The following is a 56,607-nucleotide window of genomic DNA, read 5'->3' as shown; positions in this document are numbered from 1 at the left end:
GTCAGCAGCACCGTGATTTCGTCCGGCACACGAAGATACTCACTGACGAGCGTGGTGGTCATCGCATGAAACTGCTCTTCAGGAGTATTGGCCGTTTCCACCGCGGCGTCGACCTTCCATGCCAGGTCTTCAATTTTCCATTTGATCAGTCCGTACAGGATGGCGTGCTTGGAACGGTGGTAGTGGTAAAGCGATGATTTGCCGATGCCGCAGTGCTCGGCAATGTCCTCCAGCAAGGTTTCGTTATAGCCTTTCTTGGCAAACATAACCGCAGCCGAACGCAAGATTTCCTGCTTTCGATCTTCGTAGTCGAGCGACTTGGGGCGGGCCATATCAGCCGCCTTTGGCCGCCGCGCGTTCGGCCTTGATGCGCTTCGAGGTTTCGCGTCTGTCGGCTTCCGCGTGGGCGATGCTGGGCCGTTGAGCCAGTGTATTCAGGTAGTCGCTCAGCCAGGGGGCGTGTTCTTCCATGAAGGTTTTGTGCCCTGCGATGGCCAGAGCCCACTGGATGGTGGTTAGATGCACCCAGCCCGCGCTGTCCGCGTGGGTGAATTGGGCGCCACAAAGCCAGGGATCAAGAATGGCCCTGCGCTTCAGCAAAAGCAGCCCACGCTCGACCTCTGTCAGGGTGCGTTCCAGCAGCCCTGCCGGCATCTCTTTGCCCCAGAACACCGATTGGTAGATGGGCCGCATCGGCGCATCCAGGTAAAGCTCTATGTACAGGATGAGTTCGCGGCAGTGTGCGCGTTGGGCCGCCTGAGCGGGGAACAGCGACGGTGCGTCATTGTCCCGGATGTCTTCGAGATATTCGATGATGGCTTGCGACTCATATATGAGATCGTCGCCATGGCGCAGAAAAGGGATTTTGCCGCTTGGGCTGCCCGACTCTGGCCATTGCCCCGCCCCGGGGGCATGCTCGATTTGTTCGAACGGCAGCCCGTACTCCAGCAAGGCGATCTTGACCTTGTTGTAATAAGTGCTGATGGGCGAACCGTACAGGTGTATGGAAGCAGGCATGCCGAACCTTTATGTAGTTGTGCGTGAAGAGGCGAACACGAGGCAGTTTTGGTCGTTTTCTTGCGCGCGGTACAGGCGCTGCATGTCTTGTTCGCGCTGGGCAAGTACGCCTCGCTGGTTGATATGCCCCTTGTCGGTGATTTCGCCGATGTCAATGTTGGGCGGGCTGTTTAGCAACATGGCGCGCGCAATCCGCGTACTGCTGCCCGGAAACCGAGTGTTGTACTGTTCGATGCCCTGCGACACCAGACATACTAGCGCTTCGTGCTGGGCAATCTGCTGCTCAGTAAAATTGCCGCATTCCGGAAACTGCTTGCGCACGCGGTTGAAGTCGATGAACAGCATGGCGCCCAGTTCTTGCTGATTGGGTGCTGCCAGCACCACGTCGGATACACAGGGCCGCAAGTGTTCGAGCAATTCGCCGCGAACCGTAGCCACCGATACCCAGGTTCCTGTCGAAAGCTTGAAATTCTCGGCCAACCGGCCCGCATAGACCAAGCCTTCCTCTGGATGGTCAGGGTTGGCCCAAGCTACGGCGTCGCCCGTTTTCAGATAGCCCTCTTCGTCGAAAGCGTCCTGGTTGGCTTGCGGGTCGCGATGATAGCCGGGCGTGATGTTGTCACCCCTGAAACGAATTTCGTAACGTTCGCCATCCGGCACCAGTTTGGCCTCGACTCCCGGGGCCGGTAGGCCCAGGGTACCTGGCGTATGTGGGGGCCACCAGATAAGAGTGGCCGGCATGGTGGTTTCGGTGGAGCCCAGCGACGAGCAGATGGGAATGCGGCGGCCGGTCGCCTGGACGCTGAAATGTTCCAGCTGGTGCAGCGTGGCGAGCGATAGCGCCGCCCCGCCATAGACGATGACTTCCAGGTTGGCGAACAGATCGTCGGCGATGGATGGGTCGGCCTCCATGCTTGCCACCAGCATCTCGAGCCCTCGCGGCACGTTGACCATGACGTTGGGGCGCAGCTCGCGCAGATGGGCGATGCTGCGGTCTATCAGTTTTGGAACCGGCTTGCCGTCGTCTATATATAACGAGCCTCCATGCCTGAGGGCCATGCTGAAGGTGCCATGCGCTCCGGCGGTATGGTTCCATGGCAGCCAGTCGAGCAGGGTCAGGGGCTGGTCGGCGAGAAAGGGCCAGACCTGGTCCCACAACACCCCTGACGAGATGATGTTGCGCTGCGTCATGATGACGCCTTTGGGGTTGCCTGTTGAGCCCGAAGTAAGCAACAGGCGCGCCGTGTCGTCCAGGCCGATGCGGCTGTAGCGTATTTCAAGCTCGGGAGCGGGGGCCGCTTGCAGGGCGTCTTCAAAAATGGCATCGACCATTTCATCGTCGGGCTCGTCGGCAAGCACCAGCGCGTCGCCCAGTGTCTTGGCAAGACGTATCGCGTTGCCATAGCGGGCGGGATCGGAAGCGTAGATGAGTGAAGGCTGAAACCGTTGGACCAGGTCGCCCACCTTGCCGCACGTTCGCGACATCAAACTATAGGCGGTGGATACCGGCATGACTGGAATGCCGATCTGCATCGCGGCCAGTTGCAACAAACCGTGGTGGATGCTGTTTTCGCTAAGCACCATAACGGGCCGATCGTCGGGAAGGCCCAGATTGATCATCCACTGCGACAGCGCGTCGACCTGTTTGCGAGCCTGCGAATAGCTGATCCGCCTCCAGCCGCCGTGCGGATCGGCTTCGGCCAGGAAAGTGTGATCAGGACGCTGGTCGGCATGCCGGCGCAGGTAGTCGCCCAGTTGCCGTACCGGCAGGGGCGCCAGGGGTTCCCGATTGGAAACGATCAAGGCGCCGTCAGGCCGGGTATGCAAATCGATCTGGACGGGCGCGAAACGGACCGCGCGGAACGGAGCGTTGCTGCGCTGCAAAGGCTGGACGGAAGGTGTTTGCTGGACGGAGGTGCTCATGGTGCGGAATTTGCGAATGAAATGATGTTGGGCTCAGGCGAAGCCCAATACGACTTTGGTACCGCTAGGGGCAGTGGCGTATCGGTTCCATGCTTGAATGAAATCGTCGCCGGCTATGATTTCGTGCGGCGAAGGTGTCAATATGCCTTGCCTCATAAGTTCGAGCATCGCTGCTAATTGTTCCGTAAAGGCGTTTGTTTCCTGGATAAGCAAGCCGCCGCAATAGACGCCCAAGATGCCGCAGCCCTTGAGCAGCAACAGATTGGTGGGGATGCGAGGTATGTCGCCTGCAGCGAATCCAACTACCAGCAAGCGTCCGCGCCAGGCAAGATTGCGCACTGCGGCTTCAGTGAAGTGGTCTCCCACCGGATCAACTACGACGTCGGCGCCGAGATTTCCCAGCAATTGCCGCAGGCCGTTTTTCAATTGATCGGCTGCAACGTTTTGCGTGGACGGATCGCCGTCGCGCGCAAGTTCAAAGGTGTCTCGATCGCGGCGCACGACGGTATGGACAATGGCGCCGGCATGCCGGGCTATCTGTACACAGGCTTTGCCGACCGCTCCGTTGGCGCCCAGAACCAGTACGCGCTCGTTCGCCTTGAGCTGGGCGCGGTCCAGCAGGCCGTGGTAGGCCGTAAGGTGTGAATTGATGGACGCCACGGCATGAGCCGGATCCAGGCCTGCCGGCACGGGAACCAGTCGGTGTTCCGGCGCGGTAAGGCAAGTGGACCAAGCCCCCACGACGCCGCTGGAAATGACTTTGTCGCCGGGCTTGAAGCGGCTGACTTCCTCGCCCACCGAGCGCACGACCCCGGCGGCATCCAGGCCTGGAACGAAAGGAAGCGCGGGCCGTTCCTGGTAGCGGCCTTCCACCAGCAGATGATCGGTGAAATTGAACGCTGCGCAGTGAACGTCGATCTGCACGTCGTGGCTGCCGAGCGAGGCGGCTTGACCAAGAGGCTGGCGTTGTATGTCGGGAGGATTACCGTATTCGCGGCATACCAGGGCGTAGCCCTCTTCCGGAATGTGTGGTGTCGTGTTCATGTGCTGCTGGATGGTGAGCCATGGCCTTTGATCAAGACCATGGTTTGGGTGAAACGCGTTGGGACTTATTTAAGAAGTTGCCACTTGCCATCTTTGACGGTGAGCAGCTCGACGCCGCGCTCGTCAAAACCGCTATGGTCTTCGGGTGTCATGTTGTAGATGCCCTGGGTTCCTGGCAGATCTTTGATTTTTTCGAGGGAATCGCGCAGTGCGACTCGGAACTCTTCGGTGCCAGGCTTGGCGTTTTCAAGCGCTTCAGGAATGGCTTGCTGAAGCAGCAGGCCGGCATCGTACACGTTGCCGCCGAAGGTGGCGGGGTCGTTGCCATGCAGCTTTTTGTAGGCTTCCATGTACTCCAGAGCGACTTTTTTCGCAGGATTGCTGTCGGGCGCCTGATCGGGCGCGAGCATGATGCTGCCCGCCACGATGGCGTCTTCAACCTTGGCGCCGCCAAGCTTCAGAAACTCGTTCAGCGCAGCACCGTGAGTCTGATAGAAAGTGCCTTTGTAGTTCATGTCCTTGAGCGTGGCATGAGGCAACACGGCTGGGCCGCCCGGGGCGGCGATTAGCACGGCGTCAGGCTTGGCGCCCAGAACGCGCAATGCCTGGCCGGTAACCGAGGTGTCGGGCCGCCTGAAACGTTCGTTGGCCACAATTTCGATGCCGGTGCCCTGGAGCTTGTCTTGCATCACCCCGTACCAGGTTTCACCGAAAGTGTCGCCTGAGCCGATGAAGCCGAGTGTCTTGACACCGCTTTTGACCATATGACCGACGAGCTTATCTGCGACCAGGCCGTCGTTTTGAGTGGTCTTGAACACCCATTTGCGTTTTTCATCCATGGGCAGGACGATGGCGATGGTGCCCACCGGCGCCAGCAGCGGCATTTTGGCTTCGGCGATGAAGTCGAGCGACGCCATGGCATTGGGCGAGCTTGAGGGTCCGATGATTGCATCGACCTTGTCTTCAGTGATCAGTTTCTTGATGAGGGTGACCGTATTGGATGGGTCGCTGGCATCGTCATAAGAGATGTACCTGACCGACTCGCCCGCGATCTCTTTGGGTAGCAGCGGCACGGTATTGTTTTGCGGAATTCCAATCAGTGCCACCGGCCCCGTATTGGACGAGATGACGCCGATCTTGATCTCGGCTTGAGCCGCCGCCGCAGTGGCGGCAAGGGCGATGCCGGCTGCCAGGGTTGAAAATAGTTTTCTGTATTGCATGTGTCTCTCCGATTTTTATACTAGCTTGAAAGAACTGGATTAAGTTGTTGTCAGGTCTTAGTGATCACTGTCGTAGGCCATGGCGACGGCATAGCCGCCGCGCCAGTAAACCAGTGGCCGTCCTTCACGGTGTTCGAACTGTTTGACCGTACCCAGGACAATATCATGATCGCCAACAGTAATCATCGAATGCGTGTCGCATTCGAAGGTTGCCAGGGTGTCGTCGATGACGGGCAGGCCTGACGAAGACCGGTGATGCGGCACGCCCGCGAACCGTTGTTCGATGGGGCCGGTCATTTGCTGGGCAGTGTCGCGCTGGTGCTTCGCCAGTACGTTGACCACGAAGCGGCCGGCCCTGGCGATAACGACGTGAGCATTCGAACCCCGAACCACGTTCCAGCTGATCAAGGGCGGATCCATCGAAACACTGACGAAAGAGTTGATGGTCAGTCCGTAGGGCTGCCCGTGATCATCCAATGTAGTGATGACCGCAATGCCTGTGGCAAAGCGACCGAACGCATGGCGCAGTTCGGGCTTGGGCGCGATCGCAGGCTGAGTCCGGACGGTGGCGGGGCGCATGGAAGTCTGGGCGTGTGGCATGGTCATTTCTCGCTTGGGCGAGTCTCCGTGAATGTTGCGGGCGGGTCAGTCGCGCTCGCCTGTGTTGTACAGAAGGCCGTAACCCAGCCGGTCGATGCAGATTTCCGACGTCCAGGGCAGCATCAGCGCGCCGCAGCGGCTGTCGCGGTACATGCGCTCGAGCGGGAAGGTCTTGAGCATGGCCTGCCCGCCGCATACGCGCACGGCGGCCGAGGAAATTTCGGCGCAGTATTCCATAATGGTGTGCTGGCAAGCGTAGGCGCGCATGCGTTCGCCTCGCGAGGGGTTGGCCTTGAACTCGGACGTGACGCGGTGGAACAGCGCCCAGGCCTGCTGCAACTTGACGTACATCTGGGCGATGCCGATTTGCTTGGTGGGATACATGCGGCGCTTTACGTTCACGCCCTCGACCTCGCCTCGCAAATAGGCTACGGCAAAGTCGTACGCGGCCTGGGCCAGGCCCATGTAGCAGGGCGTCAGCGTCATGAACATGTGCGGGTACATGGCGGCCGCCTTGATGTACACGCCCTGCGGCATCATTTCGGCCGTGTCGGGAACAAACACATCCTTGAACAGCAGCGAGCGCGACACGGTGCCGCGCATGCCCAAGGGGTCCCAGTCGCCAACGATGGACACGCCCTGGGCGTCGGCCGGAACGGCGATGAACATCGTGTTGGCCAGTGTGGCGTCGGCTACGTCTTCGGTGCACAGCACGCCGTAGTAGTCGGCCGAGCCCGACAGCGAGGCGAAGATCTTCTTGCCATTGATCAGCCAGCCGCCGTCCTGGCGCTTGGCGACGGTGCCAAAAGGATGTTTGCCGGCGGCGGCGCCGCTGCCTTCCGAGAAAGGCTGTGAATAGATCTTGCCTTGCAGCATATTGCCGTAGTGCAGCGCCCGGTTGCGTTCATGGCTGGCGCGCTGCTCGTCGGTGAGGTCCATCGCATCGACCATGCCGGCCGTCCACAGCGAGTTGGCGTTATGCATGTTGAAGGTGTTGGCGGTGGAGGCGCAGTAATAGGAGATGCGCGAGGCCACCAGCATGTAGGTGCGGTAGTCGGCGCCAAGTCCGCCCAGGCGCTCGGGAACGCAAAGGCCCAGAAAGCCCATTTCGTGCAGGTCTTGGTAGTTTTCCGTGGGGAAACTGGCTTCACGATCGTGCTTGAATGCGCGTTCGGCCCACTTGACGCCGTACTGATCCACCTTGGCGATCAGCGCCCTTTGCTTATCGGTAAGAGGGGCGCCGTCGAACAAGGTGCTGTCATCGGCCGACTTGGCGGTTTCGGTGAGGTAGCTGCTATCCATAAAGGGCTCTTTTTGCATGTTCATGACTGGGTGGCCTGGTGTTGCGCTGTCAGGAAGGATTCGACAGCTTGGTTGAATGCGTTGGGCGACTCGATGTTCGCCATGTGGCGCACGGCGGGCAGCTCTTGAAAGCGGGCATCGGCGCCGTTTTGCGCCAGCCGGCTCATGCCCTTGGGCGGCGCCTGTGTGTCATGTTCGCCGGCCAGCAGCAATACCGGAACGGCGATGCTCTGGAATTCGGCGCTGCGGTCGAAGGTGACCAATAGCCGCATGGCGTCCAGGTAGGCGTTTTTCTGAATGCCTGCCGCCGACAGTGCGGCCAGCGCCTGCATTGGGGCCGGGGTAGCCGGGTTCATGAAGCCGGCCAGCAGAGCCGGCGCGGCGTCGGCAAAACGCTCGTACGGCTGCATGGCATCGATGCGCTGTTTCAGGAACGCTGCTTTCCAGGCCGGGTCGCGGCTGCCGAAGGCCGTGCTGGTGGCCGACAGAACCAGGCTTTGCACGCGAAGCGGGTGGCGGTGGTAGAACTCTTGCGCGATCATGCCGCCGATGGAATGGCCCAACACGTGGGCTTGTTCGATATCCAGGGCATCGAGCAGGTCGCGCAGCGAAGACGCCAGGCCCTGCCAGGTGAGCTGGGCCGGGGCAGGCGACTGCGCATAGCCGGGCATGGTCCAGGCTACCGCCAGGCGCTTGCGGCCAAAGTGTTCTAGCTGAGGAAGCCAGATGCCCGCGGTGGAGCCCATCCCGTGCAGCATGACCAGGGGGGTGCCGCCCCGGCCGCTGGCCAGCCAGGTGGGCAGGGAACTCATTCAAACACCTCGCACAGCTTGCCGGCGTCGACGATGGCAAGGCCATCGAGGGCCACCGTGCAATGCCGCATGGGAAGGTCGAAGTGGCCCTGGGTATGGCGGCCCGCCATATCATTGGCGCCGGTGGAATATAGGAAATTGCCAGCAAAAGCGCGAAGTTCCGTGCCATTGGTATCGTTTTTATCGAACATCTGCAAAGCGTCCCAACGCGCAAGAGGGTTCATGCCCCAGCCCACATGGCTGACCGCATAGGCGTCTTTCTCGTTCCACGCCTCGAGGTAGCTGCGCATCAGCTCGGCGTCGAGGTTCTTGCCTTCGATGCGGGTGATGTAGTCGTTTTCAATATGCAGGGTTATCGGGTTTTCAAGGTAGCGCTTGAAGGTAAGGTTTACATCGCCAATGTCCATGACAAGACGGCCATTGACGGAACCCGCTTTAGGGAATGCCAGGCAGAGGCCGCCGGGCCAGTGCTGGACGAGACCAGGGCGGTCGGCCCCGCCCCAGACGCCGCCGACGCGGGAACCCTCGAGCTTGATATTGAGATTGGTGCCGGCTTCGGAGGTGACGGTCATGGTCTTGGCTTTGGCCAACATCTTGACGCCATTCTTGACCTTGCGGGTCAGGTCGATATTCGTGGTTAAGCGTTCGAGAATTTCGGGGTGCTCGTTGCTGATCATGATGAGGCGGGCGCCGGATTCGAGGATTTTCGGAAGTTCCGGCGCATGCAGCAAGCCCTCGACGGTAAGGTCGACCACCAAACCGGGGCCCGACAGAGCTTGCATGACAGGCGCCATGTTGCGAATGACATGCGAAGCGCCGGTAGAGCGCACCGGAACCGGAGTGTCGACAGCCAGCGACGGGACGGTGATCTGCACAGGAATCGCGCCCAGGCGCGCCAAGGCCAATTCGGCAAGGTGCACGTTGATGGCACGGCTTTCGGTCTCGGCCAGGATGCGCACAACTTCGTTTGGCTCGACCTTGCAGCGGCGGAAGATCTCCTCGAAGGTCTTGATCCATTTTTCCTGCGCTTTCATTTTTACTCCGTGAGCTTGGCTTGCTTTGAATCGTAGTTAATGGACTCGTTGGTCGAATAATAGTTTCGTCAGGCTGTCATGGTCAAGTGAAAATCGCTTTTTTTCTCAGACGTTAGGGCAAATACTAGGTGGCGCTCGGAGCGCCCGGGCCCAGATTCCTTGGAAATGATTCGACCTGTAGGTCGATTAGCTGCGGGGCGGCTTGGTGGAACAGACGACCAAGAAGCTTGGCATGCCTGGGCTGGAACTGGAAAAGGGCCTGGAATTGACGCTTGTTCTTCTTGTACCGCGCGTATCCTCTTGTAGTATCTTGTGTCTTTTATAACGATAAGAAGTGCCGACGCCGCTTGGGAGACGGGTATGAAAATCCGGGGACGAGACATTACGGCTTGCATATTGGCCGGCATGGTCGTGTATACGGCAGCAGGGGCGCGCGAGGCGGGCGACTCGCCGCCTTTGGCCGATGCGCCGGCGCAACAACAGGCCATCGCTCAAGTAATGGCAACCGTGCCGTCCGGCATCAAGGTCGAGACATTGCTCAAAACAGAGTCTTCCTGGGACGGCGTACCGTACACCGCCTACCCCCAGGGCCGCCCCGAAATCACGGTGGTCAGGCTTACCATCCCGCCTCATACGGCCCTGCCCTGGCATAGCCACCCCATGCCCAACGCCGCTTACGTGGTGTCGGGCAGCATCGTCGTCGAAAAGCAATCGGATGGCAGCAAGCGCCAATTGGGCGCGGGCCAGGTATTGGCCGAAATGGTCGACGCCCCGCATCGCGGCGTCACGGGCGACGAGCCTGTCGTTTTGATGGTGTTCTATGCGGGCGCGACCGACATGCCGCTGTCGGTCGGGCACTGAAACCGCGCGGCGGCCTCAAGCACGCCGGCGTTAAAAATGCACCGCCAGCCGCAGTTCGCCCGTCTGGCTCAGGTAGTTGTCGGCAAAGCGCATTCCGTACTCTGCCTTGAGTTCCACCCCGTTCTTGCGTGTCAGCACCATGCCCGCCTTGAGTTCGCCGAAGTGGCGGGGCAGGTCGGTGGTAAGCCCGAACCGGCGCTGTTCGGGGTCGCCTTCGAGACGCGCATTGATATCCCAGCCCGTATCGGAAAGCCAGCTTACTCCGGCTGACACATAGGGTCGCAAGGTGTTGCCGCGCCATTCGTAGCGGCCGCCCAGCTCGATCGACGGCGTGATCATCGAGGACCATTGGCTGGCGCCGTCGACATGCAGGTTGAGCGGGCCGGCGCCGCTTTCGCTGTAGGAAGGCATTCGCTGGTAGGTGAGGGATACATCCAGCATGGGCTTCAGATACCACGACGGCCTGGCATGGACATACGATGCGCGCAGGCCCGCCGATACGTGCCGGGTGCGCCAGCGGCTGTTCGCCTCGAAGGCCTGGTCGGTCAGTACGATGCTGCGCTGGGTTCTATACGTGCCGTGGCCGCCGGTCAGCGAGCCGGCGAACAGCCATGGCCCGGCCTGGCGCTTGAGTACGACGCCGGCCTGGAAGCCGTCGCCCTCGGTGCGCACAGGCACGTCCGACACGCGATGCCGCGACGACTCGTATGCAACCGACCCGCCCAGGAACCAGTTGGGCGCCACTTCTTTCTGGCCGCCTAGCTGATAAGTTTGGCTGTTGACGGTGAAGCCGCCCGTTTCGCTGGTGGTGTCGCGCCGCGTGTGGTTGCCCAGAAAGCGGCCCCAGGCGCAATCGCCTTCGCGCATGGCGGTGTCTTGTTGATAAAACTGGGGGCAGCTCATCATGCGGGTGAAGAAGCTGCGGTTGCTGAGCGGGATATAGGCGGCCGGGCCCTGGCCCGCATCGGATGCCAGGGTGTCCAGTGCCTTGCGGTACTGTTCGAGATTCTGCACATTGACAAGCTGGTCGAACAGCACCGCCGTATCGTACAGGTCTTCGGAGGGCTCGAGCCTCCAGGCCTGTTGCAGATAGCCGGCCAGGTTGCGCTGGTCTTCGTTGAGCTCGGTGTCATGGGCCTGGAAGTCGGCCTCGACGCTGACGGCCAGCGATTTGTCGGTGGGCTGTTGCAGCGGATAGCGATACACCAGCGAACTCTTTGACAATAGATCAGGCGCCAGCGCAAGAGAACCACCGCCTTCGGCCGCCTGGACGATGGTCAGCGCGCGGTTGGGCAGCGGGTAACGGGCCAGTGTATGCACTTGGCCGCCCAGTTCGACCGGCTTTGAATACCGCAGCACGTCGCTGCGCCGGTCGCGGAAATCGGCGTCGACTTCCAGCGTGGCCGGCCCCTGCGAAGTGCCCCCATGCTGGCGCAGCGAGGACAGCAATCGGGTTTCGCCGATGACGCCGGCGCCATGGGGGTTGAGAATGCCTTGGTTCCGCAGCGTGGCGTCGGCGCCAAGCCGCACGCTTGCGCCCGTGTCGAAACGCCCCTGGTTGGTGAACCCGTTGCGGGCGTGGCCGCCAAGGTCGATGCTTCCAGCCACGTGTCCCCTGTTGGTGGTGGCCACCCAAGTGCCCGGCGCGCTGTGGATGGCGTGGCTGCTTAGCGCGGTGACCGTGCCGCCCTGTTCGACGAGGATGGAGTTGTTGTTGCCGCCATGGACCACGATGCCGGCGCCTTGCGGGCCATGCGAGCCGCTGACGTATCCGCCGTCGGCCACTGTAATGTTGATGTTGCCGTTGGAGCCGCCGGCACCCAGGCTTTGGGCGAAGATGGCGGGCGAGTTCCGGCCTTGAGTGCGTATTTCGCCGCCCACGGTGATGGAAATGGCGCCGCCCTGGCTGCTGGCCCTGTTGCCGCCGGACGCGCCCATGGCGTCGCCGCTGATACCCCCGCCGCCGCCCACGCTTTGCGCCAGGATGCCCGCCGCATTGGCTCCTGAAGTGTGTATGCGGCCATGATGGTTGATGGCGATGTCGCCCCCCTTGCCGCTGCGTCCGCTGGATGACGAGGGAAGCTTGTTCGACGAGTCGATGATGCGCAGAGAGCTGTCGCCGCCAATGCCTCCGCCTCCGCCCACGCTTTGGGCCAGGATGCCGTAGGCGCCCGCGCCTTGCGTGGTGATGTCGCCTTCGGTTGTGATTGTGATCTTGCCGCCCGCCCCTGCGCCGCCGCCTTTGCCGCCGATCTGGATGGCGAGCGAATCTTTATCGGTTGTTTCGGACTGGATGCCGACTCCGCCGCCGCCCCCCACGCTCTGAGCAAGTATGGCGTGGGCGTTTTGCCCGGTGGTAAGCAGTGTGGCTTTGTCGTGGTGAGCAACGGTGACGTTGCCGCCATTGCCCCCGGTTCCGCCATTGCCGCCGATGGACAGGTGCAGGGTTTTGCTTTTGGATTCTTCTTCTTTGTCGTCGCCGTCCTTTTTATCGTCGCCGCTTTGAGCGTTGATGCTGGCCACGCCCCCGCCGCCGCCGATGCTTTGGGCCAGGATGGCGTAGCTGTCCCTTCCTTGCGTGCTGATGGAGCCTTTGTTGTCGACAGTGACGGCTCCGCCATGGCCATGGCCTCCGCCGGCACCGCCCAAAGCGCCGCCCAGGTTGATCCTGGCGTCGCTGGCGGCCGCATTGACGCTGCCCAGCCCGCCCCCGCCGCCCACGCTTTGCGCGAAGATGCCGTGGGCATGCCCGCCCTGGGTCTGGATGACGCCGCTTTGCTCAACTTGCACCGCTCCGCCGTTGCCGCCCGACCCTCCTGAGCCTCCGATGGCCAGGTTGAGGGCCACATTGCCCTTGTCAGACTTGTTGCGAGCGGCCGCGGCCGCTCCCCCGCCACCGCCCACGCTTTGCGCGAGTATGGCGGTGGACTGCGATCCGGTCGTAAGGATGTGTCCAGCGTGCTGGACGTTGACTCGTCCGCCTTGTCCGCCGGCGCCCCCGCCGCCGCCCAGCGAAAACTGGAGCTTCACGGAAATGGAGTCGTCTTTCTTGTCTTTGTCCTTATCGGCGGCCCCGGTTTCGGCCGTGTTGTCGTCATCGGGCTCGGCCGTGCCGGTCAGGCCCGCCGTGCCTCCGCCTCCGCCCACGCTTTGGGCAAGTATGCCGATGGCCTCGTCGCCATCGGTTCGCAAGGTGGAAGCAGCGCTTGCGACGAGCGATATCGTGCCGCCATGCCCCCCTTTGCCGCCCCTTCCGCCCAATATGGTGCTGGATTCGACGGTTTCGGATTCAGCGCCGCCATCGGCGCCGCTGCTGTCGCCGCCGCCTCCGCCGACGCTTTGAAGCAGGATGCCGCGTGACAACGCGCCTTGCGTATGAATCGCGCCTTCGTGCTGCAGGTTGACCCGGCCGCCCTGGCCGCCTTCACCGCCTGAGCCGCCCAGTGCGAACGCGAGACTGAATGTTTTGGCGCCTATGGCGCTGGTGTGGGCCGAGCCCGCCGCGCCCAGGCCACCGCCTCCGCCTATGCTTTGCGCCACGATGCCGTCGGCATGGCTGCCGGCGGTGTGTATTTGGCCTTGATGGGTGATGTCGACCACACCGCCGGCGCCCCCGCCTCCGCCCGACCCGCCCAGGGCGACCGAGGCGCTGAAGCTGAGCTTGGGATGGATGGAAAGCGAGTGGGCCGAGGCGCTGCCGCCTTTTCCGCCTCCGCCGCCTATGCTTTGCGCAATGATGCCGCGTGCTTCCCGTCCCTGGGTGGAGATGGCGCCGTCGTTCAGGATGGCGACCCGGGCGCCGTTCCCGGCGCCCCCGCCTTTGCCGCCCACCTGCACGCTGGCCGAAAACGTGGCGTACTTGGTGGGCAGGCCGATTGTGGCGCCGGCCGCTGAGCCGCCGTCGCCTCCGCCGCCGCCTATGCTTTGGGCGATGATCCCGCTGGAGCCGTCGCCAAGAGTGGAAAGTTGTGCATGATTGACGGCGCGAACCTGGCCGCCGTGGCCGCCGGTTCCCCCCGTGCCGCCGATGCCGACGGAAGCCAGCCCCACGCTGATGCTGGTGCTGTTGCCGCCACTGCCCCCGCCGCCGCCCACGCTTTGCGCCTTGATCGCATCGGAGCCCGCGCCGGCTGTGCTTATGGCGCCGGAGATGCCGTCGAGGTCGACCCGGTCGGCGGACCCGCCGCTGCCGCCGCTGCCCCCGATGGTGACGGTCGCCAAGGTTACGGTGCCGATACCTGTTACCGAGCCGCCCTGGCCTCCGCCGCCGCCTATGCTTTGCGCCACCAAGCCGGCGGAAAGGCGGCCCTCGGTGGCGATTTCGCCGTCTTGCTTGATATTGACACGCCCGCCTTTGCCGCCCGCACCGCCGCGTCCGCCTATGCCGACGTTGACGCCCGGCCCGATGGTGAAGACGTCGCCCCCGTAACCGCCGCCTCCGCCCACGCTTTGAGCGAGCACACCCACGGACTCTTCTTGCGCTGTGGCGATGAGGCCGTTCTGCGCCACCTCGACCAAGCCGGCGTTGCCACCCGCCGCGCCATGCCCGCCGATGGCGATGAGCCCGGCGGCCTTGCCGCCCGCGCCTCCGCCACCGCCTATGCTTTGCGCAGCCAGGCCGACCGCCCGCTTGCCTTGGGTTGTGGCCGTGCCCGTGTTGACCACCCGTAGCCCGCCGCCGGAGGCCGACGGGCTGTAAGAGTTGCTGTCGCCCCCTATGGTCATTTTCTGGCCGGATTGGGGGATGACAACGCCCCCGCCGCCACCCACGGTCTGGGCGAACAGGGCATGGGCGCCTTCGCCTTGTGTGGCGACCACGCCATGGTTTTCGAGGCGCGCGCCGCCCCCTGCGCTGGCCATGCCGCCGTTGCCGCCCACCGCCACGATGCTGCTGCCGCGTCCGCCGTCGCCGGCCTTGCCGCCCAGGCTGGACACGTACAGCCCGATGGAGTCGCGGCCGTGGGTGGCGACCTGGCTATGGTTGACCAGGGTGGCGTTGCCCCCTCGCCCGCCTTGCGAGCCGTTGCCCGCTCGGCTGAATACGCCGCCTTTTCCGCCGGTGTGTCCGCCGCCGCCATCGGCCACGGCCATGGCGCCGTAAGACTGGCTGCCGTGCGTGACGATGGAGCCGCCGCGCAAAGCAAGATCGACTGTGCCGCCGTCGCCGCCCTTGCCGGCCATGCCGCCTTTGCCCAGGACAGAGTCGCCGCCCCAGAACCCGGCGCCGCCCGACGCTTCGGCGCTGATGCCCGGCGCGTTATTGCCGCGTGTCGTGATTTGGGTGTCGTGCAACTGGAAGGAAATGCTGCCGCCCTGGCCGCCTATGCCGCCGTCTGGCGCATTGAAGCCCGACGCGTATTCGATCCGTCCGCCGTAGCCGCCGTTGGCGGACAACAGTATGCCGGCGCCCCGGGTTTCGATGCGGTGCGATCCCGGGCCCTGGCCGAAGCTGCCGGTGATTTCGCCCCCGCGTCCGCCGGTTCCCCCGGTGCTGTCTTTGAACTGGACGCCTCCCAGGGCGGTGCCCCCCGCGCCCCCGTTGCTGGTGGCGCGGATGCCTATGGATCCGGTTCCGGTGCCTTGGAAGGTGCCGTTGGTATTGAGGGTGATTGAGCCTCCGGCGCCGCCGTCTCCCGCCCGGGGGCGTTGCCAGCCGGCCAGCTTGCGGGTCATTCCGCCGGCGCCGCCCTCGGCGTCCAGCAGCAGGCCCACGGCATTGCCGGCACGGGTGGCGACATCGAGCGTGCCGCCGTTTTCCATGCGCACTTCGATGGTTCCGCCGCTGCCGGCCGGGGCGTTGTTGACGTGCTTGTTGTGATAGCCGTAGCCGGAACTGCCGCCGCGCGAATACAGCGCAATGGCGCCGGCGTTCGAAAGGCTCGATGTGTTGTGATAGCTGCCCTGCAGGGTGGCTCGCAATGTACCGCCACGGCCCCCCGTGCCGCCTACGCCATCGGCGCCGGCCTTGCCCTCCCCGGCGTCTCCGCCGCGGCCGCCGCTGGTTGAGGCGTGCAGTACCGCCGCGCCCGATCCGGGCAACTGGCCTATGCCCTTGATGGACGTTGAGTTATCGGAAATGATGCGGGCGGTTTTGCCGTTTTCGCCGTCGGTGGCCCAGCCGCCGTTGCCGACGTAGGTTACTTTGCCGTCTTTGCCGGCGGCTCCGGAGGCTTCGATGACGATGCGCGGTGTAAGCGTGCCCTGCAGCCGGCATGAGTTGAATTGGGGGCAGGGGGAGGCGGCTGATGCGTATTGCGGAAGGGCTCCCATGCCGCCAACCAGGGTCGCGAGCAGGGTGGGCGCCAGCCAGGGGCGCGGTGCGGAGCGGTGGGTCGGCATGGGCGTAACTCTGGCTCAGTGACAACGGGTGCTTACGGCACACCCAGGTTCAAAAGACAAAAGCGCCCTCACGCTACGCCTTGAGGCTTTTTTTTCGACCTGTTTGCCTTGGGCGGCCCGGAAGAAAAACAGCGTGTCGGCTTGCGACAAAATCTCTGGGGATAGTAGTTAGGGCGCGCGGCCCATGTCAAGGTGTTTCCCGCGTTACAAATTTTTTACGGCCGAGGTCCGGAAAGGCGGGCATCCACCAGTTCTACCCAGTGGCGCACGGGTTTGCGGGCCACCCCCGCCAAATGGATTTGGCAGCCAATGTTTGCGGTGGCGATGAGATCGGGCCCGCCGCTTTCCAGGGCGTCGATCTTGTTGCGCCGCAAGGTGGCGGCCAAGCCCGGCTCGGTGACGGAATACGTGCCGGCCGAACCGCAGCAAAGATGGGCGTCGGGCGTCGGCGTCAGCTCGAAGCCGAGGCGGGTCAGAATGCCTTCGACGCTGCCCCCGAGTTTTTGGGCGTGCTGAAGCGTACAGGGACAATGGAAGGCGATTTTTTCCGGTCCAGGCAAGGCCACGCTTTGCAGAGGTTCGGCGCCAAGTACCTGGGCGATATCCAGGCCGAGCGCGCTGACCCGCTCGGCCTTGTGTGCATAGGCCGGGTCGTGGCGCAGCAGATGGCCGTACTCTTTCACGAAGGCGCCGCAGCCGCTGGCGGTCTGAACAACGGCTTCTGCGCCGGCTTCAATGGCCGGCCACCAGGCGTCGATGTTGCGGCGGGCGCGGTCCAGGCCTTTTTTCTGGCCGTTCAGGTGGTAGTCGGTGGCGCCGCAACAGCCTGCGCGGCCGGCGTCGACGATGCTGATGCCCAGTTGGTCAAGCACTCGTGCGGCTGCTGCATTGGTGTTCGGGGACAGTGAGGGCTGGACGCAGCCCTCCAGCATGAGCATTTTGCGGGTATGGCGCGGCGCGGGGCGGCGCCCCGGCGCCAGGGCGCGAGGCGGGATCTTGTCGCGCAGCGCGGCGGGAAGCAGGCCGCGCATTGTTTGCCCCGTACGCAGCAACGCGCCGAAAATCCGGCGACGCGGCACGACGAAGCGCAGGGCGCCGCGCAGCAGTCGCTGTGGCAGCGGCCGGGATACGCGCTGCTCGATCTGTTCGCGGCCTATGTCCAGCAGGGTGTGGTATTGGACGCCCGACGGACAGGTGGTTTCACAGTTCCGGCAAGTAAGACAGCGGTCCAGATGCTGTTGCGTTGTTGCCGTGGCTTCGCCTCCTTCGAGGAAGCTCTTGATCAGGTAAATGCGCCCACGCGGTCCATCCAGTTCGTCGCCCAGCTCCAGGTAGGTGGGACAGGTGGCGTTACAGAAGCCGCAATGGACACAGCTTCGCAGGATGCGTTCAGCTTCTTCGGCACGGGGCAGGCTTTTCGCCCATTCGCTGAGGTTGGTTTGCATGATCTTTTTCTACAGGCCGGCATACATGCGGCCGGGGTTGAACATGTGCTGAGGGTCCACCTGCTTTTTCAGGCTGCGATGAAACCGCATGAGCACCTCTGGCAAAGGCTGGAAGGGGCTGTCGGATGCCTTCGGCGTATAGCATGTGGCATGGCCGCCCAGCGATTGGGCCGCTGAGCGAATGTCTTGCGGCGAAGCATCGCTGGTCAGCCATCGCTGTGCGCCTGCCCAATCCAGCAAAATTTGGCCCGGCAGCGGAAGGAGCGGCGCCTGCCACGGCACCGACAGTCTCCACAATGGCATGGCGGAGTCGAAAAATGCAAGGCGGCGTTCGCGAAGATCGGTCCAGATGCCTGGGGAGGTTTCCTCGCCGCCCAGTTGCATCCGGGCGGCATCGACGATCGCCTCGCCGCCTTCCAGGCGCAGATGCAGACGCTGCTTCCAATGGAAAGCTCCGCTGATCGGCATTGCCTTGCTTCGCCATTGAGCAAGCAGCTTCATCGCCGCTTTGGGCTCGATTTCCAGTGCCAGGCTGAAGGTTTTACGTGGTAAAGGAAGCACCTTCAATGACACTTCGGTAATAAGCCCAAGGCAGCCGTGGCTGCCTGCCATCAGCCGCGAAAAATCGTAGCCCGCGACGTTCTTCATGACCTCGCCGCCAAAGCGCATATGCCGCCCCTGGCCGTCGATTACGCGGCAGCCCAGCACATGGTCGCGCACCGAGCCGGCCCACGGGCGGCGCGGACCGGCCAGCGCGCCGGCCACCATCCCGCCTACCGTTGCCCGGCCGTTGAAATCAGGGGCTTCCGGCGGCAGGTGCTGGCCATTGGCCGCCAGCAATGTGTTCAGTTTCGATACCGGCGTGCCCGCGCGCACGGTCACGACCAATTCGGTGGGGTCGTAATGCACAACCCCGGTATGTGACCGCGTATCAATTTCAATCGCCTGTACCGGCCGGCCCAGGAAGGCCTTGCTGTCGCCTCCGCGTATGCGCAGGGCCTGCTTTGCTTCCAGGGCCTTGTGAACCTGATCGACCAAGCGTATCGAGTCGTCTTTCTCAGGAAAAGCAGAGGGCATCAGAATCGCTCCAGCTCGGGATGGGGCAGTTGCCCCGCATGAATGTGCATTGAGCCGAATTCGGCGCAGCGATTCAGCGTGGGGATGTTTTTTCCGGGGTTGAGCAAGCCATCGGGATCGAACGCAGCCTTGAGTCCGTGAAAGAACAGGATTTCTTCGCTATTGAACTGGGCGCACATCTGGTTGATTTTTTCGCGGCCCACGCCATGTTCTCCCGTGATGGTTCCACCCACTTCCACGCACAGCTCAAGTATCCTGGCGCCGATTTTTTCGGCCCGATCAAGCTCGCCGGGTTGGTTGGCATCGAAGAGAATAAGCGGGTGCAGGTTGCCATCACCGGCATGGAAAACATTTGCCACCTGCAACCCATAGGTTTCAGATAGTTGGCTGATGCGTGCCAGCACTTTTGGAAGCGCGCGACGCGGAATTGTTCCGTCCATGCAGTAGTAGTCGGGGGATATCCGGCCCACAGCGGGAAACGCGTTCTTGCGGCCGGCCCAGAAGCGTTGGCGCTCGGCTTCGCTTTGAGCCACCCGTATCTCGTTCGCACCCGAATCGCGCAGTATGCGCTGGACCCGGGCGAGGTCTTCGTCCACGTCGGCCTCGGCGCCGTCCAGTTCACATAGAAGCATGGCTTGTGCTTCGACGGGGTAACCCGCCCCGACGAAGTCTTCGGCGGCCCGGATCGATAGATTGTCCATCATTTCAAGCCCCGCCGGAATAACGCCCGCCCCGATTATGTTTGCCACCGTGGCGCCTGCCTTTTCCACGCTGTCGAAGGCGGCAAGCAATACCTTGGCGCATGGCGGCTTGGGAAGAAGCCGCACGGTGACCTCTGTGATGACACCCAGCATGCCTTCCGAACCTGTAAACAAGGCAAGCAGATCGAAGCCGGGCGTATCGAAGGCCTCAGAGCCAAGCACGAGCTCTTCTCCGTCTATTGTCAGCACGGTAACTTGAAGAATATTGTGCAGCGTAAGCCCGTACTTAAGGCAGTGAACACCGCCCGCATTCTCGGCCACGTTGCCGCCGATGGTGCAGGCAATTTGCGAAGAGGGGTCGGGCGCGTAGTACAGGCTGAAAGGGGCGGCTGCCTCGGATATGGCCAGGTTGCGTACGCCGGGCTGAACGCGTGCAATACCGGCTTCGGGGTCAATGGACAAAATGCGGTCGAACCTCGACATGACCAGCAAGATGCCTTTTTCGAGCGGCATGGCGCCGCCCGACAGGCCGGTGCCCGCGCCGCGGGTGACGACGGGCACTTTGTATTCAGAGGCAAAGCGCAACACGCCGCGAACTTGCTTTATCGTGTCCGGCAACACAGCCAGCATGGGCATGCTGCGATAGGCCGATAGACCGTCACATTCGAAGGGGCGCAACTGTTCGGGCGAGTGCAGTATCTTCAGGCCCGGAATCGCGGCGCCCAGGTCGCGAAGCACCCGCGATTTGTCAAGGTTCGCAAGCGCGCCATCGACGCGCTCGTCGTACAGGTAGCTCATGGCACAAGCCGTTCATGAATGGATGGGATCCTCATGGTCGCGCACAGATGCGCAAAAGTCCATATCGAATCTTCAGTCAGACAGATTGGCCGGTGCCGCGAAGGGATGGCTTCAATTCAACTTAAGGCTTAACAAACCTCCATTTTCCATCGCGAACCTCGATCAGGACGCGTCCCCGTTCGTCCAGGCCGATGTGGTCGGTGGGGCTCATGTTGTACACGCCGTTGACGCCGACCAGTTCCTTGGTGTTTTCAAGGTTGTCGCGCAGCGCCGTGCGAAATTCGACGGTGCCCGGCTTGGCGTGTTCAAGCGCCGCCGGTATGGCGTTTTGCAGCAACAGCCATGCGTCCCACGTCGAGCCCGCGAATGTCGATCGACTACCCGCGCCATACTTTTCTTCGTACGCCGCGTTGAACTTCACCCCGACTTTCTTGGCGGCGATATCGTCCGGCAATTGGTCGGCTACCAGTACGGGACCCACAGGAATGAGTGCGCCCTCGACATTGGCGCCGCCCACGCGCAGAAAGTCTTTACTGGTGACGCCGTGAGATTGATAAATGGGGCCCTTGTATCCGCGCTCGCGCAGCTGTGCCTGCGGCAAGGCGGCGGGCGCGCCGGAAGCTCCTATGAACACGGCGTCCGGTTTGGCGGCAATCAGTTTCAACACCTGCGCCGTGACGCTGGTGTCGGAACGCTGATAGCGCTCGTTGGCGACGATCTCCAGACCGGCCTTGTCGGCGGACTTCTTCAGCTCGTTGTAGGCGGTATCGCCCCAACTATCGGAAAACCCGATGTAGCCCACCGTTTTCGCCTTGTGATCCATGATGTCTTCGACCACGCGGTCGACCATCAGACCGGCATCTTGTGTTGATTGAAAGACCCAACGGCGTTTGTCCTCAGGTGGGGCATAGGGCGCGATGAGAATAAGCGGTGTCATGCTGTCGTTTGCCACCGGTGTCATGGCGGCCGAGTTCGGGACTGTGTTGGGGCCGATGATGGCATCGACTTTGTTCTCGCTGACCAGCTTATGGATGTTCTTCACGGCCGTGGTGGGGTCGGTGGCGTCATCCAGGAACGTGTAGTTAACCTTTTGCCCCGCCACTTCGGCAGGCATCAGTGCGACCGTGCGTTCGATGTCAGTGCCCAATGCTGCGGCAGGCCCGGTGGCCGAGGCTACGATACCGATGTTGATGTCAGCATGAGCCGTGTGTGCGAGGGCTGCGCAAAGCCCAAGCGCCAGGTACTTGATATACGTCTTCATGGATTGTCTCCTTTATAAGAATCGTCTGTGCCGCCTTGTAGCACTGCAAATCCGGCGATCCATTCAGGGATCGCGCGATAGTATTCGGGCCGCACGCTGTAGCTCCCTTCTGTGGATGCGGCCATGGCCGCTTGGGCGGCGATCCAGGTCTTCACCTCGTGCCCCGAGCTTCCGGCGTCGCGGGTGATCTGCTTGTTGGTCAGGGCATCCAGGGCTGCTGCGTCTTGCCGGACGAGCATGTCAAGAAATTCCTGGTCCCACCCCGGGTTGAGTGCCGGAAGATCAGACCGGCCCGTCGCGAATTGTCGTGCGGCGGCCAGAGTTCGTGCTTCTCGTTCGCTTCGCTGCTCGAGTGTGACGTTGCGGCCGTCGATCAAACGAGCTGCGATTTCTGGCGTTGCGGTAGCCAGCGTGGGGACGGGCGGGCTGTGTGACAGGCCGCCCGAAGCCATGAACACGACGCGCCGTTTCAATGTGGCGGCATAGCGGCCCACCGCCTCTCCCAGTAGGCGGGCTCTGTTCGCAGTGGGTAGCGGTGGCGCGACGGAATTGATGAAGATCGGAATAACGGGGTAGTTGCTTAGCCCGCCGGTCAACAGTTGTAGCGGCTGCGCAAACCCATGATCGACCCTCATTCGATGTGAGATGGCGCAATCGATGCCGTCGGCCTGAATCGCTTCGACACAGGCCTCCGCCAGTTCGGCGGGTACCGACAAAGGGCCGGCAAGGCAATCGTAGTCGCCGATGGATTCGGCCGCGGCGCCGATGCAAAAAGAAGGCATCAAATCGTAGAAGAAGCCATTGAAATGATCGGGGCCAAATAAAAAAATAAGTTCGGGTTCGAACTGCGTCAGTGATTCCGCCAACCGGCCGATCGCTTGGCGAACCTCATTTTCAACCCCAATTTCAGGGTCAAGCCGTCCCATCAGCGGTGTATGTGACAGGCAAAGCAGTAGCGCCTGGTTCATGTCTGGCCTCCTTCTTCCAGCTTCAGGGCCGCCTGCAGGGCGCGGCTGGTCGCCTCGATTTGTTGTGGCCCGCACATGGCGGCAACGAAGCGGTCGGGCCGCAAGAACACAACTCCGCAGCTATGGCGGTCGAACCAGGCCTTGAGGCGGTTTGTCGGGTCGCCCACGGGTTGGACCTCAGAAGGGCTTTGCTTCAGCTGATAACCCAGTTGAGTATCAGGCCATACCGAAATCAGGCGGGCATCCAGCCGCTTCCATAGCTCCCGGGTTTGGTCGGACATCCAATACAGGGGGTTTGTGCCCCAGCCAAGAATGGCGAATGAGTCGCCCAGCACCTCGTCCAGCAGGACCGTAGCCGCAGCTGGCGCGCGCAGTACGCGCGGCTGGATGAACATGGTTCCCACAGGCAATCGAGTGTCCACGCCGTTAGGGTAGACCAGGGCGCCGTGGCGGTAGCGGGGCATGGGCTTGAACCGCATTCCCACGATATACCGCTTGACCGGGGGTATGACGTTAAGCATCAGAAAGAAGGCGTCTCGCAACGCCGCGCCGGCGGCATGGGTGATGGACAGGACTTTGCCCGCCATGACGGAAAGATCAATCATGGCTTTGGCATGGGCGCGCCGTTCTTCCTCATAGCTGTCCAACAAGCTGTCGTGCGCAATGCCCTTCAACACCAGCGCCAGCTTCCATGAAAGGTTGGTCGCATCGCGGATGCCACTGTTGTAGCCCTGGCCTTGCCACACCGGCATGATGTGGGCGGCGTCTCCCGCCAGTACGATGCGGCGATCACGAAAGCGTGCGGCCAGGCGTCCACTGTGGGTGTAGACGCGTGCCCGGATTATGTCCACCCGGTCAGGGTCGCAACCTGCATCCTTCAGCATGGTATCAAGCGTGTGCGTCGGCAGGGTGTCGCCTTGGGCGTCATCGTCGCGTAGCATGAACTCGAAGCGTCTGACACCGTGGGGTAGCGCAATCGATACATACGGCCGTCCCGGTCGGCAGTAGACCCATGCGTGCGGCGTGGCCAGAGGGTCATTGTTCAAGTCGACAACCACCCAGCGATTGGGCTCTGTCTCGCCTTCGAACGCGATACCCAGTTTTTTTCTAACTGTGCTGCGACCGCCGTCGCAGCCGACGACATAGCGAGCATGGATGCGTTGCGTGGCGCCACCGGCCTGTACCATGACAGTAACCGAATGCTCGTCTTGATAAAGCTCTTCAACCTCGTGACCAAAGCAAACCCGCACGTTGGGGTAGCGTGAGAGCCCCTCAAGCAGGACGCGGTCCACCAGCGGCTGAATAAAGCCATTGCGCCGCGACCAGCCAAATTCATCGGTACCCGGTTCGAACGCCGCCAGGGTGCGCCCTTTGCCGGTGACAAAACGCAGCCAATGCAGCGGTGTCGTATGTGGCAAGACTGCATCTGCCAGCCCCACCGCCTGGAAGGAGCGCAGGCATTCGTCGTCCATGCCCACGCCCCGCGGATAATCGATCAGATCATCCAGGCGCTCCAGGACGACAACCTGTACTCCCTGGCCTCCGAGATAGTTCGCTGCCAGCAGCCCTACCGGGCCGGCTCCCACAATGACTACGTCGGTCTGCCAGTCGTCTTTGGAATCGATAGCTTCCATGCTGTGGCCTCTGTGTTCCTCACGTCTGTTCAGTTGACATTCTGTGCCACGCCGCTAAGCGATTTGCCCCGCAGGAAGTCAAGATGGATGCGATCAAACGTGGGCGTGTCCTCGAATTGAGGCCAGTGGCCGCAACCGTCCATCACGGTGAATAGTGCGCCGGGAATCATGGAGGCGATCCGGCGGCCTTCGGACACGTCTGCCGTGGGGTCGTCGGATGTCCAAAGCACCAGGGTCGGCGCCTTGATGCGGGCATAGTCCTCGGCCCTGATGATGTTGCGCTGACGCACTTCCATTTCCTGAAGAATCATGTTGTGGCGCATGCCTTCCGCCATGCCGGGCCGGCTATACATGGCCTGGCGCGTTGCCACTAGGTCGTCATAGACTTTCGTCTTGTCGGCCATCAGCCACTCGAGCCGCGTGCGAATGAACTCCCAACTCGGATCCGTGGCCGCTCGCATCGAGAGTTCTTTGATCTTGGCCATGACGGCGGGGTCGGCCTGTGAACCTCCCGCCGTATTCAGGACCAGGCGATCAATGCGATCGGGGTGATCGATGGCGAATCGCGCTGCCACCCAGCCGCCCAGTGATTCACCGCTCAGGCTGGCCTTTTCTATGCCCGCGGCATCCATGAAGTGCAGCAGATGATCAATGTAATGGCGTATCTCAAGGTCTGTCGTGGCAAGGTCGCTCCAGCCATGCCCCACCATGTCGATCGCCCAAGTGGAAAAGTGCTGCGAATGAGTTTTGAGATTGCGCGCATAGGCTTCGGCGTGGCCGCCCACCCCGTGCAACAAGATCAGGGCCCGCAGATCTTTCGAGCCCGCGTGAAGATAGCGCGTTGAGATGCCGCCGGCGTCCAGCCATCCCTGGCGGAACGACACGCCCCGCAAGTCGGCCCAGATGCTTTGGAACTCCGGCCGCAGTTGGTCACCCATGTTGTCTCCTGATTTATTTGCATTCACTTTGCAAAACATAAATCAAGGCTGGCGAATCCACAAAAATAATTGCATTATGTGCAAGGAGTGCACACCCCCCGGCGGTGGGCTCAATTCCCTTTTCTACAGGAGCACTAAGGTCGCCATGACTTCATTGCATTCCAGCTACCCCTTGGTTCGCGGCCTGGCTCGGGGGCTGCATGTGCTTTCCGCCTTGAACTTATGCGTTGAGGGCCGTGCAAGCAGTGGCGAGTTGGCGAAGATGACCGGCCTGCATCGTACGACAGTACGAAGACTTCTCGAGACCTTGTCTTCGCAGGGCTATGTCTGGCGCAGCGATTCTGATGACAGCTTTCAACTGGCATTGAAAGTGCGCGAGCTGAGCGAAGGCTTCACCGATATGGAATGGATTTCCACCATTGCGAGCCCGGTGATGGGAGCCCTGCTGCCCAAAGTGGTCTGGCCCTCTGACTTAAGCCTGCCGACTGGCGAGATGATGCAAGTGCGGGAGACCACCCATCGCTTCAGTCCATTGTCGTTTCATCGTGTCATGGTGGGTCGGCGACTGCCCATGCTGTTGACGGCTGCGGGGCGAGCCTATTTCGGGTATTGCTCGGATGAGCGTCGCGAACAGATCCTGAAGCTGTTGCATGCCGGCAACGACGAGCAATCGCGTCTTGCTGCCGACTCGAGCTATATCCGAAACCTATTGGCCCGGGTTCGGACCGACGGATACGGCACCAACGAAGGAGAATGGAACCACGACTTGGAAAAAGGCAAGATCGGCGCCATTGCCGTACCGATTTTGCAACAGGGCCATGCTGTGGCATGTTTGAGCGTCATCTACCTGCTGAAGGCTGTGCGCATGGATGATGCCGTGGCTGAATACCTGCCTGCCCTGCGTGACGCAGCGGCGAAAATTGAGATGGCGCTTAATCGCTAAATTGCACTCCTGTCCCTCTCCTGAGAGACAGCCCTGCGCGTAATGCGGATACTCCACTTGAACTAGGCCATCCAGCCTATTGAATTCCCTAATTAAATGGTGAACAATCCGGTGTAACAATCAATTTGTAAACAGCATAAAACGTAACAAAAGAAGTTCCTGTGACTCATACTGTTTTTATACGGTTCGTCAAAATGGATACTATATTGCTGTTCGATTCTTGGCCTGTGGTAACCACAGGTTTAAGCACATTGTTGCAGTCCGCGGGCATTCAAAACCGCATCTACGCCGCCCACCGTTTGGAAGAGGCCTTGCAAAGCATGAGCGGGCGCTTGGCCTTGCTCATTTTGGACCCTGGCAATTCCGACACCACACCCGACAAGCTGGTGAATCTCGCGCGGCGCACACAGCCCGACCTGCCCATACTGTTCTTCAGCAATCATGCACACGGGCTTTATCTGTCGATGGCCTACATGCTGGCAGTAAACGGCTACCTTGAAAAAAACAGCGACGCTGACACTATCGCCGCAACCGTGCGCACAGTGCTGGCGGGCATGCAGTGTTTTCCGCATCAGCAAGCCTTTCCTATAAGCTGCGATGCCACCGTGCAGAAGCTGTCGCCCAAAGAACTGGTGATTCTGCAGCTTATGCGTCAGGGTCTGCGCAATAAAGATATTGCCCAGCGGCTATATCTCAGCCCCAAAACGGTCAGCGCACACAAGCACAACCTGCTTCACAAACTGGGTTTGAGCGATATCGTGCCGGCACAGATTGAGGTGCAGGCTGATTCTTTTCAGACCTGCTCCGCCGCCCGAAACCCAGAGCAGCAACTGCTCTTTGACATTAAAGACACAACGTCTTGAGAAAAATTACCGCGGTTTCCTAGGCCGCCTAAGAAAATTCTTATAAGAGTCTTAGGTTTTGTCTGTTTTTGAGAATGTGTCGATGAGTTTCAAAATATTCGTGAAATACTCAGGGCCATTCCGTCGGAAAGCCTTTGTGCTCAAAGAAAAACGGAATGCGTGACCATCAGGTCGCGCCACTTTAAGTCCATTCCGGAGGGGAGACATCATGTTGCATCTACTCATGACATTAAAGCGTGACGAGCGCGGTATTAGTGCGTTGGAGTATGCGGTTCTGGCGGCGTTACTTCTGGGTCTCATTGTGGCCGGGGTTCAGATGCTTAATCCTGAAGCTCTGTTCCAAAGTGCGGCGGATGCGATAGACGCCGCAGCCACAGCCACAGGCGGCTAGATGAGAGAAAGGTGGCTCGATAAACAACTCCAATACGGTTGAACTCATGCTTAGCGTCGCAGCCATTGCGCTACTCGTCGCCCTGTTGTACAGCGACTTGCACCAGCGCCGCTTGCCCAACCGTCTGGTGGCTGTTTATGCGGTGCTGTGCCCCATTGCCTTGCTGGCATCGGGCGCGGCACCGGCCACCTGGTTGCAGCATGGCGTGGTGGCCTTGGCAGCCTTCGTGTTCTTCCTTGCACTGTTCGCCCTAGGAGGCATGGGAGGGGGCGACGTCAAGATGGGGACGGCGGTGTTGGCCTGGGCGGGTGTGCAAACTTTGTCGGAAAGCCTGCTGCTGATCGCTATGTCGGGGTTGGTGCTGGCGTTGTTGGGCCTGGCGGCGGACAGGCTTTCGGGCTTGCGCGGTTCGGCAAGGAAAAGCCCAGCGGCAAACCTGTGGCGCAAGGCTTTGCACGCATTGTCAGCCAAGCGCGGCGTGCCTTACGGCGTGGCCTTGGCGATGGGCGGCATGGCGGCCTTGCCGTTGTACTGGTAGTAAGCAAGAACAGTGGCAAGGGCAGTGTTGCCTAGCCACACATAATAATTATCAGATGTTCAGGGGGATGCAAAATGTTGTCTTCAGTCCTGAAACTGGCCTTGATTTTGCTGGCCGCCGCCGTATTGGCGGTGGGCGCCCGGGCCGCTTACATTGCTCGTCAGGCGCCGGCCTTGAAAACGGCCGAAGCGCCCACCGATATTCGGGTTCGAGTTGCGGCCGCCGATCTGCCCGCCGGCCTGTTGCTGCGCGACACGGATCTAAGTTGGAAAGCCTACCCCCGCTCGGGCGTACCGATAGACGCCTTGCAAGAAGGCAGCCCCGAAGCAGAGTTGTCCGGGGTCCTGGTACGACACGCGCTGCAGGCCGGCCGGCTTATTTCGGCGAACAACATCATCCGCCCCGATGCTCCCGGCTTTCTGGCGGCGGCGCTCAAGCCCGGCATGCGCGCTGTGTCGGTGCCTATCGACGAAGTCTCGGGCCACGCGGGCTTGATCCTGCCAGGCGACTACGTCGACATGATCCTGACCCAAACACTCAAGCACGATGATGACGACGGCCGCAAGAACGCGGTGGTCAGCGAAACCATGGTGGAAAACGTGCGCGTTATCGCGGTGGGCACCAGCTTTCAGCCACAGCACGAGACTGCCTTGACCAAGACACGGGCGCGCACGGTCACGCTGGAAGTCGACCCGAGGGCGGCCGAAGCCGTCACCGTTGCCGCCCAATTGGGCACGCTCTCAATGGCTTTGCGCAGCTTTGCCATAGACGACCGTGATCCGGCGGCCCGGGTGGAAGTGGGCACGGTGGTGGCGTGGGAAGGCAACCGTCCCGATGCTCAGCCCGTATGGGGGGGCGATGTATCACGTGCGCTCAAGCGCCCTGCCCCCGAAGCGGTGCACGACGACACCGGCCGGCCACATAACGTGCTGATATTCCGCGGCTCGGATAGACAAGAACATAACTTCGGCGCTCAGCAGCGTTAAAGCGGGCCCAAGCCGGCAATCTGGGAATGACTGAGGGGAACCAAGTATGACGACGCAAGACATTGCAGTTTCGCGCAGCACTTCGCATCACATGCACTTGCTTTGGGCGGCGGCTCGGCTGTTGGGGATGCTGGCCGTGTTGGCCATCTGGCTATCGGTGCCGGCACAGGCAGCCAACCTGTCGGTGGGCGAGGGACGCCTGGTGCGTATCACGTCTGGTGAGGTGGGCTCAGTATTCATCGCCGACCCCGAAGTGGCAGACATACAGATTCCTTCCAATAACGCGGTACTGGTGATGGGCAAGCGTGCCGGCACCACGACCTTGTACGTATTGGATACCGAAGGCGAGCCCCTGGTGCAGCAGCGCGTGGTGGTGCAGCACAATCTGACTGAGTTGCAGGCGGTATTGCGGCAGCGTTTTCCCGCCCTGCGCCTTACGCTCGAATCTGCGCCTGGGTCGCTTCTGGTAATGGGCAATGTGCCTGACGGCCAGACCACCGAGGCCATTACCCGCACCATACAGTCGTACCTGGGCGAGAATGAACAACTGATCAACCAGATGACGATCGCCAGCCCGGTGCAGGTGCACTTGCGTGTTCGGGTTACCGAAGTGTCTCGCGAAGTAACCCAGCAACTGGGCGTGAACTGGTCGGCCATTGCAAGCAACGCCGGCTTTGTCACCGGCCTGATCAGCGGCAGAGCGTTCAACACCATTGCCAGCGCCTTCGTAAAGGGCTCCGACTCAAGCAGTTTTGCCACCGGAGGCAACTATACGGCGGCCCCGGGCGGGGGATATTCATTCCTGGGCGGCTATTCGCGCAATGGCAATTCAATTCAGGCCATGATCGACGCGCTGGATCGCGAAGGGCTCATCAGCATTCTGGCCGAACCCAATCTGACAGCGGTGTCGGGCCAGACGGCGAGCTTCCTGGCGGGCGGAGAATTTCCGGTGCCGGTCAAGCAAGACAACAACACCATGTCGGTGGAGTTCAAGCCGTTTGGGGTGTCGCTGGACTTTACCCCCACAGTGCTGTCCGACGATCGGATCAGCATTACCGTGCGGCCTGAAATCAGCGAGATCGATGTGAACAGCAGCATCTTGATGGAAGGCTTGGTGATACCCGGGCTTTCCGTGCGCCGCGTCGAAACCACGGTCGAGATGGCCAGCGGCCAGAGCTTCGCCATTGGGGGCTTGCTGCAAAACAATGTGCGCGACATTTTGTCCAAGGTGCCGGGCTTGGGTTCCATACCTGTGCTGGGCCGGCTCTTCTCTTCAAGCGATTACCAGAACAACAAGAGCGAGCTGGTGGTAATCGTAACCCCCTACCTCGTGCGACCCACCGATTCAAGCCGCCTGGCCTCGCCGCTGGACAGCATGCGGCCCGCCACCGACATTGAATACATTCTGCACGACAAGATCGGCCTGGACCCGTTGCTGGGCGACACCCCCCGCCTGACGGGTCACGCCGGCTTTGTCTATTAGGAAGCAGCCATGAAAAAAAAGAACCTGCGCATCATCTTGCAAACCCTGCCTCGCCGTTCAGCCACCGCCTTCGTATTTGGCAGCCTGGTCCTGGCGTTAAGCGGCTGTGCATTTCCCCGCAAGGATTTTTCGGGCGTGCCCGATCCCGGTGTGATTCGACTGACCCAACACAACGGCCAATGGCGTGCCGAGTCGCCCGACTGCCAGGCGCTGCTGCAGCCTTCGCAATACAACAATTCCGACAATATGCGCCTGTCGATTGCATTTGGCTGCGCCACCTATACCAACCTGGCTGCCAGCGTGGCCCGGCCAGGAGACCTGGCTAATCCGCCGGAGTTCGCTGGAACTCATTCCGACACCGCCCGGTTGGCTGTTGAGCGTTATCGGCTGAACGATGTGGAACCCCTGCGTGACGTCACGTCAACCTCGGATATCGGTAAATAAAAAAGGCGTCGTCATGAACCTGCTCCGAACCAAAGTACGAGAAGATGAACTCAACGCTCCGTTCCTGGCCTTCTTACGGGACGCCGCCAGTGAAGAAGAGGTGTCGCGATTCATGAAGGTCGGCGCCTTGGGCGCTGCGCATGTTGGGCGTGGCGGTGTGGATGCCGCGATCGCGCACATGGTCAAGGCGGATCGTTCGCCGCAACGCCTGTTGGTGGATATCTCGGGCGTGGATGGCCCGCTGGACGAGCTGGACCGCTTGGCGGACGCCTGCGAACCTTCGGTGCAGGTGTATGTGGTGGGCGATCGCAACGATGTGGGGCTATATCGCAACCTGTTGCAGCGCGGCGTGGTGGATTACCTGGTCAAACCCCTTAGTGTCGAACTGCTGCGCCGATCATTGGGTGACGGCAGCAATCGCGGCGTGCGCCAGACGCGGCAAGGCAAGATCATTGCCGTTTGTGGTACCCGGGGAGGGGTGGGGACTTCTTCGGTGGCCGCGCATCTTGCCCGCGAATTGTCCGCGCGGGGCGGGCGTCGGCGAGTGGTGTATATCGACCTCGATCTATACGGCAGCAGCGGGCCCGGGCTGCTGGCGCTGGCAGGCGGCAATGCCCTGGTCGACGTGCTGGGCAACGTCAATCGGCTCGACCCCCAGTATCTGGAGCGCACTCTTGCCACGCAAGACGGTCGCCTGTTTGTGCTGGCTTCCGAATTGAACTACAGCGAAGAGTTCACGCCCGAAAGCGGGGCCCTGACTGAGTTTCTGGGCATCTTGGGACAGCATTTTCATTATGTCGTACTTGATGTTCCACAGCGCGGAGGCGCGCTGTCCACAGCGGCCTTCGCCAATGCCAACCTGGCTTGCGTCTTAACGGATCAATCCATTTATTCAGCTCGTACGTTGGTGCGCCTGGTGCGCCATATTGAATCAGGCCTTAGCCGGCCCACGGTCTATACCGTAATCAACCAGCCGCAGCCGCCGGTGCGCGGCTCGGTGGCTTCCAAAGATTTTTTGGCCGCCGTTGAAGTACCGATAGCCCTGACCATTCCGTACGACGGACGCGCACTGGCCTTGGCCGAGAACCTGGGCGAGCCGTTGGTCGAGCGCAGCGAATTTGCCAGGGCCGTGGGTACGCTGGCTTCTTTGCTTTCGGGCGGAGGCGTCGCGATATCGCGCGCTGGTTTGCTTGGACGGTTGCGTAAGGTGGCGTCATGAGCTTCGGCCGCAGAACAGATGGGCGCCTTGCCGATACGCGTCGCGAACCCATACTGCCGCCCTCGAATGGCGGTTTGAAGGCTGGCGAGTCGGTGTTTCAAACCGGGTCGGGTCAGGGGCCCGACGCGCCGGTAGCGTCGATGACCGGAGCACCAGCGCAAAGTGTCATGTCGCCGCCCAAGCAGGTTGACCAGGCAGAAAAAAAACCGCAGTTATCGCCCACAGATGATGTCGTTGCGCCGGCGTCGGTTCGAGGCTCAGAAGGCGTAAGTTCGCGTCGAGCCCATAAAGCGCCTGAAACAGTGGTGCGATCCCAGCACTACTCGGCCATCCGGCAGTCGGTTTTTTCCACCATCGACGTCAGCTCGGCCTTGAATCGCAGCCGGGACCAAGTACGCGCCGAGGTCGAAACCATTATTGCCGAGACGGTGCAGGCCGACAGCCTGCCCGTGACGCAAAGCGAACAGCGCCTGATGGCGCGCGAAATCCTGCACGATATGTTCGGCGTGGGGCCCATCGAACCCTTGCTGCAAGACGAAACCGTGTCGGACATTATGGTGAACGGGCCGGATCAGGTGTATGTCGAGCGCCACGGACGCCTGGAGCTGACTGCGCTGAAGTTTCGCGACAACGCCCACGTGACCAATGTGGCACAGCGCATAGCCTCGTCGATCGGGCGGCGGGTGGACGAAAGCAGCCCCATGGTGGATGCCCGCCTGCCTGATGGCAGCCGCGTCAACGTGGTGCTGCCGCCGCTGGCGATCGACGGCGCTTCCATCTCTATACGCAAGTTCTCGCGCAAAGACCTTACCTTGCCGCGCCTGGCCGCGCGGGGCAGCCTTTCTCCGGCGATGGCCCGGGTGCTGGAAATTGCCGCCGCCAGCCGGCTGAACGTCATTATTTCGGGCGGTACGGGTTCCGGCAAGACCACCTTGCTCAACGCCTTGTCGCGCTATATTTCTGAAACCGAGAGGGTGGTAACCATTGAGGATGCCGCCGAGCTGCAATTGCAGCAGCCTCATGTGGTGCGCCTTGAAACCCGCCCTGCAAGCATAGAAGGCAGTGGCGCCGTAAACCAGGGCGACCTGGTGCGCAATGCCTTGCGCATGCGGCCCGACCGCATCATCTTGGGCGAAACCCGGGGCGCTGAAGCCTTTGACGTGCTGCAGGCCATGAACACCGGGCACGATGGGTCCATGACCACCCTGCACGCCAACAACCCGCGCGACGCCCTGACCCGCCTGGAAAGCATGGTGATGATGGCGAACGGCAACCTGCCCCTGTTCTCGATACGCCGGCAGATCGCCAGCGCCGTGCATCTGATCGTACAGGTCGAGCGTATGCGCGATGGGTCGCGCCGCGTCACCAGCATCGTCGAGCTGGCCGGCATGGAGGGCGAGATCATCGTCACGCAAGAGCTGTTCCAGTTTCACTACGATGCAACGGCTTATGGCGATGAAGTCAAAGGCTCGTACGACAGTACCGGCATGCGTCCGCTGTTTGCCGAGCGCGCCGCGTACTTCGGCATGAAAGCGCCTCTTATCGAGGCAATGCAGCCATGAGCACCGCCGACCTGATCGCCATCGTGGCTTTTGCCGCTTGTGTCTTGCTGGGCTTGCTGGCGCTGGTGGTAAACCAGGCCATGAAGCAGCGCCCGAGCAGTCGCGTGCGCATGCGGCTGCAGAAAGTCGTGCAGGGCGCAGCCGACCCCGCCCGCCAGCGGGTGCTCAAGGATCTGGAGCGCGCCCAAGCGGACGCCAGGCGTCGGCGAAGGCTGCAGTCCATGGGAACGGTGGGCTACCACCTTACCCGCCTGCACACCATTAGCGGCCGCATGGGCTTGCGTCTACTGGTTGGCTTGGCGCTGTTCATATTCGTAGCGGCGCTGGCGGCGCATCATCTGGGCTGGTTGTTTGAAAGCCCGTGGCTAAGCGGCGTGATTGTGCTGGTTGCGCCCGTAGTAGTGGTGTTCATTGCGTATGGCAAGCTGATCGAGCGTTTTCGCCTCAAGTTTCTGCATCAGTTGCCCGATGCCATGGACCTGATTGTGCGAGCCACCCAGGCCGGCGTTCCGGCCACGCAAGCCATACGGGCGGTGGGTGAGCGTTTCGACGCACCGCTGGGGCCGGAGTTTCGCCGGATGGGAGACAGCCTGTTCCTGGGCAACGATCTTCAAGAGGTGCTGGACGATGCCACGATGCGCATTGAGCTGCCCGATTTTTCTTTTTTTTCCGTATGCCTGTTGCTACAGCGCGAAACGGGTGGCTCGCTGGCAGAGACGCTGGAAAACCTCAGCGGCATTATTCGCGCGCGACGCGACCTGCGCTTGAAGACCCGGGCACTGACAGCCGAGGGGCGGCTTGCCGGAAGCATTCTGGCTGCACTGCCTTTTATAACCGGCGGTTCAATGCTGCTTATCAACCCCGATTACATCGGTGCGCTGTTCGACACACAGACGGGGCGAAACATGCTCTGGACGGCAGGGGTGATGCTGGTGCTTGGCGTCGTGTCGATCCGCAAGATTTCTAAAATGGAGGTCTAGCCTCATGGATGCGCAAGGCAGTTGGCTTGATCTTTTCATTGTTGTGCTGGCCTTGGCAGGCGCGGTTCTGTATTTATACGCCCGCAGCAGCCGCCGCGCGGCGCTGGTCGCGCGGCTGAAGTCCGAAGTGGAGCGCAAGGGCCGCCAGAATTCCGGCGGGAGTCGTAGCTGGTTTTTCGGTCGCAATTGGCGCGCCGGGATGGCTCGGTTCCTGCGTCGCATCGGCGGCGCCATCCCCTTGTTCAGCGCGGCCCAACGTATCGAAGTGGCGCAGAAGCTCGTGGCTGCCGGCTTTCGCAGCGCCCAGGCGCTGATGATCATGGCGGCGCTTTCTTTGTTAAGCGCTCTGGCCATGCTCAGCGCGGCCATCGTGCTGGGTTGGCCGCATTTTGGCGACCACCTTGTCTATAAGCTGGGGTCGGCTCTGGCTGCGCTATATGTGGGTACTTTGCTGCCGCGTCTGGTATTGGATCGACTGGTTGTCCACCGCCAGCGAGCCATCGCGCGCAGCCTGCCCGATGCCCTGGATTTGCTGGTGATCTGCACCAATTCGGGCTTGGGTCTGAATAGCGCGATACATCGCGTGGCCGAAGAGCTGGAGCACGTGGCGCCGGAACTTTCCGACGAGCTGCGTCTTACCTCCAGCGAACTGCAGCTTAGCTCGGACGTGCCCACCGTGCTGGAAAGGTTGGCGGAACGCACCCGCCTGCCGGCCATGCGCAGCCTGGTTGGAACCCTGGTGCAATCCCGCCAATACGGAACAGCGATCACCCAGGCTTTACGTGTGCTGGCGCGCACCGAGCGCACCGCACGCATGATGCGGCTGGAAGAGGCGGCCGCCAAGTTATCGGTAAAGATCACCATGCCCATGATGCTTTTCATTCTGCCCACGGTGCTGATCGTAGCGGCGGGGCCGGCTATCTTGAGCCTGATGGATGTATTCAGCGGCAAGTAGCAAAGCCCGTTCACCTAGAAGAAGAGGATACTGATGATGACCCCAACCCCATGTGGATCTCTTGATGTTCTGCGACATGGCAGGTTTGTCGCCGGATTGTTCCTGGCCGCCGCATTGGCCGGCTGTGCGGCGCCCGGTCCGAGCACCCAGGTGCAGCCGCTGACCGCTTTTGACAATGAGGCTATGCAGGCCAGCGACTTGCGCATTGCCGACAGTGCTTTGCAGGGCGGCGACATGGATGTGGCCTTGTCCATTTACCATCGTCTCACCCAAAGCCACCCCACCTTGATCCAGGCCTGGACAGGCTTGGCCGCCGCGCATTTTCTAACCGGCGAGCTGGAAGCTGCAAAGATGGTTTACAACGAGGTGTTGCAGCGCTTTCCCGACCAGCAGCTTGATGCTCGCCTGGGCTTGGCGCGCATCGCTTTGCGTCATCGCCGGCTTCCCGAGGCGATGGCGCATTATGAATCCATCCTGGCGCAAAGCCCCGACCACCCCTTGGCTCTGGCAGGCCTGGGCGTAGCCTACGATCTGGCCGGCAATGCCGGCCAAGCCCAGGCCACCTATCGCCGCGGCCTAAGCGCCTACCCCGATCACGCGGCATTGCGCGCCAATCTGGGCTTGTCGCTGGCGCTGGGCGGCCAGCCGCGCGAAGCCGTCAACATCCTGTTGGGCGTCACAGGGGTTTCGAGTCAGCTCCCTCAGGGGCGTAACAACCTGGCATTTGCCTACGGCCTGCTGGGCCGTGATGATGCAGCCGAAAGCATACTCATGACGGAACAAGCGCGCGGCACAGCGCAGGACAATCTGGAGTTCTACCGTTATGTACGCACTCGCATGAATCTTCAGGCCGCGGCTGCCCAGACGAGCGAGCTATGAAGTTCTGTGTCAGGCACAAGATCGGGCGGCCTCCCGCCAAAGTGCGGTCCAGGCCCATTGCACCGTTCTCCGGCTGTAGCGCGGCAGCCGGTCCAAACCCCGTGGTCGCAGAGGTTGCCGCGCGTAATGCGAAAGGGGCCACTACGAAACCGTGCGGCAGGTCCAAAGCGTGGCTGGCCAAATCCTGGAATCGGCTGCGCCGGCTGAGTAGGGCGCAGCGGGGTGTTGCGGCGCTCGAATACGCCCTGGTTGCGCCATTGCTGTTCGGTGTGATTTTCGTGGCCGTTGAAACCACTGTCATGCTGTTTGCTGATTCGTCACTCGAAACCGCGGCCAGCCGCGTAACCCGTATCGGCAAACTTGGTGTGCCTGAAGGCATGAATTGCGAACAAGCCGTGCGTGCCGAAATGGAGCGCATCTTGTCGCGCTGGGTATCCAGCCCCGAAGAATTGCGCGTCGACGTCAAGCTCTACGAGCCCGGCGTGCCTTTTGAGGACGTGGACGATGAAGCTTACGAGCCCGTGTGCGACGCCGGCGAACGCGGTGACATGGTCATGTATCGCCTGGGCTTTGATCGGCCGGGGTTGACTGGTTTCGTGACTTGGCTGGGTGTCGACGTATTGCGTTTTGAGCGCATTGTGGTGATTCAGAACGAACCATGACCATGACTACATCTTGCTTGTTCAACGCGGACCACGCCCAGGTCGTCACGGCCGGGGGCTCTGCGGCCTGTTCCAGGGACGCGCGCAAGAGCAGCGGCTTGCGGCGCCTGTGGCGTTCAGAGCGTGGCATAGCGGGGCTGGAGGCAGCGCTGATCATTCCGCTGATGGTCTTCATTATTGTCGGCACGCTAGAGCTGTATCACTACTTTCGTGCTGCCGCCATTCTCGACCGTGCAGCTTTTACGATGGCGGATGGGGTAGCCATGCAACGCGAGCTTTTCGACGGCGGAGCGTGCGACAACAGCGATGACATCTGCACCTATGGCGCCATTGCCCAAGACCTGCTGACGCCGCTGGATTTTTCCAGCCATGGCTGGATTATTGTCAGCGCCTTCGCGGCAACCGAACCGTCCAGCGGCAGCAACCCGCCGCCCGTCAGTTGGAAGAGCGGCTCCGAATGGAACAAGCGCTTCGCCGGAAGCGGCACCGGCGGCACGGCGCCCGACTCTTTGCTTGAGCCATCCAGCGGATTCCCACCGGCAAACGAGGGTGATACCTTGATCGTGGTCGAAGTGTTCTACGATTTCGAGCCCTTTGCCCTGAGCTCTGCGTTCTGGGAAGCGCTGGCCGGGCAGCGCCGCATGTACAGCCGTGCTTTTTATCGTCCCCGCTTTGCCGAACTGCGGGAATTGAGTTGAATAAATGCCCAGCGACTGGAGACCACCATGACGCGACATAAGCCCCTGCGCAACCTCTTCAGACAGCTTCGCCGCGATGAGCGCGGCGGCGTGGCGCTGACCTTTCTGGTTTCGACCACCGTGCTATTGGGCGGCTCTTTCGGCGCCATCGACCTTATTCGCTACAACGTAGCCCAGAATCGCTTGCAGAACTCGCTGGACGCCGCCGCCATCTCGGCAGGTCGCAACCTGGCCAACCGCACCCCCACGCCGGGCACCCCCGAAGCCGAGGCCTGGGTAAACGATGCGCGTAATTTCTTCAGCAGCAATATGCCCAATCGTTACCTGGGCAGTTCGGTGCTGCAGGACGACCTGCAAATCAGCTACCGCGAAGAAAGGACGGGTATTTACATTACCGGCCAGTTTGTCGAGATGAGCGCCGTGGGCGACTTGCCCTTGATCAGCACCGGTTTCCTGAAAGTCACATCTTTCGATTTGGCGGCGAGCAACCAGGCTGTACGCCGAACCCGAAACGATCTTGAAGTGGTCATGGCCCTGGATAACTCAGGCTCCATGGACCGCGACTCGCCCTCGCGCCTGTCGGTGCTGAAAACCGCCGCCAAAGACCTGGCCGCCACCATACTGGGCGCGACCAGCGTGCCAGGGGCATCGCAACGGGTGTTTGTGGGACTCGTGCCGTTTACCGATGTGGTGAACGTACGCGATTATGCGTTGGATGGCGGGTGGCTAAGCCACCCCGCCGTACAGCAAAACTATCTTGAAAACCGTTGGTCGGGCTGCATTGTAGAGCCCAAAGGTAACTGGTCCAGCAGCAATCCGGCGCCTGCGCAGGCCCTTGCGCCTGATGCGGGCTTCCAGCCCTTGCATCTGACCTACAGCTATGACATGACTCCCAACAATCTGCCGAACCATGCTCGCTTGGCAGCCAGTACTGCCGGCAATCCGAACCCCGTCGCGTTCAACGGCTTGGCTCTGAATCGCGACCGGCGCATCGTGGCAAAGCGGCAATCAGACACAGAGTTCCGGGTGAACCTGGCGGTGGACACGCAATACTGCCTGGAAGGAAAGGCCCGCTTTCTTAATAACCAACAAGCCGCCATGGAATCGGCCATCGACGCTATGGTGGCCAATGGCGGTACAGGGGTGCCGGTGGGCCTGCAATGGGCCTGGCGCATGCTGCATCCGGCCTGGCGCGGGGCCTGGGGTGATAACGAGATGCCTCGCGACCCCGAGCCCGCCGTCTTGAGCAAGGTCATCGTGCTGTTGTCGGATGGCCAGAACGAACCAGTGGGCGATGGACGCAGGCAGGTCTTGACGAATCAGAACAACAACAGACGTGCGGAATACCAGCTTGTTTATCGGTATCAGGAATGCGCCGCCACGCGCAGGGGTTCATGTACCAGCTGGGAAACAGCCGAGCGCCAGCAAAGCGTCAACGTGGATGTTACCGCGCCCACGCATGGCAGCGGCCAGGGACAATGCCCGGCGGCAGGGTTGCGCATGCTGGATCCCATTGCCGCCCAGCCCAATAATTACAGCAGTACTTCCGGCAACTGCAACAACACGGCCAACAGCATTGGCTATGGCGGCTCCAACCGGCAAAACACAGCCGCCTACAACAGCTACATGGCTCAGCTGTGCACCAACGTGAAGACCGACGGCAATGACATCAAGGTCTATACCGTCACCTTGGGAAACGATCTGCCTGAATCCGCACGCACCTTGATGCGCAGCTGTTCAAGCGGCGCGGGCTACTACTATAACGCCCAGAACGTCAACGACCTGCCACAGGTTTTTGCGTCGATTGCCGGAGCCTTGACCGAACTGCGCCTGACTCGATAACCGGCCGGAAGAGGTTCGCAGTATCGATGCCTTACTGTGGCCTTTTGAATTGCTCGCGGGCCAGGTTGACTTTGTGCCTGACCACGCACTTTAGGGCATGATCGTTAACGAGCCCCATTGCTTGCATAAACGCATAGGCTGTCGTGGGGCCCACGAACTTCCAGCCCAGCTTTTTCAAATCTTTCGAAAGCGCTATGGATTCGGTGGATGTCGAAGGTATCGGCGACTGGGTTGGCGCGGCCGAACTGGGCTCGTACCGCCAGAAAAAGGCGGCTAACGAGCCTTCGCGCCGAACTATTTCCTGGGCACGCTTTGCGTTGTGAATGACGGCTTCTATCTTGCCTCGATGCCGGATAATACCGGAGTCTTGCAGCAGGTGAGCGACGTTGTGCTCGTCGAAATTAGCCACCTGGTCGAAATCGAAGCCATGAAAAGCCGCGCGGAAATTTTCTCGTTTGGCCAGGATGGTTCGCCAGCTAAGGCCGGATTGAAATCCTTCCAGGCATAGCTTTTCGAACAGACGCAGGTCGTCGTCTACCGGAAAACCCCACTCGGTATCGTGGTAGTGGAAAAATTCCGGTGCTGATGCACACCAGCGGCAGCGTGGCAGGCCGTCGGGGCCTGGGAGGGTCTCGTCCATTATTTAAGTTTCGTGGCTTCCCATGACTGATTTCCGTCTATGGTACCGCGCATTTTATCGCCGTCTATCTCGCCTTCATAGCGTTGCCCATTGACATTGAACGCTACGTTTTTGCCGTGCACGCGCGCCTCTTCCAACGGAGTGGCCTGATCGCCTTCCTGCACTTGGCCTTCCAGTTTCTGAAATTTCTGGTCCAGCACCAGCCTCTTGTCGTTTAGCTGCCAGTCGCCTGCGACTTTGGCCGGCACCACCCATTTGTATGCGATGCAATGTCCTGAACAATCTTCGCTGGCCATGCGGGTGTCGTCGGGCTCCCAATCCTCCATCAGGAAAGAGTTCGATACGACACGGGTGCCTGGCGGCATGTCCAGCAAGGTGGGACGCAGGCGCATGTTCAGCTTGGGCAGCAAGAAGAGGGTGACCACGGTGGCGTCGGAGAAATCGGATTCGAAAATATCGGCCTGCTCAAACGAAACGCGGTCGGCCACATTTTCTTGCCGAGCTGCGCTTTGCGCCATGGCGACCAGGTCGGGGTTGTATTCGATGCCCCGCGCCGTGATGCCGCGTTTCGCGGCAGATATGACAGTGCGGCCATCGCCGGCGCCCAGGTCAACCAATTTGTCGTCGGGCTGGAGCTCGGCCATGTCTAGCATGATGTCGACGAGATCTTGAGACGTTGGCACCCACACGACATCTTTTCCAACTTGCCCTACAGTGGGTTGGTAGGTCTTTTCTTCGGCTGCGGTGTCCTGCGCCCATGCCGGGCCGGCCGCCACGAAGGCGCCAAGTGAAGCGCATGCCAGAATTTTAAGCAGATGTCGTTTCATCATAGAGTCTCCTGAGGGAAGTGTGTGGTTCAGATTTTAAATTCGCCCGGCGCCCTGTTGTGCTCTACCGCCTAGTCTGCCGGAACGGTTTCGTCCTTTCGCTTGAGCAGAAGTATGGGCAGGCCCACAAGCAGTACGACAAGCCCCACCCAGGCCGAATCGCCGGTGTGGCGCAGGCTGGCATGGAGCATGTATAGACAGGTCAGGCAAAACAGGGCGGGTGTCAGCGGATATAGCGGAACGCGGAACGGAAGGGTTTGTTCCGGATGACGCCAACGCAGAACAAATAGCCCGAACCCCACCATCAGCAGAAAGCCCCAAAAGACCGGTGCCGTGTAGTCGACCATGGCCTTGAAGCCGTCAGGCGTGGCCGCTCCCATGCCTATCAGGCATAGCGCCAGCGTAGCTTGCGCAAGTTGCCCGTTGACGGGTGCTTTGCCACGGCCATCCCATTTGCCCAGCCAGCGCATGACTTTCAGGTCGTGCCCCAAGGCATAGAACACACGCGCACCGGTAAAAATTGTGGCGTTCAGGGTAGAGACGGCCGCCACAACAATCGCCAGGGTTACGATGATCTCGCCGGGGGGGCCCGCCACCACCCGCATCATGTCCGCCGCCACGGCATCCGAGCCTTGCAGGCCTTCTAGCCCCAGTATCTTCAACATGGCCAGGTTGGCCAGTGTATAGAGAACGACCAGAATCAGCGTGCCCAGGCACAGTACCTTGACGATGTTGCGTGGTGCGTCGTGCAGTTCGCCGGTTAGATACGCCGCCTCGTTCCAGCCGCCGTAGGTGAGCAGGACAAAAATCATGGCCATGCCGAGCGCCGCGGTTTCGGTGGGGGGATGAGCAGGCGGCGGCCCGGCTTCGCCAGGCGAGCCCAGCAAGCCGAAGAGGATGATGGCGGCGATGGCCGCAATTTCGATGAAGGTGACAACTACCTGCAGGTTTTTGCCCTGCGTGGTGCCGATGACGTTGACCCCGGTGAACAATATGACAGCACTGGCCGCATACAACGCCGAACTGTGCGGGCCCAAGGGGACGACTTGCGTGAGGTAATCGCCCAGTATGAACGCCACGGCGGCGATGGCGCCGGTTTGAATGACGGTACAGCGGGCCCAGCCGAACATCAGGGCCGTTGATCTGCCATAGGCCCGGGAAAGAAAGTGGTATTCGCCGCCGGCGTGGGGATGAGCTGCGGAAAGCTCAGCGTAGCAAAGCGCGCCAATCAGCGTCACCAGCCCCCCAACCACCCAGACCGCGATGAACATCCATTCGGTGTCGACGCTGCCCGCCACGATGGAAGGCGCCCGGAATATGCCTATGCCGACGACCAAACCCACCATGATCGTGACTGCGTCGAAAACTGATAATTGGGCCTGCGGCTGGGATGTGACGCGAGTGGTCATGCTGTCCTTCAACGTGGCGGTTACCTACAGCACGAGGCCGCTGGGCGGCCTCGATGGTGAATGCAACCCGCGACAAAGTCGATCGGGCGCAATTTCTTCCGACCGCCGCCTTCAAAGAAAGTTCAGAATAGAGTTTCGTAATTGCCCGAATCGCATGGGTCACGCGTCCCAAGGCGGCGGTAGTATAGAGATTTTATTCTTTGGATGGGAGCGAAATGTGGGCGATGGCCTAGCTACCGCAGAGGTATGGTCTGAAGACTTTCCACGACTCTTTTTGGACAATGTATGAAACGCGTTATTGCCAACTGAGCAGGCGTTTCTCAAGCGCGTCCATGAATGCTGTGACGCCTAATCCCAGCAGTGCCAGGACGAGCAGAAGCCCCAATACGCCATCCATGTTGAACGTCGACCCTAGATAAGACACTTGTTGGCCCAGGCCGTGTTCGGAGGCGATAATTTCACACCCAACCACTCCTAACAAGGCATAGATCAGTCCGAGGCGCAGTCCGGAGAATATCACGGGTATTGCGCTTGGTAGCGTCACGGAACAAAAAATTCTGGCTGGAGATGCCCCGAGGGTCCGCGATAACGTGACCCAGTCAGTGGCTACGCCTCGCACTCCAGCGGTGGTGCTGGATAGAACAATGAAAAAAGTAAGGCTGAAACCGACGGCGATCTTTGACCCGATTCCAAGGCCGAACCATAATAGAAATAGAGGCGCCAGGGCAATTCGCGGCATCGCGTTAAATGCGGAAAGGTAGGGACTTATAAATTTTTCAAAACGGGGAAGGGTCACAAATATCAGCCCTATGAACAGCGCTGCGGCGCTTCCAAGAATGAAAGCGATGGCCGTGGCCGCCGCTGTCCAGCCGAGGTCCTTCCAGATGCGTGCTGAAACAAAGAAGCCGTCCCACAAAAAGTGGGCGATTCCCAATGGCGAACCGAACAAAGCCCTGTCAATCCAGCCCTGTGTCGCCCCCCACTCCCACAGTCCGAGTACAGCGGTCAGGAAAATGATATGAGCCTTAAGCGCGCTCAGTGGAAGCCGCAATGAAAGTTTGCGAGGTAGGGTTTGTGTTATTTGAGTCATAGTTCGAGGGAGTTCCAAAGTTCCGTGTAAAGCTCATGGAAACGAGGCTCATTTTGTAGTGCGCGGCTTGATCTGGGGCGGGATAGGTCCACGGTCACATCCTTGACGATACGTCCCGGTCGAGCGCTCATCACTATGACACGGTCGGAAAGCGCAATGGCCTCGGCCAGATCATGAGTTATGAATAGCACTGTTCGGCGCTCTTTCTGCCAAAGCGACATCAACACGTCTGCCAAGACGATCTTGGTTTGTGCATCCAAGGCGCCGAATGGCTCATCCATGAGAAGTATGGGCGAATCAAGAGCAAAGGTCCTGGCCAAGGCGACTCGCTGCCGCATGCCATGGGACAGTGCCTTAGGAAGCGATTCTTCGAAGCCTCGCAAGCCTACCGAAGCTAAGATGCTCATGGCTTTTGATTGCGTCGTCTCTTTATCGATGCCGCGCAGTTCCATGCCATAGCTGGCGTTGCCGAGCGCGGTGCGCCAGGGTAGCAGGCAGTCACGCGCAAACATGTATGCCACATTGGGGTTGCTTATTTTGGGCGAGTCACCAAGAATAGACACGTCGCCGGAGTGAGGCTCGTCGAATAGGCCTGCAACCAGATTCAAAAGAGTTGTCTTTCCGCACCCACTAGGCCCAACGATCGAAACGAACTGGCCATGCGGAATGTTGATATTTACATTCGACAGCGCCGTTACGTCGTTTGCAAACTTTACAGTGACGGAACGTATGTCTACGGCTGTAGTCATGGCGTGTCCTTTATCGCGGTTGCGTTGGGTCGGAAAGAAGCAAAGTGCGTGTATCGAAAGGAGACTTGATCTGCTTTGTGCGATACAGGAAGTCCGCCATCTGCTGCAGGGCTTGTGGATCCAGCGTAAACCTGACCGCCCCTTGTGTATTGCGCAGCGCAGTTTCGATGATTTCGTCAGCCTGGGGGTTGTTGATCGGGAACCTTTGTTTAGCAATGTTTACGACCGTATTCCACTTCTCTGGGTCGGTGTAGTATTTTTCCGCATCTTTGAATGCGGCTTCCAGAGCGGCGACTATCTTCGGGTTCTTTTCGGCATATTCGGCTCGGATGAAGTTAGGTGCTGCTGCGCCGTTCAAGTCGATCAGCTCCTCGGGCCCTTGGCCTTTGCGCATGTCTACAGCGATGTCGCAAGTATCGAGTACGGTACAAAAGGCTGCTACTGGCTCGAAAGCCAGCAAGGCATCCACCTGCTTGTGTTGCAAGGCGGAATAGGCAGTATCGGGTCCGCCGACCGCAACCATAGTGAAGTCATCCGTGGACATGCCGGCGCCGCGTGCTAGTGCTGCAAATTGGTACTCTGCGGCGCTGCCTCGGGCAGCTACGCCTATCTTCCTGCCTTTCAACTGGTGCATGACGGCTGGATAATCTGCATCGCTGATATCGGCGTTAACATGCTTGCCGGTCGCCAGGAAGAAATTGGTGTCTGCCAAGGCATTGCCAAGCACTTTCAAGTTCATGCCTCGTGCGGCGGCCAGCAACCCGCTGTCGGCGCCGGCGGACGCAACATCGATACTGCCTCCAACCAGAGCCTGAATAGCCAACGACGCGGATGGTATGGTTTGCAAGGTGCACGTGAGACCATGGCTCTCGCAGATTTTCTCGTCTACCAGAACGCGTGCCATGGGGTTGCCCACGCCTGGAAAGTCGTTAATGCGCACTACCGGCATCTTGTCGGCAGCATGCGACAGGCCCGACATGAGGATCAGGGCAGAGGCCGAGAAGTATTTCAGAAGCATTAGGGGTTTCATTGTCATCCTCCATTCGCGAAATTGATTTGCTTTATTTAATAATTTTCAACTCGGTATGATTTTATTTAGCTCAAGGCCGGGGTTCGGTGCTGCGCCACGTACAAAGGATTAAGCGTGGGGGATACGACCAGTTCGTTGACGCACGTACTTGTAGGAAGCTCAGACAACATAAGGATTAATCGTCCGATGTCGCGCGGCTGGAGAAAACGCTGTCGCTCCTCTTCGGTAGGAGGCACAGGGCGCTGATCAAGAAATGGAGTGGATACTTCGGCAGGGCAGAGGGCGCAGGCTCTGATATTGTTGACGCACTCTTCTATATTGATCGATTCTGTGAGGGCGACGACCGCATGCTTGGCTGCCGTGTAAGCGCTACCGGCAGCCCGCACGACATTCTTGCCACCCCAAGAGGCGATATTTACAATCAGGCCATCTCGGCGCTTTCGCATGGATGGTAGGACAGCGTGGGCGCAATATAGAGTTCCATTAAGGTTTATCTCAATCATTTTTGCCCAGTCCGCCATGGATACCTCATTGAGATATCGTCGCGGGATGTTCGAGCCTGCATTATTCACTAGAACATTAATCGCCCCTACGGACTCCTCTATTTGCTGGACGGCAGCCGCCACAGCATTGGCGTCCGAAACATCCAGTGGAACTGCATGACAGCGCCCGCCAGCACTTGTGATGCTGTTGGCCGCCTCCTGAAGCCGTTCCGGTGTCCGTCCACTAAGGACTACTGTTGCACCGGCTTCAGACAGTACTTGGGCTGTGCCCAAGCCGATCCCGCTGGCTCCTCCGGTAATCCATACCACTCTGCCTTGCAATGAACCGCTCATTGGTGATTGTCTCCATGTAATCAAAATAATGTGTACTGCCGTTCTCGCTTATTGATGTTGAGAGTTCAGTTCTCTATCTCGGAGTTTCGGTCGCGCGAATACAGTCGAATAAAAGCCGCGACGCCTTCATCGATCCAGTGTTCGACTTCGTCCTCGCTCATATTCCAATTGGGATCGATCAGTTTCGTGCGATGCGGCATGCCCAGGGTCAGCCCCCAGAATCGGCTGGTCGCCACGTCCAGGTTGTCGATTTCTAATAGGCCTTGCCTCGCCTGAGCCGCGATGACGGATTTGAATCCCGCTATGACTTTCTTAGGGCCATGCTCGTAAAAGCGCTTGGTCAGAGACGGAAAGCGCGTGAACTCTGCTATTGCCAAACGTTGAAGTGCAATTAGGTTTTCAGAAAGAATGACTGCGGCGGCGTGTTTGGCCAAAGCGCATAAGTCTATGTGTACCGACTCAGAATCGGAGGCATCCGGTGCGGCAACCAATACACGGTTTGCGACATCATCCAAAATGGCGTCGAAAAGCTGTTCTTTGGTGTCGAAGTAGCGATACACAGTCGGTTTTGACACCTCGGCCCGTGCGGCAATGACGTCCATGCTCGCGCCTACAAACCCCTCTTCTTTAAATACTTCTGCTGCGGCCTGAAGTACAGCAATGCGTTTTTCGTTACTACGGCGTTTCCGGCCGTCGATCTTGGGGCGCACTGAGTTGTCACTTGGGGCGAATGCTCTGGAACTCGCGGAGTTGGTCATGCATGTTCTCCGAATATTTATAATTGGAACGCAAGAAACTATAACTATACAGTTTAGTAATGTCAAGGTAATGATCGAGTTCTTAAGTTATTAAAATATAAGGGTTTTGCCTAATGTTCCAGCAAGCCGTCTGTCCTTAATATAACTATACCGTTTAGTAAATATATGGAGGGAGCATGCTCTGCGAGGTGCCGCAAGGAAAATGGATAGACGGCTTTGCTCAGGCGCTTGGGCGCTGTGGCATTTCGCGCGGTACGCGCGTCGCCTTGTTATCAGAAACTGAATCACGACGCTTGAATATAGAGCTATGCGAGTTGGCGCTGGACAGGCTTGGAGCTCGCTGGGTGAGCATCCGGGTTCCGTCACCGCCACAGGGCGAGGTCATCCCTGTACGCTCCACCGGATCATCAATTGCCCTTAAAGACAATCAATTGGCTGTCCGTGCGATTTCAGGCGCGGAAGTCATCATTGATGGATCGGTCGAGGGGCTCCTCCACTCTTCAGAGCTGAGCGAAGCGCTGGCAAGCGGCGCGCGTATGTTGATGATCAGCAACGAGCACCCAGATGTGCTGGAGCGTATTGCTCTGGGGCCTTCTCTGAAAGACGCTGTGTTATCTGCACGTAAACAGCTTACGGCAGCCAACACCATGGTGGTGGAGTCGCGCCACGGTACAAAGTTGCGCGTCGATCTGGCTGAGGCGGTGGTCGGAGGAAACTGGGGTTACTGCACGGAGCCAGGCACACGAGCTCACTGGCCTGGCGGCCTTGTTGCGTGTTTCCCGCGTGCGAGGTCCGTTTCTGGACAGATCGTATTGGCACCGGGCGACGCCAACCTCACGTTCAAGCGTTATATCGAGCAGCCGGTTCATCTCACGCTGGAGAACGACTACGTGGTGGACATACAAGGCGAGAACCTCGACGCCGAGCTCATGCGTAGCTATCTGGCAGCATGGCAGGAACGTGACGCCTACGCCGTTTCCCACGTCGGTTGGGGGCTCAATCCCGCGGCAAGATGGGAGTCTCTGGCTATGTATGACCGAGCCAATATTAACGGAACGGAACTACGCGTATTTTCCGGAAATTTTCTTTTCTCGACCGGCGCCAATGAGCACGCCGGACGACACACAAAAGGGCATTTCGACATTCCGATGCGCGGATGCTCTATCTATCTGGATGGCAACCCTGTAGTTGTGGATGGCCATCTACATCCTAAAACTGAATGGAGACACGATGAAACCTGAAGCGCCATACCGCGCCGCTCCCGAAATGAGCCTTGACCTTACTCCCGAGCAGCAAGCTCTCATCGAACAGATGAGAGATCTAGGCCAGAATCGGTTTCAAGCGCGCGCTGCCCAATACGACAGGGATGCTTCCTTCCCGACCGAAAACTACCAAGATTTTCGTGAGACGGGCTTTCTAGGTTTATGCATCCCAAAGGAATACGGTGGGATGGGTGCGTCCTTTCAGACGTATATGCTGGTTGCGGCAGAATTGGGACGGTGGTGCGGCCCGACAGCTTTGACGTTCAATATGCATACGTCGTCCACGATCTATCCCGGAATACTGGGAGAAAGCGTACCCATGAATCAAGCAGAGCGCGCAGAGCAACATCGCTTATGTGAACATCATTTCGATCGCATCTTGAACGAAGGGAAAATATACTCGCAGCCCTTCTCCGAGACTGGTCAAGATTGGACGACCCGGCCTTATGCCACCTCGGCTGCGCGGGTGGACGGGGGATGGATCGTTAATGGCAAGAAAGTGTTCGCCTCATTGTCTACTGCAGCGGACTACCATGGAGTGGTATGCACCGAAAAAAACGAGGGCCCGCCACGTTTCGAAGACACGTTGTTATTGGCGGTCTCGACTCACTCTGAAGGCTTGAGCATTGTGGGGGACTGGGACCCACTGGGCATGCGCCCCACAGTGTCACGCACTGTCATTTTGAAAGACGTTTTCGTACCAGACGGCGAGCAAATCATGCCACGAGGTACTTATTTCACGACCCGCTCGGCTTGGCCTCACTCCTTCATTACGATTACCCCGGCTTATATGGGTATTGCACAGGCCGCGTTCGACTTTACGGTGAGCTATCTCAAGGGCGAGGTAGAAGGCATGCCTCCGGTGAAGCGGCGCCACTACCCGACCAAGCGCATGGCTGTAGCAGAAATGTCCATCATGTTGGAACAGACCTGGGCAACATATCTGCGCGTTATCTCTGAGGCGAAGCCAAAACCCTCCAGAGAGGAATTGATACGTATGTACGTAGCGCAATACACCGTGATGGAGAATAGCGCGAAAATCAGCCAGCTTGCCATACGTACCTGTGGTGGGCAGAGCATGCTGCGCAGTTTGCCCTTGGAGCGCTATTACCGAGACAGCCGCTGCGGTTCGCTCATGTTGCCGTTCACGGCTGAAATATGTCTTGAGCGGATTGGCTTGCTTTCCTTGTACACCCAGGAAGAAATGGCGAAGCTTCCGTTGCCTCAACCGGACTGACAAATGAATAGTTCAGGTTCACTGGGCCTCAAGGCCGAGTTCGTCCCAGGAAATCCTCGGCTTGCCATAACGCATGCTGGTCAGGGCGAAGTGGTGTTATTTTTGCATGGAATAGGTGGGAATCGCACTAATTGGACGGAGCAGCTTGCTCGATTTAGTAGTTCGTTCCACGCCATCGCATGGGACATGCGCGGTTATGGCGATAGCGACGATTATGAAGGTCCTTTTCGTTTCGAGGATGCTCGGATGGATATTGATCGCATCCTGGATCACTTCAAGGTAAAAGGTTGCCATCTGGTGGGTTTATCGTTAGGCGGACGCATCGCTTTCGATTATGCATATCATCAGTCCGGTAAAGTCATTTCGCTAACCGCTTGTTCAGCGGTGCCCTTTAGCGCCAACATGGAAGCGGAGGTTAGAAAAGCCTTCCTCGCCACGCGTCAAAAGCCGTTACTGGAAGGTGGCACCCCTGCTGACATTGCGCCTGGCGTAGCGGATAGCCTAGCGGGCCCTCGCTGCAGTCCGCCTGCGCGCCGGGCGCTGGTTGAGAGCATCAGCGCGCTGCACGCAGAGTCTTACTTGAAAATGCTCGAAGCGGTCTCTTTACCCATGAAAGAATATCCGGTGAATGAAATCTGCGTACCCACCCATATAGTTGCTGCAGAGAACGACAGTCTTTTCCCACCGTGCAATCTGCGACAAATTGCTGACGCTATTCCCGGTGCTCAATACTCGCTACTGCCTTTTGCCGGGCACCTTAGCAATCTGGAGTTCCCAAAGGCGTTCAATGACGTGACTCACGCATTCATCAGCCTCCATGCTCAGGCGTGCACCGGTATCCAGCCCCATTCGATAGAGGAGGAACGTCGTGGCCAAGCCTTATGAAACTGACGCCAAAGCGTTACGCCAAGTACTGGCTTCATTCGCGACCGGCGTAACGATAGTGACTACTAACGACACTTCTGGCGAGCCCGTGGGAATTACTGCAAATAGCTTCAGTTCTGTGTCCCTTTCCCCTCCGCTCGTGCTTTGGAGTCTGGCCAAGAGTGCTTTCAGCAGGTCCGCATTTGAATCGAATGGCTACTGGGCGGTTCACATTCTGGCGCATGATCAAGAGGGCCTCTCGAATCGTTTTGCGCGTTCTGGCGAGAACAAGTTTGCAGGGTTGGCACTCGAGTCCGGCATCAATGACCTTCCATTGATTCCAGGGTGCGCCGCCCGACTGCAATGCAAAACCGCTTTGCAGTACGAAGGGGGAGACCACATCATATTTGTGGGAGAGGTTGTGCAATACGAAGCTATTAGTGCTTCGCCACTCGTATTTCACGCGGGACGCTACGCCATGGCGGTCCAGAATGCACAAGCTCTGTCTTTGTCGAAGGTGATGAAAAATCCATCGATCGGCCATACCGAGGATTACATTGGCTATCTGCTATGGCGCGCTTACTTTCAGTTCTTTGCGAAGCTGCGTGATTATCTGGCACAACAGGACATCGCGCCCGTGGAGTACTACCTGCTTTGCGCGCTGGCCGTACACGATGGGCGTACGTTGGAAGAAATAAACGAGGTCAACGTATTATCCGGTGCGGCAGCAACTCGGGAGACCGTTGCGTCGTTGCGTGAAAAGGCCTTCATTTGCACGCGTATCGAGGGAGGAAAGGTTCATCTTCATCTTACGGAAGAAGGCTATTTGCGCAGCCGTGCCCTTATGAGCCAGGCCAGAGAGCTGGAAAATGAGGCCGAACTGGCCATTGGTGCTGGCGATACATTGGCTTTGAAATCGTTACTCAAGAAACTAATCACACATACTCCAGTGGGGGTTCCGCACCCATGGGACAGCCTACCTGATGATCAGAATATTGAGAGCGGGGTCGCCTGATGGCAGATTCTTCCGTCGTCATGCTTGTAACATTCCGCGTGCTGCCTGAGGAGGAAGGGGCGTTCAACAGGTGGTATGACACTCAACATCTGCCCCAGCTCTTATCCATAGTTGGATTTCGTTCCGCTCGGCGATTGGTCAGGTGTGGCGACCCTCATCATTATCTGACCATGTACGAAGTTGAAAATGAACGGGTATTCGAGACCGAGGCGTTTCTTGCTTGGAAGACTTCACCGGCCGCGAGCCCGCCAAATGATCAATGGGTCTTGGAGTTTCACAGGGCCACCTATACGACTGTAGGAGCAGCTTCGAAGGAAGGCAAATGACGTCAGAAATTGCAATTGCAGATGTTGAAATATTTGTCCTCCGCGCACCGGCTGTGCCGCCGGTGCAAACTTCCTTTGGCGTCATGCACACTCGTCCAGCACTTCTGGTGCGAGTAAGAGACAAGTCTGGCTGCCACGGCTGGGGCGAGGTGTGGTGTAACTTTCCCAGTGTGGGCGCCGAGCATCGTGCTCGTATGATACTCGAGTACGTCAAACCAATAGTCATCTCCCAAGCATGGCGAGATCCTCGTCAATGCTATGACGCATTGAGTTCACGATTTGAAATTCTTGCGCTGCAAAGCGGCGAGCCAGGCACTTTGCACCAGATCGCCGCGGGTGTCGATATGGCGATTTGGGATATGGCTGCCCGTCGTGCAGGGCTGCCGCTTTGGCGTTTCATTGACGGAAGTGCCGGCGAAGAGTTACCCAGAATTGCTGTTTATGCCTCAGGGCTGAACCCACAGTACCCCGAACGCCTTGCCGCAGAAAAATGGGCTGAAGGCCATCGTGCGTTCAAACTTAAAGTGGGTTTCGGCCAGTCGGTGGATGAACACAACTTGCGCGCCCTGCGCGCAACGCTGGGTGAAGATGCAGCTCTCATGGCGGATGCCAATCAAGCTTGGTCATTGGATCAGGCTGTCGACTCAGGTCGGCGCTTTGAGCGTTTCGGCCTCCTATGGCTGGAGGAGCCTATACGCGCCGACTCACCTGAGGATTCATGGGCTACTTTGGCTGATGCTCAGCCCATCGCGTTGGCTGCGGGCGAAAATTTTTCCGGGATCAGCCAGTTCGATAGATTTATCAAGCGCGGTGCTTTGTCGATTATTCAGCCAGATGTGGGTAAGTGGGGCGGTTTCACCGGTTGCGTAGCTGTCGCCCGAAATGCAAACGTCCATGGAAGATGGGTATGCCCCCATTGGCTGGGCGGAGGTGTCGGTTTGATGGCTGCGATGCATCTTAAGGCTGCTGTAGGTGGCCCTGGCTATGTAGAGATCGATGCGAATCCTAATCCGTTGCGGGAAAGGTTGCTCCCGCCGGATTTTGTTGTGCGAGACGGATATATAAGTCTCACCGACAACGCCGGCCTGGGCTTTGAGCCGGACATTGAGGCGTGTGCCGAATTTATGGTCGACTTCGTCGGCGCTTCAGTATAAGTAAGCGCGCCGCGCGCCCACCGAACTAGGCTCAGGGCGCTGGGTTCGGATAGCGCTGGTGAATGGCCTGGATGGCGTCCATGGCCTCATCCGATAGCCGAACTTCAACGCTGTCAATATTTTCCTTCAACTGGTCCAGACGGGTTGCGCCCATGAGGTTGCTGATGACAAACGGCTGCTGGCTCACAAACGCCAATGCCATGGTGGCCGGCGACAGGCCTAGGTCGCGTGCCAATTGTACGTACTCGGCCGTGGCCAGTTCGGCTTGGGGCTTCATGTAACGATCAAAGCGCGTGAAGAGCGTCATGCGGGCGCCCTCGGGCCGGGCTCCGTTCAGGTATTTGCCTGCAAGTACACCCATGGCCAATGGCGAGTAGGCCAGCAAGCCCAGGCCTTCCAGGTGGCTGAACTCGGACAGGCCATTCTCGAAGCTGCGGTTGAGCAAGCTATACGGGTTCTGAATAGAGGCAATGCGTGGAAGGCCGTTTGTTTCCGCGAGCTTCAGGTATTGCGCCACGCCCCAAGGCGTTTCGTTGGATACCCCTATATGCCGCACCTTCCCGGCCTTGATGAAGTCTTGCAATACCCCAAGGGTTTCTTCGATAGGTACTGTGTATTCGTCGTCTTTCCATGGATAGCAGGGGCGGCCGAACGTTGTCGTGGTGCGATCCGGCCAGTGAAGCTGGTAAAGGTCGAGGTAATCGGTTCGCAAGCGCTTCAAGCTGGCGTCGAGCGCTTCTGTCATGTTCTTGCGATCGAGGTGTGTCTGGCCGCTACGAATATGACCGGGCCGCTTCGGGTCGGTGGCGGGGCCTGACACCTTGCTGGTGAGCACGATCTCTTTGCGTCGCCCGGTCTTGGCCAGCCACGTGCCGATATACGCTTCCGTACGGCCTTGTGTTTCGGGCTTGGGCGGGACGGGGTACATCTCGGCGGCATCCACAAGGTTCACCCCTCGCGACAAGGCGTAGTCGAGCTGCTCGTGGGCCTCGGATTCACTGTTTTGTTCGCCCCAGGTCATGGTGCCCAGGCCGATCAGGCTGACTTCAAGATCGGTGTGACCAAGTTTGCGATATTTCAATGCTGGCGCTCCGGCTGTAGAGTTTCTGGCTGCACGGCGAGGCTTCCCGCCGTTCAAATTGATGTTACCACCGCTATTTTTTAAGGTTTGCCGGCTGCGGTTTGACGGCCGATTTCTTCCATGATTTCTTGTGACGTGGTCACGTTCCTAAAATGGTGCTGCCATAATTTGATGCCAAGTTGCCCGGACCGATCAAGCGAAGAGCCAACGGTTAGATCGGTAAGCAGCGTAGGGCTCAGTCCGGCATCGAACAGTGCGAAGCCGGCCGCCAGGCAGCAGGTCTCTGTTTGAATTCCCGCCACCAGCACGCGGTCAAGTTTCCGGGCTTTCAGAAAGCGTATCGTTTCCGCAGAAGGTGCATAGCCAAACTTGACGAAAACGTGGTCAACCTCAAGCAGGCACTCGTCGTCGGCTGGCGGCGCCCAGCCGAGCTGTCTGTGGAAGGGAGTCTTGTTCTCGTCGTGGCGTTCAACAGTTGCCACCGACATTAAGTGCGGGGTCATCCGCTTCAATCCCGAAACGAGCCACGGCGGCGGGTTGAAGGCGTTTTGGACGTCGACGATAAGTAGTGCCTGATTCATGGCCAAACAATAGCGCTTTTCGGGGCGAAGCTCCAAGTCGTACGGTACGATCAAAGCTGTGTAGATGCGACCCCTGGGCCACCACCAACTCAAGGACGCCATCGTCTGCCATGAGGAAAGTATGGGTGTGTCGATGTCCGAGACGCCTTTGCTAACATTGGTACGGCGTGCTGGATATAATTTCACACGCGCCGCATCCTCGCCTGCCCGCGCTCCGTGGCAGGTCTATTCTTTTTCGGTGAACCACGTTAGCCATGAAACTCACTGCAGACTCTGCTGGTCATAAGCCAACAACCGAAGTGTGGCAGGGCGGCAGCGCGTGAGGCGGCTACTTTGGGCCGCCTTTTTGGCCTTTCTTGGCGCGTTGCTTATTACCAGCCTGTACCGGCCTGTTGCCCTGGAAGACCAGCTTGTGAGCTTGCAGGTTGAGCAAGCCATGCCCGAGTACGCCCCCGCTCTTTCTACAGAGCCGGCCGCGCTGCAGGCGCTTTTCCTGGCGTATGTGGACGACCCGATCTTATTGGCCAAAGCTCGCCTGGCGTTGCTGCGCTATCCCGAGATCGCCCGGCCCATTTTTCTTTTGTATGGCGATGATGAGACCTTTCAAGAAGGGCTGCGCAATTATGGCGAGGACGTTGTGCTGCCCATTCATTATTTCCAGGTAAACGAAGTTTTTACCCTGGAGCTGATGCAAAAGCTTAGCGACACGGCCCGATCGGCGTTTCTCGCTGTCCGCGACATGTGGCATGGCAATGAATCCTCCGGCAACCAAGGCGCAGCGCCTTTGTCGCCCGAAGACCGCGGCCGCTACGCCATCCATTTCATTCAAGAAGAGGGATACGACTTTCTTGGACAATTTGTCATGGCGCCCAATGGCCAAGTTGCGTGGGTGCAGACGGAACGTGTTCTCGAAGGCATTAACCGCTTCTTTGCAGGAGGCATACGCGGGCTAGAGACCAAGTTGCGACTCGAGGAGTCTATTGGCGTCGGCGACGTAGGCGGGGCGGCGCTTGACGTTGTCATCGGCGTCAGCGCTTTCAAGATACTTCGTATGGGCGCGGCCGCGTCCGGTGGCAGGACCCTTACGTTTTCGCAACGCTCGGCTGCGCTAGGCGCAGGCCTGTGGCGCGGCAGCGTGATCGGCATGCGGATAGTGAAGTATGGAGCTCCGGCCGTGCTGGTCTATATGGCTGTTCGCCATCCCAGCGTCATCAACTCTCTGTTGGGCAGTGCCGCAGAAAAGCTTGGCGTGCCCGTCGCCGTGGTTCAGCTTGTGGGTTGGACTCTTATTTTGCTTCCTATCCTGCTTGTGCTGCGCATTTTAATAGGGCCTCTTGCCTGGTTTTTAGCCGGTGTTGTCGCCATGCTTCGTTGGGGTGAACGAACGCTAAAAAGCCGCCCCGGCCATCACCTATGATCGCTTCTCGATTTATCATCTCACAGGAGGAGATCGAATTCACCGCCATTCGAGCCCAGGGCGCCGGTGGCCAAAACGTGAACAAGGTCTCCAGCGCTGTTCATTTGCGCTATTCCATTCCTGATTCATCCTTGCCACTGGAAATCAAGGAGCGCCTGCTTGCTCTTCGTGATCGACGTATCACCGATGAAGGCGTGGTCGTGATCAAAGCGCAGGGCAGCCGCAGCCAGGAAAAGAACAAACTGCAAGCTATCCAGCGCTTGCAGGAACTGGTCGACAGCGTTTCGCAGCCACCCAAGCCGCGCAGGCCCACCCGCCCGACAAAGGGTTCCCAGCGCCGGCGATTGGAGGGGAAGTCTGCCCGGGGCGAGGTGAAAAAACTGCGGGGGAAGGTGCTGCCATGAAGATGAACCATATCGCCGGCGGGCAGCTCCCTCGCCTGAAAGCTTTCGACGCATAGCTTACGGTTCAACTGACGTTGAAACCGCTAGGACGCGCCGCAGCGGTTTGATTCTTGCCATCAGCCAGCCAAGCGGAAGCGCAACGGCCAGGGCGATCAAGCCTCGGCCCGCCCAATCCTGATCGCTCAACAAATACGCGTTGCATAAGCGGGCCGGCTGGTCCAGGTAGATCAGGCCGACGATCGCACTCATCCAGCAGAAGTTGCCCACAAAGAACAGCTTCACGACCAACGGCGCCCGGCGTAGCGAAGCGCTGAGTATCCAGCCGCAGACCGGCAGGCCTGCATACTTGAACGCGGCGACGCGCCAATCGATCAATGCGTCGTCCAACGCTTTGGGTATCATCCAGGCCGCGCCGACAAGGCTGACCAGCAGCAAGCCCGGTACACCGTACTCGTTGTAAGACCAGGATGGTCCAGCGGCGCCGTGGGCCTCGCTGCGGCATGTGGGG

51 protein-coding genes (1 of these 51 only partly in view) are annotated in these 56,607 nt (G+C 59.7%); 23 read left to right on the top strand and 28 right to left on the bottom strand.

Annotated elements, in window-relative coordinates:
* The 9 genes from ACIY1O_RS10590 to ACIY1O_RS10550 all read right to left on the bottom strand — a co-directional run.
* Positions 1-332 carry the 5' portion of a TetR/AcrR family transcriptional regulator gene (locus ACIY1O_RS10590; RefSeq protein ID WP_397475056.1) on the bottom strand. 280 nt of this gene lie to the left of the window's left edge, so only the first 332 of its 612 coding nucleotides appear in the window; the start codon lies at positions 330-332; its stop codon lies off the left edge, out of view.
* 1 nt (position 333) lies between these two features.
* Positions 334-1,017: a glutathione S-transferase family protein gene (locus ACIY1O_RS10585; RefSeq protein ID WP_397475055.1), complete on the bottom strand. Its 684-nt coding sequence runs from the start codon at positions 1,015-1,017 to the stop codon at positions 334-336.
* Between the two features lie 9 nt (positions 1,018-1,026).
* On the bottom strand, positions 1,027-2,940 hold the full coding sequence (locus tag ACIY1O_RS10580) for an AMP-binding protein (protein WP_397475054.1): 1,914 nt from the start codon (positions 2,938-2,940) through the stop codon (positions 1,027-1,029).
* Between the two features lie 33 nt (positions 2,941-2,973).
* Positions 2,974-3,984, bottom strand: a complete 1,011-nt coding sequence (locus ACIY1O_RS10575) for an NADPH:quinone oxidoreductase family protein (RefSeq protein ID WP_397475053.1) — start codon at positions 3,982-3,984, stop codon at positions 2,974-2,976.
* 65 nt (positions 3,985-4,049) lie between these two features.
* Positions 4,050-5,204 (bottom strand): ABC transporter substrate-binding protein, encoded by a 1,155-nt coding sequence (locus ACIY1O_RS10570; protein ID WP_397475052.1) that lies wholly within the window; start codon positions 5,202-5,204, stop codon positions 4,050-4,052.
* A 57-nt stretch (positions 5,205-5,261) separates the two neighbouring features.
* Complete coding sequence (locus ACIY1O_RS10565; RefSeq protein ID WP_397475051.1) at positions 5,262-5,810, bottom strand: flavin reductase family protein; 549 nt, start codon at positions 5,808-5,810, stop codon at positions 5,262-5,264.
* Between the two features lie 39 nt (positions 5,811-5,849).
* Entirely contained in the window at positions 5,850-7,106 is a 1,257-nt protein-coding gene (locus ACIY1O_RS10560) for an acyl-CoA dehydrogenase family protein (protein WP_397475050.1), read from the bottom strand.
* Between the two features lie 20 nt (positions 7,107-7,126).
* Entirely contained in the window at positions 7,127-7,918 is a 792-nt protein-coding gene (locus tag ACIY1O_RS10555) for an alpha/beta fold hydrolase (RefSeq protein WP_397475049.1), read from the bottom strand.
* Positions 7,915-8,952 (bottom strand): 2,5-dihydroxypyridine 5,6-dioxygenase NicX family protein, encoded by a 1,038-nt coding sequence (locus ACIY1O_RS10550; protein WP_397475048.1) that lies wholly within the window; start codon positions 8,950-8,952, stop codon positions 7,915-7,917. The genes ACIY1O_RS10555 and ACIY1O_RS10550 overlap by 4 nt, the downstream gene beginning before the upstream one ends.
* Before the next feature lie 360 nt (positions 8,953-9,312).
* On the opposite strand from ACIY1O_RS10550, the gene ACIY1O_RS10545 reads away from it, so the two are divergent.
* Positions 9,313-9,813 (top strand): cupin domain-containing protein, encoded by a 501-nt coding sequence (locus ACIY1O_RS10545; RefSeq protein ID WP_397475047.1) that lies wholly within the window; start codon positions 9,313-9,315, stop codon positions 9,811-9,813.
* Between the two features lie 30 nt (positions 9,814-9,843).
* On the opposite strand, the gene ACIY1O_RS10540 is transcribed toward ACIY1O_RS10545, so the two are convergent.
* From ACIY1O_RS10540 to ACIY1O_RS10505, 8 genes are all read right to left on the bottom strand, one after another.
* Positions 9,844-16,152 (bottom strand): hypothetical protein, encoded by a 6,309-nt coding sequence (locus ACIY1O_RS10540; protein ID WP_397475046.1) that lies wholly within the window; start codon positions 16,150-16,152, stop codon positions 9,844-9,846.
* Between the two features lie 215 nt (positions 16,153-16,367).
* The gene (gene glcF, locus ACIY1O_RS10535) at positions 16,368-17,597 is read right to left on the bottom strand and encodes a glycolate oxidase subunit GlcF (protein ID WP_397475045.1); all 1,230 of its coding nucleotides are present in this window, start codon (positions 17,595-17,597) and stop codon (positions 16,368-16,370) included.
* Positions 17,598-17,606: 9 nt separating this feature from the next.
* Positions 17,607-18,674, bottom strand: a complete 1,068-nt coding sequence (gene glcE, locus ACIY1O_RS10530; RefSeq protein ID WP_397475044.1) for a glycolate oxidase subunit GlcE — start codon at positions 18,672-18,674, stop codon at positions 17,607-17,609.
* On the bottom strand, positions 18,674-20,173 hold the full coding sequence (gene glcD / locus ACIY1O_RS10525) for a glycolate oxidase subunit GlcD (protein ID WP_397475043.1): 1,500 nt from the start codon (positions 20,171-20,173) through the stop codon (positions 18,674-18,676). Before glcD ends, glcE begins: the two co-directional genes overlap by 1 nt.
* 121 nt (positions 20,174-20,294) lie before the next feature.
* A complete protein-coding gene (locus ACIY1O_RS10520; RefSeq protein ID WP_397475042.1) occupies positions 20,295-21,434 on the bottom strand; it encodes an ABC transporter substrate-binding protein in 1,140 nt (379 codons plus the stop codon).
* Positions 21,431-22,402, bottom strand: a complete 972-nt coding sequence (locus ACIY1O_RS10515) for a 3-carboxyethylcatechol 2,3-dioxygenase (protein ID WP_397475041.1) — start codon at positions 22,400-22,402, stop codon at positions 21,431-21,433. The genes ACIY1O_RS10520 and ACIY1O_RS10515 overlap by 4 nt, the downstream gene beginning before the upstream one ends.
* Complete coding sequence (locus tag ACIY1O_RS10510) at positions 22,399-24,036, bottom strand: bifunctional 3-(3-hydroxy-phenyl)propionate/3-hydroxycinnamic acid hydroxylase (protein WP_397475040.1); 1,638 nt, start codon at positions 24,034-24,036, stop codon at positions 22,399-22,401. Before ACIY1O_RS10510 ends, ACIY1O_RS10515 begins: the two co-directional genes overlap by 4 nt.
* 29 nt (positions 24,037-24,065) lie before the next feature.
* The gene (locus tag ACIY1O_RS10505) at positions 24,066-24,974 is read right to left on the bottom strand and encodes an alpha/beta fold hydrolase (RefSeq protein ID WP_397475039.1); all 909 of its coding nucleotides are present in this window, start codon (positions 24,972-24,974) and stop codon (positions 24,066-24,068) included.
* A 145-nt stretch (positions 24,975-25,119) separates the two neighbouring features.
* Between ACIY1O_RS10505 and ACIY1O_RS10500 the strand changes: the two genes are divergently transcribed.
* From ACIY1O_RS10500 to ACIY1O_RS10430, 15 genes are all read left to right on the top strand, one after another.
* On the top strand, positions 25,120-25,917 hold the full coding sequence (locus ACIY1O_RS10500) for a DNA-binding transcriptional regulator (RefSeq protein WP_397475038.1): 798 nt from the start codon (positions 25,120-25,122) through the stop codon (positions 25,915-25,917).
* A gap of 194 nt (positions 25,918-26,111) precedes the next feature.
* Positions 26,112-26,780 (top strand): LuxR C-terminal-related transcriptional regulator, encoded by a 669-nt coding sequence (locus ACIY1O_RS10495; RefSeq protein ID WP_397475037.1) that lies wholly within the window; start codon positions 26,112-26,114, stop codon positions 26,778-26,780.
* A gap of 208 nt (positions 26,781-26,988) precedes the next feature.
* Positions 26,989-27,171 (top strand): Flp family type IVb pilin, encoded by a 183-nt coding sequence (locus ACIY1O_RS10490; RefSeq protein WP_397475036.1) that lies wholly within the window; start codon positions 26,989-26,991, stop codon positions 27,169-27,171.
* A gap of 46 nt (positions 27,172-27,217) precedes the next feature.
* Positions 27,218-27,709 carry an A24 family peptidase gene (locus ACIY1O_RS10485; RefSeq protein ID WP_397475035.1) on the top strand — a complete coding sequence of 164 codons (492 nt, stop codon included), beginning with the start codon at positions 27,218-27,220 and terminating at the stop codon, positions 27,707-27,709.
* A 74-nt stretch (positions 27,710-27,783) separates the two neighbouring features.
* On the top strand, positions 27,784-28,695 hold the full coding sequence (cpaB, locus tag ACIY1O_RS10480; protein WP_397475034.1) for a Flp pilus assembly protein CpaB: 912 nt from the start codon (positions 27,784-27,786) through the stop codon (positions 28,693-28,695).
* Between the two features lie 46 nt (positions 28,696-28,741).
* Positions 28,742-30,178, top strand: a complete 1,437-nt coding sequence (locus ACIY1O_RS10475; protein ID WP_397475033.1) for a type II and III secretion system protein family protein — start codon at positions 28,742-28,744, stop codon at positions 30,176-30,178.
* Positions 30,179-30,187: 9 nt separating this feature from the next.
* A complete protein-coding gene (locus ACIY1O_RS10470; protein ID WP_397475032.1) occupies positions 30,188-30,622 on the top strand; it encodes a CpaD family pilus assembly lipoprotein in 435 nt (144 codons plus the stop codon).
* 13 nt (positions 30,623-30,635) lie between these two features.
* On the top strand, positions 30,636-31,841 hold the full coding sequence (locus ACIY1O_RS10465; RefSeq protein ID WP_397475031.1) for a CpaE/TadZ family protein: 1,206 nt from the start codon (positions 30,636-30,638) through the stop codon (positions 31,839-31,841).
* Positions 31,838-33,403 carry a TadA family conjugal transfer-associated ATPase gene (locus ACIY1O_RS10460; protein WP_397475030.1) on the top strand — a complete coding sequence of 522 codons (1,566 nt, stop codon included), beginning with the start codon at positions 31,838-31,840 and terminating at the stop codon, positions 33,401-33,403. Before ACIY1O_RS10465 ends, ACIY1O_RS10460 begins: the two co-directional genes overlap by 4 nt.
* Complete coding sequence (locus ACIY1O_RS10455; RefSeq protein WP_397475029.1) at positions 33,400-34,383, top strand: type II secretion system F family protein; 984 nt, start codon at positions 33,400-33,402, stop codon at positions 34,381-34,383. Before ACIY1O_RS10460 ends, ACIY1O_RS10455 begins: the two co-directional genes overlap by 4 nt.
* Positions 34,384-34,387: 4 nt before the next feature.
* Positions 34,388-35,338, top strand: a complete 951-nt coding sequence (locus tag ACIY1O_RS10450) for a type II secretion system F family protein (RefSeq protein ID WP_397475028.1) — start codon at positions 34,388-34,390, stop codon at positions 35,336-35,338.
* 33 nt (positions 35,339-35,371) lie between these two features.
* On the top strand, positions 35,372-36,217 hold the full coding sequence (locus tag ACIY1O_RS10445) for a tetratricopeptide repeat protein (RefSeq protein WP_397475027.1): 846 nt from the start codon (positions 35,372-35,374) through the stop codon (positions 36,215-36,217).
* Positions 36,214-36,879: a TadE/TadG family type IV pilus assembly protein gene (locus ACIY1O_RS10440; protein WP_397475026.1), complete on the top strand. Its 666-nt coding sequence runs from the start codon at positions 36,214-36,216 to the stop codon at positions 36,877-36,879. Before ACIY1O_RS10445 ends, ACIY1O_RS10440 begins: the two co-directional genes overlap by 4 nt.
* Before the next feature lie 2 nt (positions 36,880-36,881).
* Positions 36,882-37,577 (top strand): TadE/TadG family type IV pilus assembly protein, encoded by a 696-nt coding sequence (locus ACIY1O_RS10435; RefSeq protein WP_397475025.1) that lies wholly within the window; start codon positions 36,882-36,884, stop codon positions 37,575-37,577.
* 27 nt (positions 37,578-37,604) lie between these two features.
* On the top strand, positions 37,605-39,419 hold the full coding sequence (locus tag ACIY1O_RS10430) for a TadE/TadG family type IV pilus assembly protein (RefSeq protein ID WP_397475024.1): 1,815 nt from the start codon (positions 37,605-37,607) through the stop codon (positions 39,417-39,419).
* A gap of 31 nt (positions 39,420-39,450) precedes the next feature.
* Here the strand turns inward: ACIY1O_RS10430 and ACIY1O_RS10425 are convergent, their stop codons facing one another.
* The 8 genes from ACIY1O_RS10425 to ACIY1O_RS10390 form a co-directional block, all read right to left on the bottom strand.
* The gene (locus ACIY1O_RS10425) at positions 39,451-40,059 is read right to left on the bottom strand and encodes a DNA-3-methyladenine glycosylase I (RefSeq protein ID WP_397475023.1); all 609 of its coding nucleotides are present in this window, start codon (positions 40,057-40,059) and stop codon (positions 39,451-39,453) included.
* A complete protein-coding gene (locus tag ACIY1O_RS10420; RefSeq protein ID WP_397475022.1) occupies positions 40,059-40,889 on the bottom strand; it encodes an SAM-dependent methyltransferase in 831 nt (276 codons plus the stop codon). Before ACIY1O_RS10420 ends, ACIY1O_RS10425 begins: the two co-directional genes overlap by 1 nt.
* Before the next feature lie 68 nt (positions 40,890-40,957).
* Positions 40,958-42,295, bottom strand: a complete 1,338-nt coding sequence (locus ACIY1O_RS10415) for an APC family permease (RefSeq protein ID WP_397475021.1) — start codon at positions 42,293-42,295, stop codon at positions 40,958-40,960.
* A 295-nt stretch (positions 42,296-42,590) separates the two neighbouring features.
* Positions 42,591-43,385 carry an ABC transporter permease gene (locus tag ACIY1O_RS10410; RefSeq protein ID WP_397475020.1) on the bottom strand — a complete coding sequence of 265 codons (795 nt, stop codon included), beginning with the start codon at positions 43,383-43,385 and terminating at the stop codon, positions 42,591-42,593.
* Positions 43,382-44,134: an ABC transporter ATP-binding protein gene (locus tag ACIY1O_RS10405; protein ID WP_397475019.1), complete on the bottom strand. Its 753-nt coding sequence runs from the start codon at positions 44,132-44,134 to the stop codon at positions 43,382-43,384. The genes ACIY1O_RS10410 and ACIY1O_RS10405 overlap by 4 nt, the downstream gene beginning before the upstream one ends.
* 10 nt (positions 44,135-44,144) lie before the next feature.
* Positions 44,145-45,164 (bottom strand): ABC transporter substrate-binding protein, encoded by a 1,020-nt coding sequence (locus ACIY1O_RS10400; protein WP_397475018.1) that lies wholly within the window; start codon positions 45,162-45,164, stop codon positions 44,145-44,147.
* Between the two features lie 65 nt (positions 45,165-45,229).
* On the bottom strand, positions 45,230-46,000 hold the full coding sequence (locus ACIY1O_RS10395; RefSeq protein ID WP_397475017.1) for an SDR family oxidoreductase: 771 nt from the start codon (positions 45,998-46,000) through the stop codon (positions 45,230-45,232).
* 65 nt (positions 46,001-46,065) lie between these two features.
* Positions 46,066-46,758: a TetR/AcrR family transcriptional regulator gene (locus ACIY1O_RS10390; protein WP_397475016.1), complete on the bottom strand. Its 693-nt coding sequence runs from the start codon at positions 46,756-46,758 to the stop codon at positions 46,066-46,068.
* Between the two features lie 176 nt (positions 46,759-46,934).
* Here ACIY1O_RS10390 and ACIY1O_RS10385 point away from each other — a divergent pair, with 176 nt between their 5' ends.
* From ACIY1O_RS10385 to ACIY1O_RS10365, 5 genes are all read left to right on the top strand, one after another.
* Positions 46,935-47,999: a 2,5-dihydroxypyridine 5,6-dioxygenase NicX family protein gene (locus ACIY1O_RS10385; protein WP_397475015.1), complete on the top strand. Its 1,065-nt coding sequence runs from the start codon at positions 46,935-46,937 to the stop codon at positions 47,997-47,999.
* Positions 47,953-49,257 carry an acyl-CoA dehydrogenase family protein gene (locus tag ACIY1O_RS10380; protein WP_397475014.1) on the top strand — a complete coding sequence of 435 codons (1,305 nt, stop codon included), beginning with the start codon at positions 47,953-47,955 and terminating at the stop codon, positions 49,255-49,257. Before ACIY1O_RS10385 ends, ACIY1O_RS10380 begins: the two co-directional genes overlap by 47 nt.
* A 3-nt stretch (positions 49,258-49,260) precedes the next feature.
* Positions 49,261-50,142: an alpha/beta fold hydrolase gene (locus ACIY1O_RS10375; RefSeq protein ID WP_397475013.1), complete on the top strand. Its 882-nt coding sequence runs from the start codon at positions 49,261-49,263 to the stop codon at positions 50,140-50,142.
* Positions 50,126-51,136: a flavin reductase gene (locus tag ACIY1O_RS10370; RefSeq protein ID WP_397475012.1), complete on the top strand. Its 1,011-nt coding sequence runs from the start codon at positions 50,126-50,128 to the stop codon at positions 51,134-51,136. Before ACIY1O_RS10375 ends, ACIY1O_RS10370 begins: the two co-directional genes overlap by 17 nt.
* 322 nt (positions 51,137-51,458) lie before the next feature.
* Positions 51,459-52,616 carry a mandelate racemase/muconate lactonizing enzyme family protein gene (locus tag ACIY1O_RS10365; RefSeq protein ID WP_397475011.1) on the top strand — a complete coding sequence of 386 codons (1,158 nt, stop codon included), beginning with the start codon at positions 51,459-51,461 and terminating at the stop codon, positions 52,614-52,616.
* 31 nt (positions 52,617-52,647) lie between these two features.
* Here ACIY1O_RS10365 and ACIY1O_RS10360 read toward each other — a convergent pair whose 3' ends face one another.
* Together ACIY1O_RS10360 and ACIY1O_RS10355 are read right to left on the bottom strand one after the other, a co-directional pair.
* Positions 52,648-53,697 carry an NADP(H)-dependent aldo-keto reductase gene (locus tag ACIY1O_RS10360; RefSeq protein WP_397475010.1) on the bottom strand — a complete coding sequence of 350 codons (1,050 nt, stop codon included), beginning with the start codon at positions 53,695-53,697 and terminating at the stop codon, positions 52,648-52,650.
* 80 nt (positions 53,698-53,777) lie between these two features.
* On the bottom strand, positions 53,778-54,464 hold the full coding sequence (locus tag ACIY1O_RS10355) for a cysteine hydrolase family protein (protein WP_397475009.1): 687 nt from the start codon (positions 54,462-54,464) through the stop codon (positions 53,778-53,780).
* Between the two features lie 133 nt (positions 54,465-54,597).
* Between ACIY1O_RS10355 and ACIY1O_RS10350 the strand changes: the two genes are divergently transcribed.
* The gene (locus ACIY1O_RS10350) at positions 54,598-55,695 is read left to right on the top strand and encodes a hypothetical protein (RefSeq protein ID WP_397475008.1); all 1,098 of its coding nucleotides are present in this window, start codon (positions 54,598-54,600) and stop codon (positions 55,693-55,695) included.
* Positions 55,692-56,099: an alternative ribosome rescue aminoacyl-tRNA hydrolase ArfB gene (gene arfB / locus ACIY1O_RS10345; protein WP_397475007.1), complete on the top strand. Its 408-nt coding sequence runs from the start codon at positions 55,692-55,694 to the stop codon at positions 56,097-56,099. Before ACIY1O_RS10350 ends, arfB begins: the two co-directional genes overlap by 4 nt.
* Before the next feature lie 57 nt (positions 56,100-56,156).
* Here the strand turns inward: arfB and ACIY1O_RS10340 are convergent.
* On the bottom strand, positions 56,157-56,607 hold a 451-nt coding region (locus ACIY1O_RS10340; protein WP_397475006.1), incomplete at its 5' end, for a hypothetical protein.

The organism is Pusillimonas sp. (assembly GCF_044464525.1).
Classification (GTDB): Bacteria; Pseudomonadota; Gammaproteobacteria; order Burkholderiales; family Burkholderiaceae_B; genus Pusillimonas.
Note: the sequence above shows the minus strand (reverse complement) of the source record. Positions and strands in the feature narration are given on the sequence as shown.

Excerpts from the sequence above, each read along its gene's own strand:
- ACIY1O_RS10460 (WP_397475030.1), top strand. The coding sequence starts at position 31,838 with ATGAGCTTCGGCCGCAGAACAGATGGGCGCCTTGCCGATACGCGTCGC.
- ACIY1O_RS10515 (WP_397475041.1), bottom strand. The coding sequence starts at position 22,402 with ATGAACCAGGCGCTACTGCTTTGCCTGTCACATACACCGCTGATGGGA.
- ACIY1O_RS10510 (WP_397475040.1), bottom strand. The coding sequence starts at position 24,036 with ATGGAAGCTATCGATTCCAAAGACGACTGGCAGACCGACGTAGTCATT.
- arfB (WP_397475007.1), top strand. The coding sequence starts at position 55,692 with ATGATCGCTTCTCGATTTATCATCTCACAGGAGGAGATCGAATTCACC.
- ACIY1O_RS10475 (WP_397475033.1), top strand. The coding sequence starts at position 28,742 with ATGACGACGCAAGACATTGCAGTTTCGCGCAGCACTTCGCATCACATG.
- cpaB (WP_397475034.1), top strand. The coding sequence starts at position 27,784 with ATGTTGTCTTCAGTCCTGAAACTGGCCTTGATTTTGCTGGCCGCCGCC.
- ACIY1O_RS10440 (WP_397475026.1), top strand. The coding sequence starts at position 36,214 with ATGAAGTTCTGTGTCAGGCACAAGATCGGGCGGCCTCCCGCCAAAGTG.
- ACIY1O_RS10585 (WP_397475055.1), bottom strand. The coding sequence starts at position 1,017 with ATGCCTGCTTCCATACACCTGTACGGTTCGCCCATCAGCACTTATTAC.
- ACIY1O_RS10495 (WP_397475037.1), top strand. The coding sequence starts at position 26,112 with ATGGATACTATATTGCTGTTCGATTCTTGGCCTGTGGTAACCACAGGT.
- ACIY1O_RS10430 (WP_397475024.1), top strand. The coding sequence starts at position 37,605 with ATGACGCGACATAAGCCCCTGCGCAACCTCTTCAGACAGCTTCGCCGC.
- ACIY1O_RS10450 (WP_397475028.1), top strand. The coding sequence starts at position 34,388 with ATGGATGCGCAAGGCAGTTGGCTTGATCTTTTCATTGTTGTGCTGGCC.
- ACIY1O_RS10385 (WP_397475015.1), top strand. The coding sequence starts at position 46,935 with ATGCTCTGCGAGGTGCCGCAAGGAAAATGGATAGACGGCTTTGCTCAG.
- glcD (WP_397475043.1), bottom strand. The coding sequence starts at position 20,173 with ATGAGCTACCTGTACGACGAGCGCGTCGATGGCGCGCTTGCGAACCTT.
- ACIY1O_RS10380 (WP_397475014.1), top strand. The coding sequence starts at position 47,953 with ATGGCCATCTACATCCTAAAACTGAATGGAGACACGATGAAACCTGAA.
- ACIY1O_RS10505 (WP_397475039.1), bottom strand. The coding sequence starts at position 24,974 with ATGGGTGACCAACTGCGGCCGGAGTTCCAAAGCATCTGGGCCGACTTG.
- ACIY1O_RS10455 (WP_397475029.1), top strand. The coding sequence starts at position 33,400 with ATGAGCACCGCCGACCTGATCGCCATCGTGGCTTTTGCCGCTTGTGTC.
- ACIY1O_RS10425 (WP_397475023.1), bottom strand. The coding sequence starts at position 40,059 with ATGGACGAGACCCTCCCAGGCCCCGACGGCCTGCCACGCTGCCGCTGG.
- ACIY1O_RS10550 (WP_397475048.1), bottom strand. The coding sequence starts at position 8,952 with ATGAAAGCGCAGGAAAAATGGATCAAGACCTTCGAGGAGATCTTCCGC.
- ACIY1O_RS10520 (WP_397475042.1), bottom strand. The coding sequence starts at position 21,434 with ATGAAGACGTATATCAAGTACCTGGCGCTTGGGCTTTGCGCAGCCCTC.
- ACIY1O_RS10490 (WP_397475036.1), top strand. The coding sequence starts at position 26,989 with ATGTTGCATCTACTCATGACATTAAAGCGTGACGAGCGCGGTATTAGT.
- ACIY1O_RS10570 (WP_397475052.1), bottom strand. The coding sequence starts at position 5,204 with ATGCAATACAGAAAACTATTTTCAACCCTGGCAGCCGGCATCGCCCTT.
- ACIY1O_RS10405 (WP_397475019.1), bottom strand. The coding sequence starts at position 44,134 with ATGACTACAGCCGTAGACATACGTTCCGTCACTGTAAAGTTTGCAAAC.
- ACIY1O_RS10565 (WP_397475051.1), bottom strand. The coding sequence starts at position 5,810 with ATGACCATGCCACACGCCCAGACTTCCATGCGCCCCGCCACCGTCCGG.
- ACIY1O_RS10465 (WP_397475031.1), top strand. The coding sequence starts at position 30,636 with ATGAACCTGCTCCGAACCAAAGTACGAGAAGATGAACTCAACGCTCCG.
- ACIY1O_RS10575 (WP_397475053.1), bottom strand. The coding sequence starts at position 3,984 with ATGAACACGACACCACACATTCCGGAAGAGGGCTACGCCCTGGTATGC.
- ACIY1O_RS10545 (WP_397475047.1), top strand. The coding sequence starts at position 9,313 with ATGAAAATCCGGGGACGAGACATTACGGCTTGCATATTGGCCGGCATG.
- ACIY1O_RS10435 (WP_397475025.1), top strand. The coding sequence starts at position 36,882 with ATGACTACATCTTGCTTGTTCAACGCGGACCACGCCCAGGTCGTCACG.
- ACIY1O_RS10540 (WP_397475046.1), bottom strand. The coding sequence starts at position 16,152 with ATGCCGACCCACCGCTCCGCACCGCGCCCCTGGCTGGCGCCCACCCTG.
- ACIY1O_RS10420 (WP_397475022.1), bottom strand. The coding sequence starts at position 40,889 with ATGATGAAACGACATCTGCTTAAAATTCTGGCATGCGCTTCACTTGGC.
- ACIY1O_RS10395 (WP_397475017.1), bottom strand. The coding sequence starts at position 46,000 with ATGAGCGGTTCATTGCAAGGCAGAGTGGTATGGATTACCGGAGGAGCC.
- ACIY1O_RS10400 (WP_397475018.1), bottom strand. The coding sequence starts at position 45,164 with ATGAAACCCCTAATGCTTCTGAAATACTTCTCGGCCTCTGCCCTGATC.
- glcE (WP_397475044.1), bottom strand. The coding sequence starts at position 18,674 with ATGCCCTCTGCTTTTCCTGAGAAAGACGACTCGATACGCTTGGTCGAT.
- ACIY1O_RS10410 (WP_397475020.1), bottom strand. The coding sequence starts at position 43,385 with ATGACTCAAATAACACAAACCCTACCTCGCAAACTTTCATTGCGGCTT.
- ACIY1O_RS10415 (WP_397475021.1), bottom strand. The coding sequence starts at position 42,295 with ATGACCACTCGCGTCACATCCCAGCCGCAGGCCCAATTATCAGTTTTC.
- ACIY1O_RS10485 (WP_397475035.1), top strand. The coding sequence starts at position 27,218 with ATGCTTAGCGTCGCAGCCATTGCGCTACTCGTCGCCCTGTTGTACAGC.
- ACIY1O_RS10365 (WP_397475011.1), top strand. The coding sequence starts at position 51,459 with ATGACGTCAGAAATTGCAATTGCAGATGTTGAAATATTTGTCCTCCGC.
- ACIY1O_RS10580 (WP_397475054.1), bottom strand. The coding sequence starts at position 2,940 with ATGAGCACCTCCGTCCAGCAAACACCTTCCGTCCAGCCTTTGCAGCGC.
- ACIY1O_RS10375 (WP_397475013.1), top strand. The coding sequence starts at position 49,261 with ATGAATAGTTCAGGTTCACTGGGCCTCAAGGCCGAGTTCGTCCCAGGA.
- ACIY1O_RS10560 (WP_397475050.1), bottom strand. The coding sequence starts at position 7,106 with ATGGATAGCAGCTACCTCACCGAAACCGCCAAGTCGGCCGATGACAGC.
- ACIY1O_RS10500 (WP_397475038.1), top strand. The coding sequence starts at position 25,120 with ATGACTTCATTGCATTCCAGCTACCCCTTGGTTCGCGGCCTGGCTCGG.
- ACIY1O_RS10445 (WP_397475027.1), top strand. The coding sequence starts at position 35,372 with ATGATGACCCCAACCCCATGTGGATCTCTTGATGTTCTGCGACATGGC.
- ACIY1O_RS10470 (WP_397475032.1), top strand. The coding sequence starts at position 30,188 with ATGAAAAAAAAGAACCTGCGCATCATCTTGCAAACCCTGCCTCGCCGT.
- glcF (WP_397475045.1), bottom strand. The coding sequence starts at position 17,597 with ATGCAAACCAACCTCAGCGAATGGGCGAAAAGCCTGCCCCGTGCCGAA.
- ACIY1O_RS10555 (WP_397475049.1), bottom strand. The coding sequence starts at position 7,918 with ATGAGTTCCCTGCCCACCTGGCTGGCCAGCGGCCGGGGCGGCACCCCC.
- ACIY1O_RS10390 (WP_397475016.1), bottom strand. The coding sequence starts at position 46,758 with ATGACCAACTCCGCGAGTTCCAGAGCATTCGCCCCAAGTGACAACTCA.